General features: G+C 44.6%; 61 protein-coding genes and 1 pseudogene (1 of these 62 cut by a window edge). 39 read left to right on the forward strand and 23 right to left on the reverse strand.

What is annotated here, in order from left to right:
- Positions 1-59: 59 nt before the first annotated feature.
- The 3 genes from QH73_RS06835 (at position 60) to QH73_RS06845 (ending at position 833) form a co-directional block, all read left to right on the forward strand.
- Complete coding sequence (locus tag QH73_RS06835) at positions 60-389, forward strand: sensor histidine kinase (protein ID WP_132866779.1); 330 nt, start codon at positions 60-62, stop codon at positions 387-389.
- Complete coding sequence (locus QH73_RS06840) at positions 386-541, forward strand: hypothetical protein (protein WP_165587627.1); 156 nt, start codon at positions 386-388, stop codon at positions 539-541. The genes QH73_RS06835 and QH73_RS06840 overlap by 4 nt, the downstream gene beginning before the upstream one ends.
- Before the next feature lie 94 nt (positions 542-635).
- Positions 636-833, forward strand: a complete 198-nt coding sequence (locus tag QH73_RS06845; protein WP_015153447.1) for a hypothetical protein — start codon at positions 636-638, stop codon at positions 831-833.
- 186 nt (positions 834-1,019) lie between these two features.
- Here the strand turns inward: QH73_RS06845 and QH73_RS06850 are convergent, their stop codons facing one another.
- Positions 1,020-1,556, reverse strand: coding sequence for a DoxX family protein (locus tag QH73_RS06850; RefSeq protein WP_039715726.1), 537 nt, complete (start codon positions 1,554-1,556; stop codon positions 1,020-1,022).
- Positions 1,557-1,867: 311 nt separating this feature from the next.
- Here QH73_RS06850 and QH73_RS06855 point away from each other — a divergent pair, with 311 nt between their 5' ends.
- The 5 genes from QH73_RS06855 (at position 1,868) to QH73_RS06875 (ending at position 6,608) form a co-directional block, all read left to right on the forward strand.
- Entirely contained in the window at positions 1,868-2,815 is a 948-nt protein-coding gene (locus QH73_RS06855) for a glycosyltransferase (RefSeq protein ID WP_236146894.1), read from the forward strand.
- Between the two features lie 60 nt (positions 2,816-2,875).
- Positions 2,876-4,402: a M48 family metalloprotease gene (locus tag QH73_RS06860; protein WP_039715727.1), complete on the forward strand. Its 1,527-nt coding sequence runs from the start codon at positions 2,876-2,878 to the stop codon at positions 4,400-4,402.
- 89 nt (positions 4,403-4,491) lie between these two features.
- Positions 4,492-5,313 carry a COP23 domain-containing protein gene (locus QH73_RS06865; protein ID WP_039715728.1) on the forward strand — a complete coding sequence of 274 codons (822 nt, stop codon included), beginning with the start codon at positions 4,492-4,494 and terminating at the stop codon, positions 5,311-5,313.
- Between the two features lie 95 nt (positions 5,314-5,408).
- Complete coding sequence (locus tag QH73_RS06870) at positions 5,409-5,774, forward strand: hypothetical protein (protein ID WP_063777338.1); 366 nt, start codon at positions 5,409-5,411, stop codon at positions 5,772-5,774.
- A gap of 54 nt (positions 5,775-5,828) precedes the next feature.
- Positions 5,829-6,608: a class I SAM-dependent methyltransferase gene (locus QH73_RS06875; RefSeq protein ID WP_039715729.1), complete on the forward strand. Its 780-nt coding sequence runs from the start codon at positions 5,829-5,831 to the stop codon at positions 6,606-6,608.
- Positions 6,609-6,751: 143 nt separating this feature from the next.
- On the opposite strand, the gene QH73_RS06880 is transcribed toward QH73_RS06875, so the two are convergent.
- The gene (locus QH73_RS06880) at positions 6,752-7,174 is read right to left on the reverse strand and encodes a GNAT family N-acetyltransferase (RefSeq protein WP_039715730.1); all 423 of its coding nucleotides are present in this window, start codon (positions 7,172-7,174) and stop codon (positions 6,752-6,754) included.
- 180 nt (positions 7,175-7,354) lie between these two features.
- Between QH73_RS06880 and QH73_RS06885 the strand changes: the two genes are divergently transcribed.
- Entirely contained in the window at positions 7,355-8,233 is an 879-nt protein-coding gene (locus QH73_RS06885) for a pentapeptide repeat-containing protein (protein ID WP_201277966.1), read from the forward strand.
- 158 nt (positions 8,234-8,391) lie between these two features.
- On the opposite strand, the gene QH73_RS06890 is transcribed toward QH73_RS06885, so the two are convergent.
- Positions 8,392-10,590: an amylo-alpha-1,6-glucosidase gene (locus tag QH73_RS06890; protein ID WP_039715731.1), complete on the reverse strand. Its 2,199-nt coding sequence runs from the start codon at positions 10,588-10,590 to the stop codon at positions 8,392-8,394.
- A gap of 176 nt (positions 10,591-10,766) precedes the next feature.
- On the opposite strand from QH73_RS06890, the gene QH73_RS06895 reads away from it, so the two are divergent.
- A complete protein-coding gene (locus QH73_RS06895; RefSeq protein ID WP_039715732.1) occupies positions 10,767-11,378 on the forward strand; it encodes a peroxiredoxin in 612 nt (203 codons plus the stop codon).
- A gap of 62 nt (positions 11,379-11,440) precedes the next feature.
- Here the strand turns inward: QH73_RS06895 and QH73_RS06900 are convergent, their stop codons facing one another.
- On the reverse strand, positions 11,441-13,603 hold the full coding sequence (locus tag QH73_RS06900) for a caspase family protein (protein WP_039715733.1): 2,163 nt from the start codon (positions 13,601-13,603) through the stop codon (positions 11,441-11,443).
- 428 nt (positions 13,604-14,031) lie between these two features.
- Between QH73_RS06900 and QH73_RS06905 the strand changes: the two genes are divergently transcribed.
- Both QH73_RS06905 and QH73_RS06910 read left to right on the forward strand, forming a co-directional pair.
- The gene (locus QH73_RS06905; RefSeq protein ID WP_039715734.1) at positions 14,032-14,763 is read left to right on the forward strand and encodes a pyridoxine 5'-phosphate synthase; all 732 of its coding nucleotides are present in this window, start codon (positions 14,032-14,034) and stop codon (positions 14,761-14,763) included.
- 106 nt (positions 14,764-14,869) lie between these two features.
- Positions 14,870-15,196 carry an MgPME-cyclase complex family protein gene (locus QH73_RS06910; protein ID WP_039715735.1) on the forward strand — a complete coding sequence of 109 codons (327 nt, stop codon included), beginning with the start codon at positions 14,870-14,872 and terminating at the stop codon, positions 15,194-15,196.
- Between the two features lie 173 nt (positions 15,197-15,369).
- Here QH73_RS06910 and QH73_RS06915 read toward each other — a convergent pair whose 3' ends face one another.
- The 3 genes from QH73_RS06915 to folD form a co-directional block, all read right to left on the reverse strand.
- A complete protein-coding gene (locus tag QH73_RS06915; protein WP_039715736.1) occupies positions 15,370-15,861 on the reverse strand; it encodes a divergent PAP2 family protein in 492 nt (163 codons plus the stop codon).
- A gap of 123 nt (positions 15,862-15,984) precedes the next feature.
- Positions 15,985-16,911 (reverse strand): geranylgeranyl diphosphate synthase CrtE, encoded by a 927-nt coding sequence (gene crtE / locus QH73_RS06920; protein ID WP_039715737.1) that lies wholly within the window; start codon positions 16,909-16,911, stop codon positions 15,985-15,987.
- Positions 16,912-17,082: 171 nt separating this feature from the next.
- A complete protein-coding gene (gene folD, locus QH73_RS06925) occupies positions 17,083-17,961 on the reverse strand; it encodes a bifunctional methylenetetrahydrofolate dehydrogenase/methenyltetrahydrofolate cyclohydrolase FolD (protein ID WP_039715738.1) in 879 nt (292 codons plus the stop codon).
- Between the two features lie 250 nt (positions 17,962-18,211).
- Between folD and QH73_RS06930 the strand changes: the two genes are divergently transcribed.
- On the forward strand, positions 18,212-18,598 hold the full coding sequence (locus QH73_RS06930; protein ID WP_063777339.1) for a hypothetical protein: 387 nt from the start codon (positions 18,212-18,214) through the stop codon (positions 18,596-18,598).
- Positions 18,599-18,616: 18 nt separating this feature from the next.
- Entirely contained in the window at positions 18,617-19,057 is a 441-nt protein-coding gene (locus QH73_RS06935; protein ID WP_039715740.1) for an NUDIX hydrolase, read from the forward strand.
- A 43-nt stretch (positions 19,058-19,100) separates the two neighbouring features.
- On the opposite strand, the gene QH73_RS06940 is transcribed toward QH73_RS06935, so the two are convergent.
- On the reverse strand, positions 19,101-19,970 hold the full coding sequence (locus QH73_RS06940; protein WP_039715741.1) for a DMT family transporter: 870 nt from the start codon (positions 19,968-19,970) through the stop codon (positions 19,101-19,103).
- Positions 19,971-20,174: 204 nt separating this feature from the next.
- On the opposite strand from QH73_RS06940, the gene QH73_RS06945 reads away from it, so the two are divergent.
- From QH73_RS06945 to mutS, 4 genes are all read left to right on the forward strand, one after another.
- Entirely contained in the window at positions 20,175-20,327 is a 153-nt protein-coding gene (locus tag QH73_RS06945; RefSeq protein WP_165587629.1) for a hypothetical protein, read from the forward strand.
- Between the two features lie 92 nt (positions 20,328-20,419).
- On the forward strand, positions 20,420-21,283 hold the full coding sequence (locus tag QH73_RS28080; protein WP_052290067.1) for a DUF262 domain-containing protein: 864 nt from the start codon (positions 20,420-20,422) through the stop codon (positions 21,281-21,283).
- 168 nt (positions 21,284-21,451) lie between these two features.
- On the forward strand, positions 21,452-22,192 hold the full coding sequence (locus QH73_RS28085) for an HNH endonuclease family protein (RefSeq protein ID WP_052290068.1): 741 nt from the start codon (positions 21,452-21,454) through the stop codon (positions 22,190-22,192).
- Between the two features lie 262 nt (positions 22,193-22,454).
- The gene (gene mutS / locus QH73_RS06955; protein WP_039715742.1) at positions 22,455-25,157 is read left to right on the forward strand and encodes a DNA mismatch repair protein MutS; all 2,703 of its coding nucleotides are present in this window, start codon (positions 22,455-22,457) and stop codon (positions 25,155-25,157) included.
- A gap of 361 nt (positions 25,158-25,518) precedes the next feature.
- Here the strand turns inward: mutS and QH73_RS06960 are convergent, their stop codons facing one another.
- On the reverse strand, positions 25,519-26,190 hold the full coding sequence (locus tag QH73_RS06960; protein ID WP_039715743.1) for a metallophosphoesterase family protein: 672 nt from the start codon (positions 26,188-26,190) through the stop codon (positions 25,519-25,521).
- Between the two features lie 200 nt (positions 26,191-26,390).
- Between QH73_RS06960 and QH73_RS06965 the strand changes: the two genes are divergently transcribed.
- From QH73_RS06965 to QH73_RS06995, 7 genes are all read left to right on the forward strand, one after another.
- Positions 26,391-26,588: a hypothetical protein gene (locus QH73_RS06965; protein ID WP_015153471.1), complete on the forward strand. Its 198-nt coding sequence runs from the start codon at positions 26,391-26,393 to the stop codon at positions 26,586-26,588.
- A 433-nt stretch (positions 26,589-27,021) separates the two neighbouring features.
- Entirely contained in the window at positions 27,022-28,296 is a 1,275-nt protein-coding gene (locus tag QH73_RS06970) for a GNAT family N-acetyltransferase (RefSeq protein WP_015153472.1), read from the forward strand.
- 4 nt (positions 28,297-28,300) lie between these two features.
- Positions 28,301-28,801, forward strand: a complete 501-nt coding sequence (gene ruvX, locus QH73_RS06975; protein WP_039717496.1) for a Holliday junction resolvase RuvX — start codon at positions 28,301-28,303, stop codon at positions 28,799-28,801.
- A gap of 215 nt (positions 28,802-29,016) precedes the next feature.
- On the forward strand, positions 29,017-29,595 hold the full coding sequence (locus QH73_RS06980; RefSeq protein WP_039715744.1) for a DUF3727 domain-containing protein: 579 nt from the start codon (positions 29,017-29,019) through the stop codon (positions 29,593-29,595).
- Positions 29,596-29,647: 52 nt separating this feature from the next.
- Positions 29,648-30,706 carry an endolytic transglycosylase MltG gene (mltG, locus tag QH73_RS06985; protein WP_039715745.1) on the forward strand — a complete coding sequence of 353 codons (1,059 nt, stop codon included), beginning with the start codon at positions 29,648-29,650 and terminating at the stop codon, positions 30,704-30,706.
- Positions 30,707-31,132: 426 nt separating this feature from the next.
- Positions 31,133-31,957 carry a photosystem II manganese-stabilizing polypeptide gene (locus tag QH73_RS06990; RefSeq protein ID WP_039715746.1) on the forward strand — a complete coding sequence of 275 codons (825 nt, stop codon included), beginning with the start codon at positions 31,133-31,135 and terminating at the stop codon, positions 31,955-31,957.
- 558 nt (positions 31,958-32,515) lie between these two features.
- Positions 32,516-33,298: an RNA polymerase sigma factor SigF gene (locus QH73_RS06995; RefSeq protein WP_015153477.1), complete on the forward strand. Its 783-nt coding sequence runs from the start codon at positions 32,516-32,518 to the stop codon at positions 33,296-33,298.
- Positions 33,299-33,377: 79 nt separating this feature from the next.
- On the opposite strand, the gene QH73_RS28675 is transcribed toward QH73_RS06995, so the two are convergent.
- On the reverse strand, positions 33,378-33,503 hold the full coding sequence (locus QH73_RS28675; protein ID WP_286194051.1) for a hypothetical protein: 126 nt from the start codon (positions 33,501-33,503) through the stop codon (positions 33,378-33,380).
- Between QH73_RS28675 and QH73_RS27730 the strand changes: the two genes are divergently transcribed.
- From QH73_RS27730 to QH73_RS07020, 5 genes are all read left to right on the forward strand, one after another.
- The gene (locus tag QH73_RS27730) at positions 33,498-34,829 is read left to right on the forward strand and encodes a hypothetical protein (RefSeq protein ID WP_039715747.1); all 1,332 of its coding nucleotides are present in this window, start codon (positions 33,498-33,500) and stop codon (positions 34,827-34,829) included. The two genes, QH73_RS28675 and QH73_RS27730, sit on opposite strands and share 6 nt — an antisense overlap.
- Positions 34,830-34,858: 29 nt before the next feature.
- A complete protein-coding gene (locus tag QH73_RS07005) occupies positions 34,859-35,161 on the forward strand; it encodes a hypothetical protein (protein WP_039715748.1) in 303 nt (100 codons plus the stop codon).
- Positions 35,162-35,260: 99 nt separating this feature from the next.
- Positions 35,261-36,547 (forward strand): histidine--tRNA ligase, encoded by a 1,287-nt coding sequence (gene hisS, locus QH73_RS07010; RefSeq protein WP_039715749.1) that lies wholly within the window; start codon positions 35,261-35,263, stop codon positions 36,545-36,547.
- Between the two features lie 262 nt (positions 36,548-36,809).
- Positions 36,810-37,580 (forward strand): DUF8692 domain-containing protein, encoded by a 771-nt coding sequence (locus QH73_RS07015; protein WP_132866715.1) that lies wholly within the window; start codon positions 36,810-36,812, stop codon positions 37,578-37,580.
- Between the two features lie 370 nt (positions 37,581-37,950).
- On the forward strand, positions 37,951-38,943 hold the full coding sequence (locus QH73_RS07020) for a DUF8692 domain-containing protein (protein WP_039715750.1): 993 nt from the start codon (positions 37,951-37,953) through the stop codon (positions 38,941-38,943).
- A gap of 108 nt (positions 38,944-39,051) precedes the next feature.
- Here the strand turns inward: QH73_RS07020 and proB are convergent, their stop codons facing one another.
- The 3 genes from proB to QH73_RS07035 form a co-directional block, all read right to left on the reverse strand.
- Positions 39,052-40,167, reverse strand: coding sequence for a glutamate 5-kinase (proB, locus tag QH73_RS07025; RefSeq protein ID WP_039715751.1), 1,116 nt, complete (start codon positions 40,165-40,167; stop codon positions 39,052-39,054).
- A gap of 334 nt (positions 40,168-40,501) precedes the next feature.
- Complete coding sequence (locus QH73_RS07030) at positions 40,502-41,038, reverse strand: YqeG family HAD IIIA-type phosphatase (RefSeq protein WP_039715752.1); 537 nt, start codon at positions 41,036-41,038, stop codon at positions 40,502-40,504.
- 164 nt (positions 41,039-41,202) lie between these two features.
- Entirely contained in the window at positions 41,203-41,841 is a 639-nt protein-coding gene (locus tag QH73_RS07035) for a phosphoribosylanthranilate isomerase (protein ID WP_039715753.1), read from the reverse strand.
- 124 nt (positions 41,842-41,965) lie between these two features.
- Here QH73_RS07035 and psaK (QH73_RS07040) point away from each other — a divergent pair, with 124 nt between their 5' ends.
- The 4 genes from psaK (QH73_RS07040) to QH73_RS07055 all read left to right on the forward strand — a co-directional run bounded on the left by psaK (QH73_RS07040) (position 41,966) and on the right by QH73_RS07055 (position 44,889).
- On the forward strand, positions 41,966-42,244 hold the full coding sequence (gene psaK / locus QH73_RS07040) for a photosystem I reaction center subunit PsaK (RefSeq protein WP_015153486.1): 279 nt from the start codon (positions 41,966-41,968) through the stop codon (positions 42,242-42,244).
- A gap of 252 nt (positions 42,245-42,496) precedes the next feature.
- Positions 42,497-42,829, forward strand: coding sequence for a photosystem I reaction center subunit PsaK (gene psaK, locus QH73_RS07045; RefSeq protein ID WP_132866716.1), 333 nt, complete (start codon positions 42,497-42,499; stop codon positions 42,827-42,829).
- 389 nt (positions 42,830-43,218) lie between these two features.
- The gene (locus QH73_RS07050; RefSeq protein ID WP_039715754.1) at positions 43,219-44,415 is read left to right on the forward strand and encodes a site-2 protease family protein; all 1,197 of its coding nucleotides are present in this window, start codon (positions 43,219-43,221) and stop codon (positions 44,413-44,415) included.
- A 27-nt stretch (positions 44,416-44,442) separates the two neighbouring features.
- Positions 44,443-44,889 carry an aspartyl protease gene (locus QH73_RS07055; RefSeq protein WP_132866718.1) on the forward strand — a complete coding sequence of 149 codons (447 nt, stop codon included), beginning with the start codon at positions 44,443-44,445 and terminating at the stop codon, positions 44,887-44,889.
- A gap of 1 nt (position 44,890) precedes the next feature.
- Here QH73_RS07055 and QH73_RS28680 read toward each other — a convergent pair whose 3' ends face one another.
- Positions 44,891-45,016, reverse strand: coding sequence for a hypothetical protein (locus tag QH73_RS28680; RefSeq protein ID WP_286194052.1), 126 nt, complete (start codon positions 45,014-45,016; stop codon positions 44,891-44,893).
- A 46-nt stretch (positions 45,017-45,062) separates the two neighbouring features.
- Positions 45,063-45,863: an IspD/TarI family cytidylyltransferase gene (locus tag QH73_RS07060; RefSeq protein WP_039715755.1), complete on the reverse strand. Its 801-nt coding sequence runs from the start codon at positions 45,861-45,863 to the stop codon at positions 45,063-45,065.
- Between the two features lie 242 nt (positions 45,864-46,105).
- Here QH73_RS07060 and QH73_RS07065 point away from each other — a divergent pair, with 242 nt between their 5' ends.
- Complete coding sequence (locus QH73_RS07065) at positions 46,106-47,068, forward strand: glycosyltransferase family 9 protein (RefSeq protein ID WP_039715756.1); 963 nt, start codon at positions 46,106-46,108, stop codon at positions 47,066-47,068.
- Between the two features lie 213 nt (positions 47,069-47,281).
- On the opposite strand, the gene QH73_RS07070 is transcribed toward QH73_RS07065, so the two are convergent.
- Positions 47,282-47,758, reverse strand: coding sequence for a CRR6 family NdhI maturation factor (locus tag QH73_RS07070; RefSeq protein ID WP_039715757.1), 477 nt, complete (start codon positions 47,756-47,758; stop codon positions 47,282-47,284).
- Positions 47,759-48,135: 377 nt separating this feature from the next.
- Here QH73_RS07070 and QH73_RS07075 point away from each other — a divergent pair, with 377 nt between their 5' ends.
- Both QH73_RS07075 and QH73_RS27735 read left to right on the forward strand, forming a co-directional pair.
- Positions 48,136-48,330, forward strand: coding sequence for a hypothetical protein (locus QH73_RS07075; protein ID WP_132866720.1), 195 nt, complete (start codon positions 48,136-48,138; stop codon positions 48,328-48,330).
- A gap of 366 nt (positions 48,331-48,696) precedes the next feature.
- Positions 48,697-48,840, forward strand: a pseudogene (locus tag QH73_RS27735) (glycogen-binding domain-containing protein); the annotation flags it as partial.
- Positions 48,841-48,966: 126 nt separating this feature from the next.
- On the opposite strand, the gene QH73_RS07085 reads toward QH73_RS27735, so the two are convergent.
- From QH73_RS07085 to QH73_RS07100, 4 genes are all read right to left on the reverse strand, one after another.
- Positions 48,967-50,139 (reverse strand): baeRF7 domain-containing protein, encoded by a 1,173-nt coding sequence (locus tag QH73_RS07085; protein ID WP_039717500.1) that lies wholly within the window; start codon positions 50,137-50,139, stop codon positions 48,967-48,969.
- Between the two features lie 260 nt (positions 50,140-50,399).
- Entirely contained in the window at positions 50,400-50,984 is a 585-nt protein-coding gene (locus QH73_RS07090; RefSeq protein WP_039715758.1) for a class I SAM-dependent DNA methyltransferase, read from the reverse strand.
- Positions 50,981-51,817 carry a PIG-L deacetylase family protein gene (locus tag QH73_RS07095; RefSeq protein ID WP_039715759.1) on the reverse strand — a complete coding sequence of 279 codons (837 nt, stop codon included), beginning with the start codon at positions 51,815-51,817 and terminating at the stop codon, positions 50,981-50,983. Before QH73_RS07095 ends, QH73_RS07090 begins: the two co-directional genes overlap by 4 nt.
- The gene (locus tag QH73_RS07100) at positions 51,801-53,027 is read right to left on the reverse strand and encodes an acyl-CoA dehydrogenase family protein (RefSeq protein WP_039715760.1); all 1,227 of its coding nucleotides are present in this window, start codon (positions 53,025-53,027) and stop codon (positions 51,801-51,803) included. Before QH73_RS07100 ends, QH73_RS07095 begins: the two co-directional genes overlap by 17 nt.
- A gap of 212 nt (positions 53,028-53,239) precedes the next feature.
- Here QH73_RS07100 and QH73_RS07105 point away from each other — a divergent pair, with 212 nt between their 5' ends.
- Together QH73_RS07105 and QH73_RS07110 are read left to right on the forward strand one after the other, a co-directional pair.
- Positions 53,240-53,596, forward strand: coding sequence for a hypothetical protein (locus QH73_RS07105; RefSeq protein ID WP_039715761.1), 357 nt, complete (start codon positions 53,240-53,242; stop codon positions 53,594-53,596).
- 463 nt (positions 53,597-54,059) lie between these two features.
- Positions 54,060-55,082 carry a spore photoproduct lyase family protein gene (locus QH73_RS07110; protein WP_201278036.1) on the forward strand — a complete coding sequence of 341 codons (1,023 nt, stop codon included), beginning with the start codon at positions 54,060-54,062 and terminating at the stop codon, positions 55,080-55,082.
- Between the two features lie 79 nt (positions 55,083-55,161).
- Here QH73_RS07110 and QH73_RS07115 read toward each other — a convergent pair whose 3' ends face one another.
- The 3 genes in view from QH73_RS07115 to QH73_RS07125 are tightly spaced (each overlapping or abutting the next) and all read right to left on the reverse strand, a layout consistent with a single transcriptional unit that may run on beyond the window.
- Positions 55,162-55,611, reverse strand: a complete 450-nt coding sequence (locus QH73_RS07115) for an HAD family hydrolase (RefSeq protein WP_052290070.1) — start codon at positions 55,609-55,611, stop codon at positions 55,162-55,164.
- A complete protein-coding gene (locus QH73_RS07120; protein WP_039715763.1) occupies positions 55,604-55,795 on the reverse strand; it encodes a hypothetical protein in 192 nt (63 codons plus the stop codon). The genes QH73_RS07115 and QH73_RS07120 overlap by 8 nt, the downstream gene beginning before the upstream one ends.
- A protein-coding gene (locus tag QH73_RS07125; RefSeq protein WP_039715764.1) for a hypothetical protein crosses the window boundary here: on the reverse strand, positions 55,788-56,071 show its 3' portion. The gene runs 43 nt beyond the window's last position; the window shows 284 of its 327 coding nt (coding positions 44-327); the start codon falls outside the window, past its right edge — the gene reads right to left on this strand; the stop codon is at positions 55,788-55,790. The genes QH73_RS07120 and QH73_RS07125 overlap by 8 nt, the downstream gene beginning before the upstream one ends.

Genomic DNA, 56,071 nt, shown 5'->3' on the forward strand with positions numbered 1-56,071 from the left:
CTCCGAGACTTTTATCTACCTTGCCATGATCCGTATCATGGTTAGGCGGCTGGCATAAAATCTCACCCTTCAAAACTTTTCAAACATCCTCTAAAGGTGGTACTGTCAATTTCGAGCTAATTTGTCAATTAGAACATCTCGTTTTTCAAGTTCAAGACCAAGGGATCGGTATTCCGCAAACAGAACTATCCCAATTATTTGATACGTTTCATCGGGCTAGTAATGTCGGTACAATTCCAGGCACGGGATTAGGACTTGCTATTGTCAAAAAGTCTGTAGAAGCCCATCAGGGACAAATTACGGTAGAAAGTGAAATTGGCGTAGGTACGACATTTCAAGTTACCCTACCACTTTACGAGGTTTGCCCAACTAAGGACAGTTATCAGTGAAGAGAGGGAGCAGGGAGCAGGGAGTAGGGAGCAGAGGAAGAGAGAGTCGCCAGCTGAGGGAGCAACAACCTTTAACTGTCTTCACGCAGTGTAGCGCAGCGTTTACCGTTAACCGTCAACTACCAACTACCAACTATCAATTACCACTATAAAGAATTATGTTTATTAAAGACTGTGAACTCCGTAGCTTCATATACTGAACTTAATTCCTACCTTTTGCATCTCGAACGAGGAGGTTCTCAAACGATGCACACTTATGAAGTATTGGTAGATATCAAAGAATGCTTAGAAATGACAAGTGCTAGTTGCAGAAGCGAAACAGCACGCTACGAAATCGATGCAGAATCAAAAGATAAAGTCGATCGCCTCGCTAGAGCGCAGGCTAGAAGCGACCATCCACAAGGCATTGAATACGATATTAGGGTAACGAGACTATTGAGATAGAGCGCCCTCATCTGTTGTCATCGGTCATTTGTCAATAACTAATGATGACTGTAGTACCAGCTCTTCATAAATGACTGAGGGTTGCTGTAAAAATAGAAAAACTAGGGAAGGAAGCGATCGCTTCTTTCCCTAGATCGTAAGTGAGTGGCGATCGCAAGTTGCCAATCTTTCATCACGACTCACGACTTACGACTTACTTACCATCTCCGCCACACTCTGAGCCTGATAAGCTTTTTCTAACCGCATAATCCGCTTCGCTTGCATAGAGAAAGCACTAGCATCGAGCCAGTTAGCAATCAACGCATCCGTGGAGAATAGTCCACCACCATTGACGGTGAAGAAAAGAAAGCAAACTGCATAAACAGCAGAGAGTTCTAGATAAGACAGATTTAAGCCAGCAACCAAGATGTGATGGTACATTGCTACACACATGGTTCCGAATAGACCAAAAGCAGCCGGACGGGTCAAAAAGCCAATTGCGACCAGTGGCGCGCCGATTGTTTCGGTTAATGCGGCTAAGTAGCTGAAAAAGATCGGGAAGGGTAAACCAATATACTCGACGTAAGCTTGAGAAAAGCTTTCGATATTACCCAGTTTGTCTAAGCCATTATGTATCATGACAATCCCTACGACAGCACGCAGGACAGCCCAAGCAGTCTGCGACCAGAAGTTAGGGCTAGTGTTGGGTTTGAGAATGGTAGCTAAAAAGGTGGTTGTAGACATGATGCAGATGTTGCGCTGAGTTTGTCAAAGATTTCAAAAAGTTAACAGAGGTATTAAGTAATGTAAATACTTACTTATTAATGTATCGCTTTTTTTCAGAATCGGGAACGCCATAGGGTATGCAGAATAGGTGTTCGAGACAAAATAAAGTCGTTATGAGTTCAATAAACTTTCTGTAATATGCAAAACAGCCTGCGCGATCGCGAATGCGTATAATATCCGGCAATCGATATAAAGCTATACAACTAATTTTTAACCAACATAAAGTTGAGATGACACCAGAAACTAGTAAAAGACCCATCTGGTCGATAATGATCCCAACTTATGAGCGATCGAGATATTTATCAGAAGCAATAGAGAGCGTATTAGCTCAAACATCCGAACGAGAATTAGATCGATTTCAAATAGAAGTAGTAGATAACTGTTCGACTAATAAAGCGATCGAAAGCATAGTTTCTCAATACAAAGGGAAAGTTAGTTTTTATCGCCAGCCAAAAACAGTAGATATTTATACAAATTGGAACACTTGTATAGAAAGGGCGCTAGGAATATACATACATATTTTGCATGACGACGATCTTGTTGGTGCTGGATTTTATCATCGGCTGGAAATCGCTTTTAAGACTAACCCTGAAATTGGAGCAGCTTGCTGTCGCCACCAACATATAGACGAGACAGGTCGCCGTCTAAAATATATCTCCCGCTTACATAGAAAAAAGGCAGGCATCATCCCCAACTTTATTGAAAAAATTGCCATTAGTTCTCTTTTCGATCCTCCAGCCGTGACCGTCAAAAAAGAAGTTTACGAGCATCTGGGAAAATTTAATGCTCAAATGGAGAGTTCTGCGGATCATGAAATGTGGATTAGGATAGCAGTTAATTATAAAGTTTGGTTTGAGCCACAAGTGTTGGCTTTTTATAGAGTACATAACAATACGATTACATCTACTGTTCTCTCGTCAGGATATAACTTAGTCTGTGCTAGACGTGTCATCCAAACATTCGATCGCCTGCTTCCCTCCCACCTCTGCTGGAGGCTAACCAAACAAGCATTAGAAGAATGTGGCAAGTATGGAATTAAACTTGCGTTTCGAGCGCTGAGTAAAGGAGATTTGAGAACTACGTGCAATCAAATTAGAGAAGTCTTGAGGAGTACTCATTCGCTCAAAGTTCTGAGCATCATATTATTAGTGCCGTGGCTAGCAATGCTTGCCTTTTTGTGGAGAGCGTTTAGAAAAATATTTGTCACGATCGCATAAAGTCTTGCAACAACTATAGACTAAAAATTATCTACACTCCCACACTCGGACATATTCCCTATGAAACCCGCCTGGACTCGACTGGCGATCGCTTTAAATGCAGCTTTGCTTGTCTCTGGAACGCCAGTGATGGCGATACCCCCTGCGCCAACAGAAAATAACCCCACCCAACAACCAGCGGAACCACCCACATTTGAACTAGAAACCAGTGCTTCCCGCATAACAACAATTGTCGAGCAGAGAAAAAAACTAATTGAAGCGGATCGTCTGCATCAAGCCGGACAGCACGCAGAAGCAGAAAAACTCTATCGAGAAGTCAAAGAGCCTTTTACTACCCCTATAGAAGTTAAACAGCGTCCAGAACCGATTGTTGATGCAACTCAGCTATCGCCAGCAGGAAAGGTTTATTGGCGGGAAGCAGAAGCAGGTATCGCTCAAAATCTACAAACGAGAACCTTGGTTCCCTTGCGATTATTAGTAGAAGAGTATCCCCAATTCATCCCCGGACATCTGCAACTAGCAGCAGCACTGAATCAACAAGGTCATCCTAAAGAAGCGATCGATGTTTTGGAACGCGCAACATCTCTTTATCCCAATCGACCGGAGTTAGTCAAAGCCAAAATAGAAGCTTTTGTGGCTGAAAAAAAATGGATGGAAGCCTCGATCGCCGCGCGAAGATTTGCAATTCTCAATTCCAACCAACCCAGTGCTACAGAATTTACTCAACTAGCCGACCTGCATTTAGACAACTATACGCGACATCTGCGTCGCAAGTTGCGGGGAAATGCGATCGCCAATGTGATTACTGGGGTAGCGGGATATGCCCTTACAGGTAGTCTATTGGGTCCGCTGTCGGCTTTGCAAACAGGCTCGATGCTGTTGCGGGGTGAATCATCCATCGGTAAATCGATCGCCAAAGATGCGCGAGAACAATTACCAATGGTAGAAGACAAAATAGTCATTGATTATGTGAATGAAATTGGACAAAAACTCGCTAAAGTTACAGGTCGTGACGATTTTCAATATGAGTTTTACGTCGTTTTAGATAATAATTTAAACGCTTTTGCCTTACCAGGTGGCAAGGTATTTGTGAATGCAGGAGCGATCGCCAAAACTGAATCTGAGGCAGAGTTGGCTGGATTACTGGCACACGAATTATCTCACGCCGTCCTTTCCCACGGGTTTCAGTTAGCGGCTGAAGGCAATTTACTGGCGAATGTGACTCAATATATTCCCTATGGTGGAACTGTGACAAACATTTTTGCCATGAGATACAGTCGCGATATGGAACGCCAAGCAGATGCTTTAGGGACGAGATTAATTGCAGCTAGCGGCTATGCAGCTGATGGTTTACGCGATCTGTTAGTGACGCTGAAAGAACAAGACAAAAGGGGAGAACCGCCAGCATGGTTATCTTCTCACCCCCCAACAGGCGATCGCATTCGCTATGTCGAAGAACTGATTCAACGCAATGGCTACAACCGTTATACCTACGAAGGAGTAGCGCGTCATGCCGAAATGAAAGCAAGGGTGGAAAAAATTTTAATTCAGAAGGAACTGATAACTAAGAAAAAGCATCATCGATAAATGTAAACAATCTTTCCTGCACTAGATACATCACTGACTTAAGGTAGATAGCTTAGAGGCAGCAGGGTTAAACTTGAGGATTATTTTTCATGTCTGCAAAAACTTTTAAATTGCAATTGTTAAGAGGTTTGAGTTTATCAATGGGGTTAGCCTTGCTGTTAGCACATGAAACTGCAATGGCTTTTCCCCGTCAAGGGATGATAATAGCTCAAGATAATTCTCGTTCCAGCGATCGCAATAATCGCTCGACCAACCGCGATCGCGATGTTGTCGTAGATACAGAAGGCGATACCGCGCCTACTTCTCGTCGCAATCCTGGCAGTTCAGATCCCGTTACCAGAGCGACGCGATTTAGCTGTCAGACCTTAAATGGCGAGTACACTGTAGTTTACCAGCCAGAAAGCCAGCCAGGAGAATTTTTTCAGTGGGCAAGACCATCAAATATGGGTGGTGGTTGGAATTCTCAAAGACGTTGTAACGAAATTGCTCGTCGTTTAGAATCTTACCGTCCCGATGGTTTATTAGAGATGACCACAGGGGTTGAAAATAGTTACAACACTGTTTGCGTCACGACTGAAAAAGATCCGTCCTGTCGGATTGTTTTTACCGTACCACCAGGACAAGACCCCATATCAACTCGCGATCGCGTCTTTGAAAACCTTACCGTAGCTGATAGCGGACAGCAAACTGATGCAGTCAGTACCTATCAGGGAAGACAGAGCGAAATTAGCGATCTCATTAACATGGGTCGTGAAGTTTTGGGTGGAAAAAAACGCAATAGTGCTAAGAATATTAACCTCAAACCCTTCTTAGATGCCAAGGATGGTGGTACTGGAGCAGAACTTGACGATGCCGTACAAGTCAAGCAAAATAGCTCTCATTCGCGGTTAAATCCTGGTAATTTTCGTTAGACTGTAATCAGCAATTGGTAATTGGTAATTGGTCATCGGTCATAAGTCAATAGACAAATGACTGATGACACTTTTTTGTTCATTTTATATCATCTATGTTGCACAATAATCGTATTTTTAGACAAATATTATTGCCGATCTTAGTTGGTTTGATTAGTATATTTTTGACGATTGGTTTTATCCCTAAAATTGCTTTGTCTCAACAATCAGACTCGCGCTTCAACTCATTAGAATTTGACTTGAGAAACTTAGAGGCAAGGCTCGATCGCCTAGAAAGTCAAATCGATCGCACGTCTCGCCCCAATCTTCCCAGAACGCCAAATACAGATGATCGCAGACGCGATCGCAATACCTTAACTCAGTTACAATCTTTTGATAATCTAGCAACATTAGCGATCGAAACAAAACAGCAAGTCAATCAGTTAGAAGCAAGGGTCAAAAAATTAGAAGCACGGAGATAGTGACTAGTGGCTAGTGACTAGTCACTTCCCATTTACCAATTACTACTCATAAAAATGCACTTGAAAACACGTATTCCATTATTTCTACGCATCATTTGCGGACTGTGCTTAATTGTCTTTTGTTTAGGATTTAATGTTGGTAGCGCCGCCGCAGATGTAGAAACACAATCTAACCCAATAAATACAAAAGTTTATGAATACCGTTCTCCAAGTGCAGATGGGATAGGTAAGTTTTACCTGGGTAGAGAAATTGCTAAAGTGATGGGACATACGGGAGCTTTATGGCTAGAACGTCCGAGCCGAGAACGGGAAGAACGACCAACAAAAGCGATCGCAGCTCTCGATTTAAAGCCTACGGATGTAGTGGCAGATATTGGCGCTGGTACGGGATATTTTAGTTTTCGGCTAGCGAAAGTCGTACCTCAAGGTAAAGTATTTGCTGTTGACGTTCAACCAGAAATGTTAGACATAATTGAGTTTCTCAAACAAGAAAACAAAATCACAAATGTAGAACCTGTTTTAGGTGCGATCGCTAATCCTAACTTACCTACAAATAGTATCGATTTAGCTTTGATGGTAGATGCATATCATGAATTTTCTCATCCCAACGAAATGATGAAAGAATTAGTAAAAGCTCTCAAGCCAGCCGGAAGAGTGGTACTAGTTGAATATCGACGAGAAAATCCTTTTATTCAGATCAAAACCTTACATAAAATGACCCAAAAACAAGCCCGCAAAGAAATGCAAGCGATCGGTTTACAATGGCAGACAACAAAAGATGTTTTACCATCACAACATATTATGATATTTACTAAAAGTGATGTTAATGGTTGACGGTTGACGGTTGACAGTTAACGGTTGACAGTTGACCGATTGCTGATAACTGCTAACCGATAACTGTTAACTGATAACTGATAACTGCTAACTGATAACTGCTAACCGATAACTGCTAACTGATAACTGCTAACTGATAACTGTTACTGTAAACTCCGCTTAAAACGAAAAGAACTAATTGTCATTCCTTTTCTAAAGTAAAATCGGTGAGCATCGGCACGTTGTACGCCGCTATCAAGTTGCAGCGAAACGCACCCTTGCGACTTAGCATAGTCTATTAACCAATCAATTAATGCACTACCATAACCCTGAGAACGCTCGGATGTATCGGTGATGAGATCGTCAATATAAAGTAGCTGCCCATCAATTAATGTTTCCATCAATCTGCATCCAGCTACGGCTTGAATTGAATCGTCTTTCTCGACGTAGACTAGAAAGTAACCAGATTGCTGTTGGCGTTGCACGCGATTAAGAAACTCTGATTGTGTCAAATGCGATCGCAACTGCACCATAATCGGAAAGCATCGCGATATATCGAGAGCTGAGGTAGCCAGTTTAATCTGCATAGATATTCTTTTGACTTCTGACTTGTGTACGGGCGGGTTTAATCGCAGAATTTATTGTTTCGCTGTAAGTCATGACAAAAAAACTACCCCTCAAACTTTTGTCTTCTTGACTGACTCTGCTACAGATGGTGAGAAATTTGGGAAAGATAAGTGAGAAGCAATTCCTATGTAAACAATAGTATGACTGAAAAGCAGCCTAGTTCCGTACAGCCCTCTGCTGTAACGCTGCAATCCATTGCCCAAGATATCTTAACTTTATTAGATCGTAAAGCACTACTAGAGCTACGGGCAAAGATTGACAGTTTGTTGGGGCTGTCAGTCGAACTATCTACGTCCAAGCCAACGCCGCACCCCTCAGAAGATGCGATCGCAGAGTCTCCAGAACCAGAACATTTGGCATGGCTGCAAAAAGGAGTTGTAACCTGGAACGATTGGCGCGAACAAAATCGAGAACTCGTCCCAGATTTACAAGGAGCAAATTTAAGTGGATTCAATCTCGCTTTCGTCAATTTCGCTGGCGTAAATTTGGAATATGCCAACCTTAGTGGCGCTGATATGAGAGGAGCGTTTCTCAAAGAAGCAAACATGAAGGGGGCAAATCTCTACATGGCAGACCTCATAGGGGTAAACTGTCAGCAAGCCTGTTTAGAAGCAGCTAACCTCCAGGGAGCCGACATTTACAAAGCTAATTTGAGTCATGCAAATCTACAAGAGGCAAACCTGATTCAAGCTAGCATTCGCCGCGCTACATTAGTTGGGGCAAACTTGCATCGAGCCAAACTCAAACAGGCAGACTTATTGCAAGCAAACTTAGTTCAAACGAACTTGAGTCAAGCTGACTTGCAAAAGGCAAACATGGAAGGGACAAACCTAATTGAAGCCAATCTAGAAGAAGCAAATTTGCTAGGTGCTAACCTCAACCGTGCTAATCTCTGTCGAGCGAAGTTATACAAAGCAAACATACTTCACGCCAAAATCAATGGTGTCACCCTCAAGGGCGCTGTAATGCCAGATGGTACAGTTCATGGTGGCGGGGCAGCAGTTATCAGTGACCAGTGACCAGTGACCAGTGACCAGCGATGGCGATCGATTAATTCCGAATTCCGTTCACGAAGTGTAGCGGAGCGCGTCTATTCCGCACTTCCGAATTCTCCCCACACCCTACACCCCACACCCCACACCCTTTCTTCACTGTCAACCGTCAACCGTCAACTATCTCATAGCAACCTAATCAGTTCGGCAACAGCACTAGCTTTGGCGATCGCCCCTCGGGGAGTGTGTGGTAGATCGCCGTCGAAAAGTTCGGAAATGGAACCGAGGCAAGCTTGGTGTTGTAAGTGAAATAGCAGGTGTTGCCAGTCAATCGGTAGCGGTTGCGCGGGATAAAAACGCTGCCAAGCACGCACGTAAGCACCAATTAACCAACTCCAAACCGTGCCTTGATGAGCTGCGCGATCGCGTTGATGTGGCGATCCGGCATAGTTGCCAATGTATTCAGGATCGTTAGGAGCAAGACTACGCAAGCCATAGGGAGTTAGTAGGCTGCGGGTTGCTAGTTGCAGTATTCTCTGTCCTTGAGTTTCGCTAAAAGCACAGTGGCGTAAAGATAGAGCTAAAATGGCATTAGGACGGATTTGATTGTTGAGGCGATCGTCTAGAGCAATCGCATCGTACAGATAACCAAGGGTAGGATTCCAAAACTTTTGTAGCGAGGTTTTGACCTTGTGTGCTTGCTGGGTATATCGTCGTGCCTGGTTGCTCAAACGCTCCACATTCTCCCCAGGAGTACGACTGAGTCGTTCTGCCCACAGACTTGCCCAACACAAAGCAGAGTACCACAGGGCATTGACTTCTATCGGTTTACCTTGACGCGGCGTGACCGGCTGACCGTCAATTTTTACATCCATCCAAGTCAGCGCCGCATCAGCCGCATTCCAAATGACTAACTCGTCAGCCGCATCAACTTGAATATTGTGATTCGTGCCAGTCGTAAACGCTTTATAGATTTGCTGCACGATCGGATATTGAGTTGCCAAAAAATCCCAGTCCTGACTAGCCTCTAGATAAAGACCCAAAGTTTCAATCCACCACAGCGAAACATCAACATTGTGGTATGCGGGTTCGCGATCGCCATCTGGCAAATAATTTGGCATTAAACCGCAACAGCAATATTTACCTAACGTCTCCAACAACTCTTTCGCTAAGTCATACCGTCCCGTCGAGAGTGTCAACCCTGGCAAAGCAATTAATGCATCTCTACTGAAGTCCTCCAGCCAAGGATAACCAGCAATTATCGTTGCTCCGGCTACTGACTGACGATAGACGATAAATTGTTCTCCGGCTTTGAGGAGTAATTGCGAGAGCCGGGAAGCAGGAGGCGGCGAAGCGTCGAGCCGACTGCCTTCTGCGCAGTCGGGAGTCGGGAGTTGGGAGTCGGGAGTCGTAGGGACGGGTTTAGCAAAAGATTCACGGCTTACGTCAACAAATCTTTGCTCAAAACCCGCTCGTACAGGGGAGAAAGATTCACGGCTTACGTCAATCAATCTTTGCTCAAAATCCGCCCGTACAAGGGAGTCAGAAAATTTTGACTTTTGACTTTTGATTTTTGACTTTTGACTTTCTCTTGCTTTTTCAAAATCATCGTCGCTTAACGGAGATTCTGGGAGTCCGACTTTTGCTTCTAGGGTGACGGTTGTACCTGGTTTGAGTTTAACTGTCAAATAGCCAGGACTGTACAAATCTTCGCGATCGCTCAATCCTCGTTGTGTCTCTTCTGGCAGTAAATAGTTCCAGTACCATACGCCATTTGGTTGATAGTCCCCGTGCGTCCAGTGTAAGTGCCATAACGTGCCTACACGTCCCGATTTTATCGCTTGCAAACAAACAGAACTTTTTGCAACTAATTGAGAAAATTGTAAATCTTCATCTTCCCGTTGCGAGTCGTGAAAGTTGCGATCGGCGATCGCCGGACGCAATCGCAAAATAGCTGCTTTTTGTCCCTGATATTGGTACTGAATTAAAATTCGGTGGTTGAACGATTGGTAATTGGTAACTGGTTGCTGCTCCCTGCTCCCTGCTCCCTCATCTGGCATTATCAACTGCCTCGACAGTTGCCAGTTATCCGCACCCCATACCCAGGTTGGTACTGGTTCGATCTCAAAACTTTGTAGTAGCTCGTAGCCAGTTGGTTCGACTGTGCCACCACCCCAAAAATTTGTCGATAGGGCAAAGACTTGAGCAGCAACTTCTAAACTGGCATCTAGATGTGACAGTAAAAGGGTACGCTGACTAGGAGGAGTGAGGGCAGCAATCAACCAGCCGTGATAAATTCGAGTCCGAGCATCCGCTACCGTACCGCAGGCAAAACTACCCAACCCATTTGTCAACAGCCATTCTCTTGTATCTAGATTGCCCATTGCTACTCAAAATCGTTATGACTATGATATATTTGTTACGTAACGTAAAAATCAACTGTATAGGCATTTTCTGTTGCCTCAAAAAGCTGAGAACTTGCCTATAAGCGTAAGGGTGAGTCTCAACTAGCTTTCCCTGAATTTGCCAAATAGTAGACACAACAAAGGAGAATTAGTTAATGCCACTAAGTTACGCAAGTGAAGGATGCCTCCGTGTTGGACAACTTGCTCCAGACTTCACTGCCACAGCAGTAGTAGATCAGGAATTTAAGACTATCAAACTATCTGACTATCGTGGCAAGTATGTCGTACTATTTTTCTACCCTCTAGACTTTACATTCGTTTGTCCCACTGAGATTACTGCCTTCAGCGATCGCTTCGAGGAATTCAAGGCAGTTAATACCGAAGTTCTCGGCGTTTCTGTAGATAGCGAATTCTCCCACTTAGCGTGGATTCAAACAGATCGCAAGTCAGGTGGCGTTGGCGACCTCAACTATCCTCTTGTTTCTGACATCAAGAAAGAGATTAGTGCTGCTTACAATGTCTTAGATCCAGAAGCAGGTGTTGCCCTTCGCGGTCTGTTTCTAATTGACAAGGAAGGAGTTATCCAACACGCGACAATCAATAACCTTTCCTTCGGTCGTAGTGTTGAAGAAACTCTACGGACGTTGAAAGCAATTCAGTACGTTCAAAGCCATCCAGATGAAGTTTGCCCTGCTGGTTGGCAGCCTGGGGATAAAACAATGACTCCTGACCCCACAAAATCCAAAGTTTACTTCGCTTCCGTGTAGTCATAACGATGTAGAGACGTTCCGTGGAACGTCTCTATAGTTGTCATATCCCTTTTTCATCACTACAATAATCGACGGCGAAAGGCTGCTGCTTGCAGTGGATCGTGAATTGCGGTAGCTAATATTTCGATTAATTCCGATCGCGAAATTTGCGGTTGAGATTTAATTGTATTTTCGATCAAGAAAGTCGCAATAGGACCGATCGCCGCAGATAGAGCTTGCTCGCATTGATGGATAAAATCTTCTGACAAAGTTTCGTGTTGCCAATTTGTAGCACAAGATGACGATCGCGTTTGCGGTTGCGATCCTGGGATTTGTTGTAATAAGGAGATCGATTGTTGACGCAATTGATTTTGTTGCTGCGGTGATAATATCGGCAGCAAATTTTCTACCCAGTTCTGCGGTTGAGAATTTGGAGTTGCCACCTGAGATAGTAAGGTAGGAGCAATTGGTCCTACCAGTTCCCGCAAGATTTTTTCTAACTGAGCGTATTGCTGTGAAAAATATTCTTTCACAGGTATTGGTGATGGTGCGGGTGCAGGAGGTGGAGGACTGACAGCTGCAAGCGGCTGCACTTTGGGTACAACTGAGTGGCTGACAGCAGGTTTTTCAATCTGTGGCGGTTTTAGTGGCGATGGTGGGACGAATTTTGTCGCTGTCAACGTCGTTGGAGGAAAAATGTCGATCTCCCCAGCAGTGTCTGACAACCATAGCTGTAATGGCATTCCCATCCGTTCTAACTTTTGCTGTAATTCATCCATCCATGCTGTGACTGACAAAGGTGAGGATGGTTCCTTTGCTGCCAACGTTTCCAACAAAGTATGAGTGAATTGTTCTGGTGTGCGCTCCGAGGGTGCAGCAGCGATAATACACTGTTTTCCACCACTGAGCTGTAATTCTTCGATCCATTCTTGCAGTGTTGCTGGCGATCGCTCCGTACCCAGAAAATCGAGAAGAATAATTTGTCGTGCTGTCGCACTACGGCGTAACTCTTGTTGCAACCAAGAACGACTTAACCGCAGGCTGTCACCCATAATGAGCCAAGCTTCCCCATCTTCAATCGCCTCCATTCTCCCGCGCAAGTATAACAGAACTGTTTCTGGTTCTTGAGAGGAAACAGGCGATCGCAAACAGCCTTGAATCGCATATCTGGCATCCGTCCAGGCTTTACCTGACTGGGGAAAATATTCTAGGGCAAAATTTCCGGCTGTTTGTAAAGCTCGACTGAAAGCATAAACGGCATTACTATCGGCAAAACCATCGCATACAAGAGCGCGGCGGCTGTGTTTGACTGGTTGTGGGATGCGCTCGTCTACCTTTAATCCTAAAACGAGTTCTCCTACCCCTTCCACAATTCGCTTCGGGGTCTGTAAAGGGTATTCTGGGTGTAAATCTAATTCTCCTCGGCTGCGCTTTTGCTGATTCATCAGGCGCAGTTGGTGATTTAACCGATCTATATATTGAATAGTTTGGTGATAAACGTATTTATACAGCCCATCCGCATCAATCACACCTTGAGTGTCGGCGGCTTCCCCCCTCAACCCTTGCATCAGGTAGTAAGTAAATAACCCATGCTTCAGCTCGGGAAATTCCCAAGACCTTTGCTTGCGATCGCAGGATAATAAGGCATAAAAGCCCCGACTTTGAGTTGCTCGTTGCCTCAATACCTCCATCAATTGTTGTGCTGGGTTCAGTTCTGGTTGTTCTACCGTCACTTCACCTTTAGCTCCCCGCAAAGTGAGATCCCCACTATGACAAGCATCGAGCCATATCATTTGGCGATGAACTTGACTCTTCTGCAATAGCTCTAGTACATCTGGCAATTTCAAACCTGTTTGCAGTAGGTTATCTTTCGATGTATCTGCCAAACATAAAACGACTTGCCCCGTCTCCCGATCTAAAACTCCATGACCGGAAAAGTAAAGCAAAATTGTATCTTGAGGTTGAGCCACTGCGACAATTTGTTCTAAACTCTGCCGCACTGCCTCTAGTGTGGGTGGATGAGTAGCGAAATCGTGATGCGCGATCGGTTCCTTGCGTGGAAATCCTTGAGTTGCTTCTGCCAGCGCTTCTGTCAATCCTTGGCAATCAGAGGCAGAATAACTCAGCGACGGTAGCCGAGCGTCTTGATATTGATTCACTCCCACCAGCAGACTCCACAGCTTGGCTTCCCCTGTTTCCAAGGCATGAGTAGAGCGGCTAGTACTGACACTTAATGGACACATCTTTGGAGCTAAGCTAAGGATAGGGACTGGAGACTAAGGGAAGAAGTATTTATAAGTCTTCCCACTGACTAAATAATTGATAACTTAATATTGGTATAGCTACACCTAAAATGATTCCTTTCTCGGAAATTATTAAGTTGTATTAAGGAATCGAAAATATATCAAATCAGGTTAAGTTAACGCGATCGCGCATAGCTTGCCTCCTATTTTATCTATCAGCTCTCATGCAAATCTTTATGCTGACGCTCAATGCCCCGATCGCTAATTTTTCTGTAGATGCCATCTCGTAGGAAGCGAGCTAGATTCGGAGCCATCTAATTCTATGATAGGGCGATCGCGTTTTTTTTGCAGTCCTCCACTTCCGACTTACGACTTAGTTTAACTCTTGGTAAAATTAAGTGCGGAGATGGCAAGCATAGGGAGCGTGGATGCTTACACTGGGAGTAAATATCGATCATATTGCGACAATTCGACAAGCTCGACGCACGGTAGAGCCAGACCCCGTAGCAGCGGCAGTGCTAGCAGAATTAGCGGGAGCTGACGGGATTACCGTTCACCTGCGCGAAGATCGGCGACACATTCAAGAGCGGGATGTGAGAATATTGCGGCAGACAGTCCGCACGCACCTGAATTTGGAAATGGCAGCGACAGCAGAAATGGTGGCGATCGCTCTAGATGTAAAGCCAGATTACGTTACCCTAGTCCCCGAACGGCGAGAAGAGGTGACAACAGAAGGGGGATTAGATATAGCAGGACAACTCGATCGCATGAGCGAGGTAGTAGATAAGCTCCAAACAGCAAATATTCCCGTGAGTTTGTTTATCGATGCCGAAGATGCACAAATTCAAGCATCTGTCAAGACTAAAGCCGAATTTATCGAACTGCATACGGGACGCTATGCTGAGGCAAAATCAGCAGCTAGCCGCCAAGCAGAACTGCAAGTGTTAGCCAAAGGTTGCGAACAAGCGATCGCCTCTGGATTGCGAGTTAACGCCGGACACGGTTTAACCTATTGGAATGTTTACCCAATTGCCTGTATTCCTGGCATGGAAGAACTCAACATCGGTCATACAATTATTAGTCGAGCGGCTTTAGTTGGTATGGAACGAGCCGTGCGCGAGATGAAACAGGCTATTAGGGGAGTCGGGAATCGGGAGTAGGGAGTCGGGAAAGTCAAAAGTCACAAAAGTCAAAAATTGCCTCTTTTCAACTACCAACTACCAACTACCAATTACCAATTACCAATTACCAATTACCATCAAAACAATGAAAACCTACTACTACGTTTTAGCTAGCCAACGCTTTTTAATTGAAGAAGAACCAATTGAAGAAGTTTTGAAAGAACGGACTCGCGACTACTTAGAAAAGCAAAAAGAAATTGATTTTTGGTTAGTGAAACAACCTGCCTTTTTAGAAGCCCCCGAAATGCAGGAAATTAAAACCAAATGCCCACAACCAGCAGCAGCAATTATTTCTACTAACTCCCAGTTTATTACTTGGCTGAAACTGCGATTAGAGTTTGTCATCACCGGGCAATTTCAAGCTCCCTCTGAGACTATTCCCGATCCTCTAGCTTCATTAACAACGGTGTAATCAGTTATCAGTTATCAGTTATCAGTTATCAGTTATCAGTGAGCAATTATCAGTTATCAGTTATCAGTTAGTTAGACAGATAGTGATAACTCTATTAATAACTGGTTACTGTATGAATAACTGGTTGTTGCCGATTATTAACTGGCTACTGGTCACTGATAACTGACAACTGATTAGCCTCCGGCTGCTAGTACTGGGTAGGTAGGTGTGAATAACAAAGTATTGGCGAACCAAGCAATGCATACGCCCAACATAGAACCAACAATGACTTGGAAAGGCGTATGTCCCAATAATTCTTTTAAACGGTCTTCATTCAGTTCAGGGTGTTCGCTGAATAACTCGTCCATCATTTGATTGAGGATGCGGGCTTGTTTGCCTGCGGCTTGACGTACACCAGCAGCATCATACATGACAATGATGGCAAAAATAGTCGCGATCGCAAACTCAGGACTATCCCAACCTGCTGTTTGACCGACACCTGTGGCTAAAGCTGTTACTAATGCAGAATGGGCGCTAGGCATACCACCAGTAGTTAACAAAACGCGAAAATCTAATTTATGGTTTTTGAGTAATTCAACCGCCAGTTTTGCTGCTTGAGCAATTAGACAAGCTATGACAGCAACCAGCAGTACGCTGTTATTGAGAATGTCGCCAATGTCCTGCATGAGGTTTGATTAAAAAAATGGGGGTGAAGGTTGATAGTTGTTGGTTGACGGTAAACGCTGCGCTACACTCCGTGAAGACGGTTAACTGGTCCCTGATAACTGATAACTGATAACTGATAACTGTCAGTTTTTGCGGTTGGTGATGAAGTCGGCTAGAGCAATGAGTGGTTGTGCTTTCTCGCCAAATGGAGTTAGTTCTTCCTTTGCCGTAGCAATTAATTCTTGTGCTTGGCGGCGAGATTCTTCTATACCCCAGAGGCTAGGATATGTGACTTTTTGTGCTTGTAAATCTTTGCCAGCAGTCTTACCTAATTCCTCTGCTGTCGCCGTGACATCTAAAATATCGTCGATGATTTGAAAGGCAAGTCCGATATTTTGAGCATAGCGCGACAGCCGTTGCAAATCCGATTCTTCCAACCCTGCCAAAACACCTCCGCTGACGACACAAGCTTCTAGTAGTGCAGCAGTTTTATGGGTATGAATGAAGTGCAAAGTGTCTGCGGTCACGTCTGACTTGCCTTCCGACTCCAAATCTACGACTTGACCGCCAACTAACCCCGCCGCGCCAACCGCATGACCCAACTGGGCGATCGCTCGTAGTACGCGCTCTGGTGGTACATTTTTAGTCTGGGTAGCAATATACTCAAAGGCATAAGCCAACAGACCATCTCCAGCCAGAATCGCAATATCATCACCATAAACCTTGTGATTTGTCAGTCGTCCACGTCGGTAATCGTCGTTATCCATAGCTGGCAAGTCATCATGAATCAATGACATCGTATGGATCATTTCTAAGGCACAAGCCGTAGGCATTGCCATTTCTACCGTGCCTCCTGCCATTTCGCAAGTAGCCAAGCAGAGAATCGGACGTAACCGCTTTCCTCCTGCTAGAAGCGAATAGCGCATTGCCTCGTAGATTTTTTCTGGATAAGTGACGGTAATCGAACTCTCCAGCGCCGCTTCAACTTCTACTTGGCGTTGTTTCAAGTAAGCTGAGAGGTCAAATGGGGCTTCATTATGAGGCATCTGAAGGTTATCCGCTGTTACCATGCCTTGTTTCCTTTAGCTGCTGTCGTCTCCGTAACAATTTTACGAGAAATTGGCAGTTGTCAGTTGACAGTTATCAGTTGACAGTTATCAGTAGGAGTCAGGAGTCAGGAGTCAGAAGAAAAGAAAGTCGTTTTGACTTTTGACTTTTAACTTTTGACTTTTTTGTCTCCATTACCCATTAACCTTTTGAGAATAGCTCCAAACTGTATTGTGCAGTAGCATGGCGACTGTCATAGGACCAACACCACCTGGGACTGGGGTTAGTAATTCGGCGACGGCTTGCACCGATTCAAAGTCTACGTCTCCAACAAGGCGGCTGTTACCTTCGTAGTCGATAATGCGGTTAATTCCCACGTCTATGACCACAGCATCGGGTTTGACCATTTGAGCAGTAATCATGTTAGGACGACCCACAGCAGCAATGAGGATATCTGCTGTTTGAGTGATGGCTGCAAGGTTGTGCGACCGCGAGTGGGCGATCGTGACTGTTGCATCAGCTTCTAGTAACATCAAGGCTAGAGGCTTTCCAACTAAAATACTCCGTCCCACGACTACAGCTTGCTTGCCCTGCAAAGAAATTTGATATTCCTGTAGCATTCGCATCACTCCTGCTGGGGTGCAACTGCGTAAACCCGATTCTCCCCTGACTAACCGTCCCATATTCACTGGATGTAAGCCATCTGCATCTTTGTTTGGGTCTATTTGATTCAGTAAAGCGACAGAATCTAAATGGTTGGGTAATGGTAGTTGAACGAGAATCCCATCGACTCTTTCATCTTGGTTTAAATCTTGAATCGCCTGTGCAACTTCTGCTTGGGTCGCATCGGCAGGAAAATTCTTCCCAAAAGAAGCAATTCCTACTTTAGTACAAGCCCGCTCTTTATTGCGCACGTAGGCAGCACTAGCAGGATTATCCCCCACCATAAGTACTGCTAGTCCTGGGGTTCTTCCGATTTGCGGTTGTAGCGCCTGAATCTGTGTTGTTAACTCCGTCTGAATTTTTTGAGCTAAAGCTTTGCCATCTAGTATCTTCGCTGTTTTTACGTTCATCGCCGTTAGGGGAACTTTTTTAAAATGGTTTTGTCAAAAGGCAGTTATAACTGTTTTTGACTTATATAGTTTAAGCAATCAGTTATCAGTTGACAGTTATCAGTTATCAGTGGCTAGTGGCTAGTGACTAGAATTGTTCCCTTCTCCCCCTTGTCCTCCTTGTCCTCCTTGTCTTCCTTGTCTCCCTTGTCTTTCTCCAGCCACTAGCCACAAGTCACTAGTCACTTTATTGTTTCCCTTGTCCCTTTTTATGAATTTCTTTCGCATTGCAATTTACTCATTACTCGTCGTGGGGCTACTTGGTTGTGGTAGATTACCCCAGTATGCAATGAATGGTATTGGCTTGATGGGTGCGACTGCTTTTAAGGTTGGCGAACTCAAGCCAGAAACAGGTAATGGAACTACCGTTCACCTCCAAGGTAAAGTCGTACAACAAGTACCTTTGGCAGGTTGGCGGATGTATCAACTGCAAGACTCCACAGGGAAAATTTGGGTGCTGACCAAAAGAACGAATGTGCGGCTGCAAACACCTGTCTCCATTGAAGGTAAGGTATATTTTCAGAGTATCCCGATCGCGGGACAAGATTTTGGGGAAATCTATGTAGAGGAACAGCAGGTACAAACTCCCACTCGTTAGGTTAATTCTTACAAAATTATGACTCATCAACCCGTTCGCGTGGCGATCGCTATCCTCTACCGCGACGATAAATTTCTCTTTCAACTGCGCGACGACATCCCCAATATTGTCTATCCCGCACACTGGGGGTTTTTTGGCGGACATATCGACCCAGGCGAAACGCCACATGAGGCTGTAATTCGAGAATTACAGGAAGAAATTACTTATTTTCCCCCTTCTATATCTGAAGTCGGCTGTTACTCCGATCCTAAAGTAGAGCGTCATGTTTTCCACGCGCCACTCACAGTAGATTTAGACCAACTCGTATTAAAGGAAGGTTGGGATATGGCTTTATTAACTCCCGAACAAATTCAACACGGGAGTTGTTATTCAGCCAAAGCCGATCGCATTTTACCTTTAGTCCCTGCGGCAAGACAAATTATTTTAGACTTTTTAGAAGTGGGGACGCTCGCAAAATAAATGAACCTAGTGTAGAGATGTGGTAACTGCATTTCTCCAATAGTTAACTCTTATTTGTAAAAAATACTCCGACGACAACTAGAAGACCACCCAAGACTAAACTAACAGTAATCGGTTCGTGCAATAATAAAGCGGCAAATGCGATCGCGGATACGGGAACTAAATTAATAAAAATTGAGGCTTTGGCAGCACCAATTGCCACAACTCCTTCATAATACCAACTAAAACCAATTGCCGAACCCAAAACCCCTAGATATAGAATTCCTAGCCAAGCAGAAAGAGGAAACTGCATGAAATTTTGAACTATTCCCTCAAATAAGGCTGGAATTAACAGCGCGATCGCTCCTACTATACAAGCATACGTAGTAGCAGCTAAGGGAGAAAGCGATCGCATAACTGATTTACCAATTAGAGTATAAGCTACCCAACTGATTACGCAGCCAAAAATAAAAATTTCTCCCCAACCTATACCACCTTTAAATATATTTACAACTTGACCTTTACTAATGACAATTGCTGCACCCGTTAGCGAAGTCGTAATTCCTATTAATTTGAGACTGTTAAATTTTTCCCTGAAAAATAGAGCAGCACCAAGTGCGATAAAAGTAGGGTTGAGTGCCACAATTAAAGCAGCGCGGCTAGCAGGGACAATTTGCAATCCTAGAAAAAAGAATGCGTTATAACTAAAAACCCCTGTCAAGCCTAATAAAATTACTGGAATAACTTGATTTCTTGTAAGTTTATATAAGTGTCTTTCAATCTTTTGCGTCAAGATTAACAAACAAATTGAAGCAACTGCAAAGCGAAAAAAAGCGGCTGTAAACGGTTCCATAGTTTGCACGACTATTCTACCAGCCACAAAAGTGCCACCCCAAATAATTGCGGTTAAAACTAATTTTATGTAAGTTATCATCAAACAATCTCCTATCGCAGCTAAGGAAATGCCAATTTTAGTTCATTTGACTTCTCACAAAAATATTTCTAGAGTGTCTCGTTCTGGAATACTCGGACATAAGACAAGCATTTGCTACGAACTAGAAGAACAACAAAAATACTAACTAATTGCAAAAGCTGTATATTGTTTACCAGTTTTACAAAACTACTATTTAACTCATCAATGGCTACGAGAACTCAAGTGCAGTGGACAAAAAATTTTGTTGGTGTTTATTTTCGTCTCGATTCAGAAGAATTAGTTTGGGTAGGTCGTTATAATCAACCCCATATTCAAGTAACTGTAGATCGTGCGATCGCTTTAATTATGAGTGTCTGACTCACTCATAATTATACTAATTATTCCGAATAATGTTGTACTAGAAGAAAAATTTGGGCAATATATGTGCAGAGAATAATTTTTAGGCACTTATGGCAACTATCGAATCTCAAGATCTTAGTATTGGCAAGCTTTTCAATGATTTTTACGTAATTCCTAGCTACCAACGCGAGTATGTTTGGGAAGAGAAACACGTTACAGAATTTATTGAAGATATTTATAGAGAGTTTTCCGAGAGTAACTCTACAGGAGATTCTGAGTATTTTATTGGTAGCATCATTGTCTGTAACCGACACGACGGATTATATGAAGTTATTGACGGACAGCAACGTATCACAACATCTTATTTATTTCTCTGTGCTATCCGAGATTATTTACAAAAGGTTAAGCCAGAAGAGTCTATTGAATTATTAAAAAATCAAATTGCATCCACAGATATTGATGAAGAAGGCAATAATGTTTTTCGATATCGCGTTGCTCTTCAATACGATGATAGCTACGGTGTTTTAGAGACAATTGCTAAACAAGAAGCATTAAATATAGAGACTACGACAACTCACTCAACACAAAACATAAAAGATGCTTACTCTGTAATTAGTAAGTGGCTAGTAGAGCAATTGAACGATTCCTCAGTTCAGAGCATCAAAAGATTTTACGCTTATTTTAATAAAAATGTCATCTTAGTACGTGTCAAAACAGTAAGTGTAGCAGATGCTTTGAGAGTTTTTGCAACTATTAATGGTCGCGGAGTTAATTTAGGGGCTATAGATCTGCTGAAAAACTTAATATTTATGAAAACTAATAAGAAAGATTACGACCGTCTCAAGAGAAAGTGGCAAGAAATGGTCGATATTCTTTTTAAAGCTAAAGAAAATCATATGAGATTTCTTCGTTATTTTATCTTAGCGCGATATGATGATAGGGAATCTTTAAAAGAAAATGGGATTTATAACTAGTTTTTAAATACAAATAACAAAAGATTTTACGAAAATAGACCAATCGAGTTTGTTGAAGAAGTTCTTGAATCTGCAAAAAATTACGTTAGATTTCTAGAAGGTAAAAATGTAGAAGGAAAAAGAAATCGTTATCTAGAAAATATTCGTCAAATTAGTAGTTCTGTGAGAATGCCTTTAATGATACTTTTAGCAGGACAATATTTAGCCACAGACCAGTTTACAGAACTATGTCGTCAGGTTGAGAATATCTTTTTTGCTTACATGATTACTCGCGAACCTACTAGTAGTTTTGAACGGCGCTTTATTCAATGGTGTTCGGAATTACGTCAAGTGACAAGCCAAGAAAAATTAGAAAAATTTATTACCACCTATCTAAAAGTAGAAAAACATAAGATATCTGAGCGATTTGAAATAGCGTTTGCTAATTTAGAAGAGTCTTCTGTACCTAAATCGCAGTTGAAATATATTTTAGCTAAACTAACACAGTACATAGATGAATCTGCATGGGGAACAACCGATCCTATTAGCAACATAAAAAATTATATTGATAAAATAGATATCGAACATATTTTACCTCAAAAACCAACTCTGCAAATCATCTCTACTTTCGATGCGCCTATAGAGATCGATATACAGATTAAGCGATTAGGTAATTTAGTATTAGTTGAAAAAACAATTAATTCTTCATTGAGCAACAAGCCATTCGATGAAAAAAAGAAAGCCTACAAACAGTCAAAATTTTTGCTGACAAAATCATTAGTAGAGCAAGTTACTGTTGGAACTAATACAGCAGTCGATCGCGCGGTACAAGATTTAGAAACATTTGATGTATGGACATCTGAATCTATCAAGAAACGCCAAAAAATGCTAACGCTTTTAGCTAAAAAGGTATGGGACATACCAGTTTAACAGCGATCGGGCTACAAAATTTTCAAGGAAAGTTAAGAAAAGTAAAGCTAAATGGTTATCAAGCTGTAATTGCCATACCCGCAACCTGTAACTCTCGTCTTAACTACATTTGATATGACTGAGTAACAAAAATAGCGATCGCCTATTCACTAACCTGACAGTTACAATAGACAAGTTAACCGATCGCACTGAGTAACAAAAACAGCGATCGTCTTTCATCTACCTGCGGTAAAGTCGTAAAAGACTGTAGTACGAGCGATTCATGAAAGTTCCTTCTACTCCCACTGCTGCTGAATCTCAAGCACCCATACAACCTTGTACTGACTGTCGGCAGATAGACAAAAACAAGCTATCGCCAATGTATAAGCATTATGTAGAAGTAAAAGAGAAGCATCCCCATTCTTTATTACTGTATCGGTGTGGAGATTTTTTTGAAACATTCTTTCAGGATGCAGTCATAGTCTCGCGGGAGTTGGAACTCGTTCTCACCAGCAAACACGGTGGCGAAATCGGCAGAGTGGCAATGACAGGTGTACCGCATCACGCTTGGGAACGATACACAACACAGTTGATCGAAAAAGGCTATGCTGTCGTTATCTGCGATCAAGTTGAAGACGCAGCGGTTGCACAAGGGTTAGTCAAGCGTGAAGTGACGCGCATCCTGACTCCAGGGACTCTGTTGCAAGATGGGATGCTGAAAGCTAGCCGTAATAATTATCTCGCAGCAGTAGCGATCGCCAAAAATCATTGGGGTTTAGCTTATGCAGATATCTCGACAGGAGAATTTTTAGCAACGCAAGGTAGCAATTTAGAACAATTAACCCAAGAAATACTGCGACTGCAACCATCTGAAGTTCTCGTTCCTACCAAAGCGCCAGATGTAGGAACATTATTTCGTCCTGGGGAAACATCAGAACACATTCCCGAATGCTTACCACCATCATTTTGTTACTGTTTGCGATCGCAATCTAGTTTTAACACGAGCGAAGCTAGACAAAAGTTAATTCAAAAGTTTAAAGTGCGATCGCTTGAAGGTTTTGGCTGTGAAGATTTGCCCCTAGCCGTGAGTGCAGCGGGTGGATTATTAGAATATATCGAAGATACGCAAAAAGAAAGTGACGTTCCCCTACAACAACTACGCACTTATGCAATTACCGACTACTTAATTCTCGATCATCAAACTCGTCGCAACTTGGAAATTACCCAAACCGTGAGAGATGGAACTTTTATCGGTTCACTATTATGGGCTTTGGATAAAACAACTACGGCGATGGGTAGTCGTGCTTTAAAACGATGGTTTTTGCAACCACTATTAGATATTAAAGGCATTCGAGCGCGGCAAGATACAATTCAAGAACTAGTAGAAAATAGTTCCTTGCGGCACGACTTGCGGCAGCTTTTACGACAAATTTATGACTTAGAAAGACTTAGTGGTAGGGCTGGTTCGGGAACGGCAAATGCCAGAGACTTAGTAGCATTAGCAGAGTCAATGTTGCGTTTACCAGAATTAGCCAGGTTAGTCACAGAAACGCGATCGCCCTATCTTCGTACTTTACAAAAATTCCCTTCAGAATTGGAACAACTAGGGCATAAACTGCGCGCGCAGTTAGTTGAATCTCCCCCTATCCACCTCACAGAAGGAAATTTAATTCGTCCTGGGATCAGTTCCCAACTTGACGAAAGGCGACGATTATTAGAAGAAGATTTGCAGTGGGTGGCTAACTTTGAAATTGATGAAAAAGCTAGAACGGGAATTCCGACATTAAAAGTCGGTCACAACGACACCTTTGGATACTATATCAGCATTTCTCGTGCCAAAGCCGACCAAGTTCCCGCTAACTACATTCGCAAGCAAACTCTAAAAAACGAAGAACGCTACTACACGCCAGAATTAAAAGAAAGAGAAGCGCGTATACTTACGGCTGAAAAAGATTTGTACCAGCTAGAGTACGATATTTTTACCGAACTGCGGACAGAAGTAGGAGAACAAGCCGACGCAATTCGTAACGTCTCCCGTGCCATAGCAGCAGCCGATGTCTTGTGTGGCTTTGCCGAAGTTGCAGTCTATCAAGGTTATTGCCGTCCAGAAATCGTCTCAGGACGAGAGATTCATATTATAGACGGGCGACATCCAGTTGTCGAAAAATCTATACCCGCAGGATTTTTCGTACCTAATTCAACTGAAATAGGGAGCAGGGAGCAGGGAGCAGAGAGCAGAGATAAGAGAGCTGAGGGAGCTGAGGGAACTGAGGGAGAAAGAGCAACTGTCAACCGTCAACCGTCAACTGTCAACCAACAACTACCAACTACCAACTACCAACTACCAACTACCAACTACCAACTACCAGATTTAATCATCCTAACTGGTCCCAACGCTAGTGGTAAAAGCTGCTACCTGCGTCAAGTTGGTTTGATTCAATTAATGGCACAAGTAGGGAGTTTTGTGCCTGCTAAATCGGCAAAATTGGGCGTATGCGATCGCATTTTCACCCGCGTCGGTGCAGTAGACGACTTAGCAACTGGGCAATCTACTTTTATGGTAGAAATGAACGAGACAGCAAATATTCTCAACCACGCTTCACCAAGATCTTTAGTATTATTAGACGAAATTGGTAGAGGTACGGCAACATTTGACGGACTATCAATTGCTTGGGCAGTAGCAGAGTATTTAGCAACAGAAATTCGCGCTCGTACAATTTTTGCGACTCACTACCACGAATTGAACGAACTCGCTTCAATTTTATCCAACGTAGCTAACTACCAAGTCACAGTCAAAGAATTACCCGATCGCATCATATTCTTACACCAAGTTCAACCAGGCGGCGCAGACAAATCATACGGAATTGAAGCCGGAAGACTAGCAGGTTTACCCCCCGTCGTCATTCAACGAGCAAAACAAGTCATGACGCAAATCGAACAACACAGTAAAATTGCGATCGGTTTGCGCAAAAGTACACAGTCATAGGGGCGGGTTCACCAACAAACCTTGCTACGAACAGATATTCTACGTAAACCCGCCCGTACAGACGCGGTTTACAAGAGGATAGTGTGGTATGGGAGAAAAAGCAGGTAGGGGCGCACAGCCGTGCGCCCTCTTAAAATGAGAGAATATGCATTGTCTGTCGTTTTTTTCAGTTGAAACAACGCATTATTGGAATACAATTACCCAAACTGGCTCTATTACAAACTCTGGAGGGCAAGTTAACGTTCTCTATCAAGGCGAAGAAACTTTCCTAGCACTGGAAAAAGATAAAAGCATGTTAAAAATTTAATCTTGCTTCCTCTTACTCGTTCTCCTTGTCCCCCTTGTCCCCAGTCCCTAGCCCCTACTTCCCCACAATCAAAACTCGCCCCTCATGATCCACTACCCCCGCCGCCCCTACGCCATGCACAATGATGCCGTTACCAATTGTGGCGCTATAGTGTTCGTGATGATGCCCGTGAAAAATAGATTTTACGCCCATTGCCGTAGCTAGTTCGTCCAACGCTCTAAAACCAAAGCGATGAGAAGATGGGGCTTCGTGCGTCACTAAAATATCAGCCCGTTGAGCGCGTAAAGCTTGATATTGTTGCCAAAATATGCTTACGTGATGTTTGCGGGGAATTCGATCGCGCCAGCGTTCGCCGCGACTGCAAGTTGATAGTAGATCTTGTTGAGTCGGAAATTTAGGTGCGGCTGGAGGCATCCAAATTTTGCCTCGAAACACTCCTCCCAACCCAGCAACGCGCTTCCCGGCAATTTCTACAACTCGTCCATGAAGATTGCGATCGCCTAACCTGGAATTAAACAAGTTATCATACCATTCGTCGCGATCGGCATCGTGATTGCCAGGAATAAACCAGATCTCAGTTTTTGCCGCGATCGCCTCTAGTTCTTCGTAAAGCGATCTCTCCAAGTCAAAATCCCCCAGCAAAATTGCTGCTGCGGGAGAGTAGGTTTCAACTGCCTGAATAATCGGTCGAAAATCCCCGTGTGGATCGCCACTGAACAACAGCATGACTTGATGGGGGTTAGGGGGTTAAGAAATTGGCGGTTAGGGATGGTCGGGCGCAAGTCAGAGAACTTTACATTTCTCCATCCTTATAGCTGTTAAGGATTACACTTTATTGCAAAGTGCAAAAGATGGCAAACATATAATGATAATTTCTATTCTGGATATACAGCTTGCCAGCTGAAATAAGGAGAACACAGTAAGCTATGCAATCAGAGGGACTCACAAGCGATTGGGTGCGGGAAGATCTAAGCGAGTACGTTGCCCATCTCCAACTGCATATGGCGCTACAAGCTCGCAATCTCGTGCCTTCTTTAACCCAAACAGTGGTTGATAGTCGCGAACAATTACTCCAGCAAACTCAAGCGACTATTGAAAAATTAGCTTCTCGCCAAATTCTCTGACTCAACTCTCAGTAAGAGAATTTCTCGCGCAAGACATAGCTATACAATCTGCAATTCATTAACACATAAAGTTAACAATCGGTAATTGAGATGCTCAGTTGGGCGATCGCAGTTACCGATTGTTGTTTGGAACTGAAAATACTTCATAGCAATTCTCGATTGCGTGCGTGACACTTGTAGGGGCGCACGGCTGTGCGCCCCTACAGATCGCGTGTTTTACCCAATTGAAAACCGCTATCAAACCAAACGTTGGATAATAGCGGTGCTGAAACAGCTTAAATAATAGTGAAATTTTTTGAGATATTCGGTGAGTCCACGCTGAACTAAAGCGCAAATTTCCAGCTATGCTCGACGGCGATCGCCAGAAAACCGTTAAGATAATGGCAGCACTTCCATTTTCGTTACTCAAGGCTACCTAGTAGCACACCCAACCATGCCTTCAGTGCTTCCCCAAGACTCTAACGTTGTCATTCGTCCCTTCCAATACCGAGATTTGGAAGCAATAGAGCGGCTTTACCAAGAGTCGGTTGAAACGGATAATCCAGATGCTGTCGCCGAGCTGCAAAAGCAATTGCACTGGCTGCACAGTTGGTATTGGTTGCTGAAGTTCTTTCGCCTGTTTCCTAACCCCCTTCAATACCGATTCTGCCTTCATGTCGCGGAGCAACATCGCCAAGTTCAAGGCATGATTCAAGTCTGTCCCTTCAACCGCACTCGCAGTACGTGGAGAGTAGAGCGAGTCGCCGTCACTCCCCAAGTCCGCGCTCAAGGAATAGGCTCTCAGCTGCTACGCCACTGTTTCGAGTCAATTCGAGAAGCTAGAACATGGCTGTTAGAAGTCAACGTCAATGACAAGGAAGCATTAGCACTCTATCGCCAAAATGGGTTTCAAACTCTAGCACAGCTCACCTACTGGGAGATTGCTCCCGCTTTGTTGCAAGAGCTGGCGTTAGGCGAACCAGATTTACCTAACTTATTACCGATCGGTAATGCCGATGCCCAACTGCTCTATCAACTCGATACAGCCTCCATGCCTCCTTTGGTGCGGCAAGTCTTCGATCGCAACGCCGACGACTTCAAAACGAGTTTGTTCGGCGGGTTAATCGAAGGCATTAAACAATGGTTAAGCAAAACGGAAGTTGTCAGTGGCTACGTATTTGAACCGCAGCGCAAAGCCGCGATCGGCTATTTTCAAGTCCATTTGTGCCGTCGCGGTTGCCAGCCGCACGAAGCAACGCTGACCGTTCATCCCGCTTATACTTGGCTTTATCCCGAACTACTAACTCAACTTGCCCGCATCGCTCAAGATTTTCCTCCCCAAGCCTTGCGTCTGGCTTCAGCAGATTATCAACCAGAACGAGAAGAGTATTTACAGCAAATTGGTGCAGACCGCATCGAACACACGCTGATGATGTCTCGTTCCGTCTGGCACAAGCTACGAGAATCAAAACTTGTTTCTTTGGAAGGGATGCAGTGGCACGAAGTGCTGCAAGGACTGCAACCAGCTCGTAAACCCGTCCCTGGGGGGATGTCATGGGCAGGACAAGGCAAGCCAGCACCAGAAACCATCCAGCCTAGCAAGCCACCGTCAAAGACGGGACAGCAAAATTCACCTACAGAACAAATTAAATACGCCAGCCAACGGGCTGACGAGATCGTCCAACCAACTGAATCCACTTCACCCAAAACAGAACGAGAGCGTGACTGAACAGATGCGATCGCCGTCCACTGGTGTGGTTAAAACGCCTAAAGCGTTTGTTTCCGCTTTGGGGCTAGATATCGGTCGCAAGCGGATTGGAGTAGCTGGTTGCGACGGTACGGGTCTGATTGCGACAGGTCTGATGACGATCGAGCGTAAATCTTTTGCTGAGGACGTAGCCCAATTACAGTCCCTCGTCCAATTGCGCCGCGTGCAAACAATAGTAGCCGGACTACCGTACTCTATGGACGGTAGTTTGGGTTTTCAAGCGCGACAAGTCCAAAAAGTAGCGAAAAGAATTACCAAAGCGCTCGACCTACCCTTAGTATTTGTAGACGAGCGACTAACATCTTTTCAAGCGGAACAATTCATGCACGCCGAAAATATCTCCCCCTCGCGACACAAAGCTCTGATCGATCGCAAAGCAGCTGCCATAATTCTGCAACAATGGTTAGATACAAGAAGAAGGGAGCAGGGAGCAGGGAGCGCACGAGCAGTTATCAGTGACCAGTAACCAGTTATCAGTGAAGACAGTAGTTATGACTAACCACTCACTACACCCCACACTTCCCGCACCCCACACCCCACACCCTGACAACTGTTAACTGTCAACTGTCAACTACCAACTACCAACTACCCATTACCAACAACCAACAACTAACAACTGATGACTCTTCCCATGTCCTCAGCTTTAAGCTAATCTAAAGTTTTCCGTCAGCTATTATGGCTATGTTTTCATCGGCATTTGAAGAAAATAACGAATATTCCAATTCGAGTTCCGTCACGCTCAAAGACGAAGCAGGGCGAAGCTTAGAATGTTACGTAGAGCGATCGCTGTTGGTCGAAGACAAAGAATATCTCTTACTCCTACCCGCAGATGCAGCAGTAGAAATTTTTGCTTGGCAAAGTCATGATAGCGACGAGGAAGAAGCAGTTCCCGTAGAAGATGACGAAACCATCAATAGTATTTTTCCTACTGCTGAAGCCGTTCTCGCCGAGCAAAATCTAGTCCTCAAGCGGACAGCCTATGCTTTAACCGTAGCAGGAGAGCTACCTCCAGTGGAAGAATCAGAATTGTTTACGCTGGAGATTGAAGATGATACCAGCGATATAGAACCAGAGCAACTGCAACTGCTAGCTAGTTTCTACCACGAAGACCAAGAGTACTCAGTTTATACGCCCCTCGACCCCTTGTTATTCTTTGCGCGATTGAATAGCTCCGGTAATCCAGAGCTACTGTCTCCAGAAGAGTTTCAAAAGTTACAACCGCTACTAGCAGAGCAGCTGATTGACGAAATGGAAGAATAGCGTAAACTACTGCCTTTAGATAGTAGTTGTCGATACCTATGGGCATATAGTAGTGCAAAAACTATTTAAGTGGCGCATAATTTGGGCTTTAATCCCCTTAACTATAGGGATAGGCGCTTGGTCGAGCTGGAATTGGTGGCAGCGCTCCAGCGCCCCGTCTCAACCTTTAGAAACAGCAAATGCTACGCAAGTGCAGTTTCGCGTTCCTCCAGGCACGGCTAGCCAGCAAATCGGTAAGCAGCTAGAGGCAGAAGGACTCATTCGCTCTAGTCAAGCATGGAATTTATGGGCGAAGTGGCTGCACTGGCGAAATCCCAATGGAGGATTTCAAGCAGGGACATATCAAATCTCTCCCAGTCAGTCTTTAGAAGAAGTGGCAAATAAGATCTGGCACGGTCAGGTAGTGCAGCAGAGCTTCACGATTCCTGAAGGCTGGTCTTTGCGGCAAATGGCGGCTTACTTTGAACAACAGGGATATTTCCCTGCCAGCGAGTTTCTCAATGCTGCCAGTCAAATTAAGCGCGATCGCTTTTCCTGGCTACCTGCTGATATTCCCCATCTCGAAGGTTATTTATACCCCGACACATACAAGATTGGTATTGGTTCCATTACGCCAACTCAGGTGGTGAACCAAATGCTGCAACGCTTCGAGCAAGTCGCCCTACCTTTATACGAACAAGGTAAAGATCGGACTGATTTCGACCTGAAGCAGTGGGTGACATTAGCTAGCATTGTCGAAAAAGAAGCCGTCATCCCCGAAGAGCGATCGCAAATTGCAGGCGTATTTGTCAAGCGATTGCAAAAAGGTTATACACTAGGCTCCGATCCTACGGTAGAGTATGCCCTCAACCTGCGCCAAACAGCAGACCAGCCCCTTACTTACGCCCAAGTTAATACCCCTTCGCCCTACAATACCTATCGCAATCCAGGACTACCACCTACACCCATCGCTAGCCCTGGCATAGCCAGTCTTAAAGCTGCACTCGATCCCGAATCAACTCCCTATCTCTACTTTGTTGCCCGTTACGACGGTTCGCATGTTTTCAGCCGCACCCTAGCAGAACACAACGCCGCTCAAGCCGCCATCCGCAAGCAACGGCAAAAAGGCTAGACAGTTATCAGTTAACAGTTATCAGTTAACAGTTGTCAGCGAGCGGCGAAGAAAGGGTGTGGGGTATAGTGAGTGGCTAGTGGCTGGTGGCTGGCGGTCACTGCTCCCTTGTCTCCCCCCTCTCCCTTGTCCCCCTTGTCCCCTCACTCCTCACCCCCTATATAAAGGTCACATCCCCGTGTAAAATTCTGTAATGGGAGCGAGGTTGAATCATCATTCAATGAGCTAAACCCCAAGAGTGAAAAAGTGTTTGAAATGAGTGGGGATCTCACCTGACGAAAAACGCATTATAAGCAATTGTTCGCATTTGTTGCCCGCACAAACAAATGTACTCTTGGTAATGAAAGCTAATATTCGCCCGATTGTCACTTGTCTTCACTAGCATTTTTATTGGTTAGATACAGACTTAAAAATTGAGGTTGATCGATGAAGTATCGCGCGCTAATTGTTGCCTTCCTAGCTTTGTGTCTAGGATTTCTTACTGCCTGTAGCGAACCCTCAGAAGTAGCAAGCAGAGAACTACTCACATACGAGCAAATTAGAGGCACTGGTCTAGCTAATAAGTGTCCTCAACTGTCGGAAACATCTCGCGGATCGATCGCGATCGATCCGAATCAATCGTACAGAATGGTAGAACTGTGCTTAGAGCCAACATCATTCTTTATCAAAGAAGAACCAGTTAATAAGCGTCAAGAAGCAGAATATATTGCTGGAAAACTGTTGACTCGCTACACTTCGACCATCGACCAGGTACAGGGCGATCTTAAAGTCAATCCTGACAAAAGCTTGACTTTCGTTGAAAAAGATGGTCTTGATTTCCAAGCGATTACCGTACAATTACCAGGTGGTGAAAGAGTACCTTTCTTGTTCACGATTAAAAACTTGGTTGCACAAACTCAGCCTGGTTTGACCAGCATTAACACTTCTACTGACTTTGAAGGTAAATTTAACGTCCCCTCTTACCGTACTGCTAACTTCCTCGACCCTAAAGGACGGGGTGTCACCACAGGATATGACAACGCGGTAGCTCTACCTGCATCGGCAGATAAGCAAGGGTATGCCAATGTCAAGAGTGCGGGGATTGAAAACGGATCGATTTCTCTTCAAGTTGCCAAAGTTGACAACGCCACAGGAGAGGTAGCTGGTACTTTCGAGAGCATCCAACCCTCCGATACGGATATGGGTGCGAAGGAAGCCTTAGATGTAAAGGTTCGCGGTCTATTCTACGCTCGGATCGAACCACAAGCGTAAATTGTTAGACAATTGAATCGGATGCAAGATCTGTAGGGGCGTACAGCTATTGTGCGCCCCTACAAGCATATTGTGCCGAGCGAGAAGCGCCATGACAAGCAACAAGCAGATACGTTACAGTTACTGAACTTATCGGTAACTTATAAGTGTCGATAAAAACTGCATGTTAAAAACTGGTTAAAAAGCGTATAGGGGCATTCAGCCCCTTTTTTTGCATATATTGCTAGCTACTTTATGTAGTTTTTTTTAGGAGGTTATCAGTAGAGCAAAAGTTACGTTAAACAAAGATCAGTGGAATTTCGGTAGCTGCGATTATGCAAAAGTTAATACCCTGGATTGTTGTCAACCCCTTATTCGTAATCTATCTAGCGACCTAAAATCAAGCTTTTTTTCGACCGCACAAACAATTTTTCCCTTAATCTCCATTTATGAGTCATTCCAGTTTTTTCTAGCCTTTTCTACAACTTTGCTCCCTTGAGTATTTGTGGCAAAATGCGATGCCGAGCCATAAAACTTACAGCAGTAGCTTCCGTAATATCGCTTAACAATAAATAAATTATGGTTCTTACTTATACTTTAACGAGTCCCGAACTCAAACGCGAGAGCGCTCAACTGCTACGAGAGTATCAACAATCTCGCTCCGCAGCGATCCGCAATCAACTGGTGACACTGAATCTAGGATTGGTGAGAAAAGAAGCCCACTTTTGGAGCAATCAATGCACGGAAAGTTATGAAGACTTACTGCAAGTCGGTTGTATGGGATTAATTAGGGCAATTGAAAGATTTGACTTATCTAAAGGTCACGCCTTCAGTTCATTTGCCATCCCCTACATTCGAGGTGAAATTCAACATTATCTGCGCGATAAAGGGGTATTAGTGCGGATGCCAAGACGCTGGCTGGCGCTTCAGCAACAGGCAATGACATTTTCTCAAGAGTGGCGCACGCAACACAATCGCCAACCCACGGATGCTGAAATCGCCGCCGAGCTGGAAATTTCGATTACGGAATGGCAAGAGATTAAACTAGCATGGACAAATCGTTCCCCTTTAAGCTTGGATACTCCGGTGCAGGATGAAGAAGGAGCAATGTCTCTTGGTGAAATGGTTCCCGATCAACAATATCGTAGCTTTCAACTAGCTCAGGAAGACCAACTGCGACTACAACAAGCTTTAGTAGAGTTAGAGCAGCGCACTCACGAAGTCTTAAAATTTGTTTTTTTCTATGACTTAACTCAAAAAGAAGTGGCAGAACGGTTAGGTATCAGTGTTGTCACCGTTTCCCGTTGTGTTAAAAAAGGACTTGCTACCTTGAAAAGATCGATGGCAGGCAACGATGAATAATTAGTCTTGATAATCAGCTGGTAGGTACTGACAGTAAATTGTCTCGCGATCGCCGAGAATAATTCTGAAAAATTTTTAGTTAAATTAAAAACCTGGCTCGAATTTGCTGCCATTGAAACTGAGGCAAATCAGCAATGAAGACGTGTTTGGTGTCATTCAACGCACTATCTAAATCATAAATAAAGGGTAAGGAAGGGGTATGCATCGACTTTCAACGACCGCTGTAGCAGGAATGCTAGCTTTGACAATAGCCGGGTGTGGTTCGGGAGGTGAGGAAACCAGTAGTACCAACGTCCAACCAACAGCTGCTACTCAAGCCTCTGATTCTAGCTCAGAGCCGTCTCAGACACAGAGCCAGCCTATTATCGTGGCACAAAAACTAGATAACGCCCAAAAACTAGAGAAAAAACCAGACCAATCGCCGCAGCCAGACCCAAAAGCTAGCCAAAAAACGCCGCCAATAGCTACACCAACAGCTGGATTGATTCAGCCAACCAATTCAGACCGGCGCACTCAACAAGTCCAAAAAGGTCGTCCAGATCCGTTTGCCGAACTGTACGATTCGCAGCCAAAAGTAGCAGCAGCACCAAAACCCCCGAAACCGCCATCTATTCCTGCTACACCAGTTCTAAAGCCAGCTCCATTACCTCCCCCGATGCCAGTCGCACCGCCACAACCAGATTTAGCTAGGGGTACGACCGTTTTAGGTGTCATTGAAGTCGGCAATCAGTTTCAAGCAATCGTTCAAGTGCCAAATGAGGCAACCAGCCGTTATGTCAGCGAAGGGCAACGGCTAGCTGACGGACAAGTGACCGTGAAAAGAATTGAAATGTACCCAGGCTCCGAGCCAGTGGTAGTTTTAGAACAATTCGGTCAAGAGGTGTCAAGAGTAGTCGGACAAGAACCAGCTCAAGCAAATACTGGTACAACTCCAGGCTCACCCGGGAAAACCTCGTCTTCTATTTCCGTACCATCACTACCATCTAGCGGTGCTATTCCTAGTGCAGGCGGACAGAATGCATTACCTCCATCTCCGCCAGTGATGGATAACTCTACACCAAATCAGCCGTTACCAGAAACTCCATCTCCAGAAGAACTGAAAAATCGGTTGAGAACCTCTCCGTTACCAACTGACGACCCAAACGCGCAATCGTCGAGTGAGTCAGTGCCAGCAGTGCAGACAAAAACCTTTTTGCCAACCGTTCAACCTTCGACAGCATTTCCAGAGGAAGCACAGCCTACAGAGTCAAAGATCGGGGTAAATAGCGAAAAAGTATCCCCACAGCCGGATAATACCCCAAATATCCCAGAAGCAAAACCGGCTAATGACTCGCTGCCAGGAGTGGAAGGTGACAATATTAGTCAATTGCAATCTTCTACCAAACTGCCATCAGCCCAACAATCCAAGCAGCGCTTGGTAGCTATATTGACGCGATCGCAAGCTAATAGCACCACAACAGCGGTACAATCAAACAGCAAGGCGAGAATGTATCGCCAAGAATTGATTAACCGATTGCTGAAAAGCAAATAGCGGCGTGTCTCTCATAGCTCAATCTCAAGATGCAAACACAGCAGGATGGTAAGTTAAGATATGAAATCTGTTTTCCTGGCTTGCCTTTAGCAGTTTACAGAGAAGTTGCTGCCCATCTCCGTCAAGTGGAAGGGGTAGAAACAGGTTTGTATCCGGCAACAAACCAGCAGTTTGATTACAATCAAAGTCAAGTGGGTGGATTGTGGATTCACTACGCTCCCACGGCTAGCTCGGCAAGTCGAGAATTGGTAGACCGGATTTTGGCTTACTATCAACAGCTTTTCCAGCAGGGAGCAAAGAGCAGGGAGCAGGGAGCAGTGAAGAATGATTAGTGATTAGCAATTGGTGAAATACTTCCGATTTGCGACTTCCAACTTCTGACTTCTATCTTCATCCCTTATCCCTTACCCCTTACCCCTTACCCCTTAATTATGGGAGAAATTCAGGCACTACGCGGGACGCGAGACATTCTGCCCGATGAGGTTGTCTTTTGGCAACGGGTAGAAGCAACGGCACGAGATATTTTAAGCAAAGCCGCCTACCGAGAAATTCGCACGCCAATTTTCGAGCAAACGACGCTGTTTGAACGGGGAATTGGTGAAGCTACGGATGTGGTGGGCAAAGAAATGTATACTTTTGTGGATCGGGGCGATCGCTCGATTACCCTGCGTCCAGAAGGTACGGCTGGAGTTGTCCGCGCTTCGATCGAACATGGGCTATACGCTCAAGGCGGCGTGCAGCGTTTGTGGTATACGGGTTCTATGTTTCGCTACGAGCGCCCCCAAGCTGGTAGACAGCGGCAATTTCACCAATTAGGCGTAGAGGTTATCGGTAGTGCCGATCCGAGGGCAGATGCAGAAGTCATTGCGATCGCTACAGAGATTTTACAAAATCTAGGGCTGAAAAACCTGCATCTCGATCTTAATTCAGTAGGAAACAAAGTAGATCGGCAAAATTATCGTCAAGCACTAGTAGACTATTTCACGCCCTACAAAGGCGAATTAGATCCAGATTCTCAAGATCGCTTGACCCGTAACCCCTTACGAATTTTGGATAGTAAGGACGAGCGCACTAAAGAGATCGCTCAAAACGCTCCTAGTATCTTAGATTACCTCGGCTCTGAGTCGCAGCAACACTTCGAGCAGGTACAGCAATTACTAAGTGATTTAGGCATTAAATACCAACTCAATCCCAGGTTAGTCAGAGGATTGGACTACTACACCCACACGGCTTTTGAAGTGATTTCCGATGACTTGGGAGCGCAAGCAACAGTTTGTGGTGGCGGGCGTTATGATGGGTTAGTCGCTGAGTTAGGTGGACCAGATACGCCTGCGGTAGGATGGGCAATTGGTCTAGAACGACTAATTATTTTATTACAAAAATTGCAAACGCGCCCAGTTTCGGAATTAGATTTCTACGTAGTTTCACGGGGCGAACGCGCTGAGGCGCAAGCACTGATATTAGCACAGAAATTACGCCAAGCAGGGTTTAGCATCGAATTAGATCTCAGTGGTAGTGCCTTTAAAAAGCAATTTGCCCGTGCTGATAAAAGCGGCACGGTGGCTTGTCTAATTTTGGGCGATGAGGAGGCAGCAAACCAAACTGTCAAACTCAAGTGGATGGCAACTAAAGAGCAAACTGCGATCGCCCAAACTGAGCTACTGGCGACAACGGATAGACTACGAGCAGAAATTCAATCTTTAAGAACCGACCGCTAACCGTCAACGTAACGACTTATCCAGCTCGCTACCGATTGCCCAACTCCAACTACAGCAGAAAGGTTGTATCAGTTGATGCTGTATAACTTTACACTCTTTTCACTGAATTTTCAAATAACCTTCACATAATCTTAGGTTAAATCTAGGTTAACATTTTTAGAATATTTAATTATGAGGTTTCATAGCTAATTTATGAAACCTCATTGCGTAGTAACAAGCATCTTACTATTTAAAACATAGAAAATAGTTTGGAGAATTTAACGTGATAAAACGCAGTCCAGTGCGGGAAGATTTGCCGCAAACTCTATTATTTGAGCTAACACCACAGCACGCTTTAAATTTTTTTTTAGGAGCAATTGTCATACTTGCTATTGCTAGCTTAGGTGTACAATTTGGGCTTTATTATTTACCGGAATATCCCTCAAAAACTATTTTATCAGGTTTGCTTTTTGTAGATTGTGAATCTAATATTCCGACAATGTATTCGGTTTTGACCTTAATTCTCTGCTCGGTTATTTTAGGTTTTATTGCTAATGCCAAGAGAGCCATGCGAGGAGCATATATTAATTATTGGATGACTTTATCAGTAATATTTCTATTTTTAGCTATTGATGAATTTGCTAGTTTACATGAAAAATTAATTGAGCCGATACACTTAAAATTAAATACAAGTGGTTTTTTGTACTTTGCATGGGTCATTCCTGGCGCTGCTTTTACCTTCGTTTGCTTGCTTATTTTTACACGATTTCTCGGTCATCTTCCTACCCAAACTCGCCGCTTATTTCTCTTAGCTGGTAGCTTATACGTTGGCGGTACATTGGGAATGGAGATGATTGGAGGTTACTATTCTAGTCTAATTACCGATCGGAACAATATTATTTATTCTGTTATTGTCACAATCGAAGAAAGCTTAGAAATGTTAGGCGTAGCAGTATTTATTTACTCGCTACTCCACTATATAAGTTACTATATGAAAGGGACAGGCTTACGTATAAATATTGTGGCATCTAAGAAAAAACGTCGTAGTGCTTAGCTTTTGACTACGTTCAGGTATCGAACAATTTAATTCAAAACGATTCTCTGGCTCAACTTAGTGAATTATAAAGTTGGGCTTTTTTCATACTGTATTATTGTCTAATTGCGATTGAATCAGTTTATTTGTACTACTTGCGGATCTTGCGAGCGATCGCATTCAAGTTTTAAAACTAATAATGAATTATTTCTTGCCTTTTCTAAGTATATTTCCTTAAAAAAATATAAATTTGTGGTTTATTGACTTTACTTTTGGTTAACTATCTGTTAACTATAAATTAATTAAAAAATAGATTTTTAATAAATGATGACATTAGGCAGAGCTAGCAGTCTTTTGCCTTAGAGATTGACCTGGATGTGGGGAAGAATCAATGACTAGAGATTTAGAGCTAAAACCATCGCTGGCAAAGCCTTTGGGACAGTATTTAGTGGAAGCTGGAATTATTACCTCAGCTCAATTAGAAACAGCGTTGGAAGAGCAGCAACAGACAGAAAAATGTATAGGAGAAATTTTATCAGCCCGAGGTTGGGTAAAACAGGAAACTATTGAATATGTGATGAAAAAAATTGTTTTACCTGAGCGCGAGATAGGCGAGCAGAAATTTCTGGACGAAACGTTATTCCAACCGAACAATCGATTCGCTACCAGTCAGAACATTTATCTTTCCCCACAAAAGATCGTTCGATTTTTACTCGTCTCGGCATTTAGTGTAATTTTCCTCTGTGTTTTAGTTCAAGTTAGTACTTACCTTCTACCTGGTTATCCATTACAAGATACTTTAGTCTCTCTATTTAATATAGATGGCGAACAAACCATACCCGCATTCTTTTCGTGGTCGCTCTTGCTATTTTGTGCTCTACTGTTAGGGGCGATATCGTATAGTAAAAAAATCAATCGAGAACCCTACGCCACTCACTGGACAGCACTAGCAATTATTTTTTTCTATTTGTATTTAGATGAGGCAATTGGAATTCACGAAAGAATCGGTTGGATTGTTACGGATAAATTCAAGCCGAGCGGTTTTTTCTATTTTGCCTGGACAATACCTGGTAGCATTCTTACGATTATCTGCTTTCTAGCATTTCTGCGCTTCATTAATTCTCTTCCTCCCAAGATTAAAAATCTATTTTTGTTGTCTGGAGGTATTTACGTTGGCGGAGCCTTATTGGTAGAAATGTTCAACGGATACTATAAGTCTTTGTATGGCGATCGCTCGATGTATTACGCTCTGACTGCTGTAGAAGAAGGCATGGAAATGCTAGGAATTGTAACTTTTATCTATGGACTAATGACATATATTAGTTCGTCTATGAAAGGCATACATCTTTTAGTTAGTATTCCTGCTAAGAAAGTCAAAAGTTAAAAGTTAAAAGTCAAAACAAGAGTTTTTGAGTTGAGTTCGTGTTTTGGTATGTAGCAAATTCGCTTTAGGTAGAAAACAAATTCCTTGTGCCTTTTTCAATTCCTCAGATTAAAGCAAAACTAAATTATCCCGGTGAATTACGTTTGCCGCACCAGCATAGCCTAAAATTGTGGCAATTTCTTTTGAGTGTCGTCCGCGAATCTTTTGCAGTTCGCTAGTGCTATAGTTGGCAATGCCTCTAGCAACTTCTTTGCCAAAGCGATCGCAAATTTGAACTGCATCTTGACTGTCAAATTCGCCTTCGATGGTAGTAATACCAGCTGCTAGTAAAGATTTTCCTTGCTGGCAAATCGCCTTGACCGCACCATCATCTAAGTAAAGCTTGCCCGTAGGAATCAAACCATAAGCAATCCAGCGTTTACGAGCGTTACTCGGTTGAAGTTGAGGCGCAAACTGAGTTCCTAAAGGTTCTCCCTGGATAATTTTTTCAATATTATGTGGGAACCGCCCTTCAGTAATGACAGTACGGACACCTGCCGCAGTAGCAATTCGTGCCGCTGCAATCTTCGTTACCATGCCACCCGTTCCCCATTGGGAACCAGGAGAACCTACTTGTACTTGTAATTGGGCTAGTTGTTCCATGTGCGTTACCAACGCAATTGGCTGAGCATCGGGAAACGATCGCGGATCGGCTGAGTAAAGACGGTCTACATCTGTGAGTAAAAACAGCCAATCTGCCTCTACTAAACTGGCAACCAGGGCAGAGAGAGTATCGTTATCGCCAAATTTCAGTTCTTGGACTGCTACCGTGTCGTTCTCATTCACAATCGGAATCACGCCAATGTCTAGCAAGGCTTGAAACGTGTTGTATGCATTGACATAGCGACTGCGTTCTCCAACATCGCTACGGGTCAGCAGCACTTGAGCGATAGGCTGTTGCAAAGTCGTAAAAAAATCGTCGTATACGCGCATCAACCGTCCTTGTCCGACAGCCGCTACTGCCTGTTTCATTGCCATTGTGCGGGGGCGCTCCGTCAGCCCCAATCGAGCGCAACCAACTCCTACAGCCCCAGAAGATACTAAAATCACGCGATGCCCCTGACGACGGAGATGAGATAGAGTTTCTACTAAAGTCGCGATCGTGGAAAGAGCTAGTAAACCTGTCTGCGATTGCGTCAGACTAGAAGTGCCAATTTTGACAACAATGGTTTGAGTTTGCAACATCTTTAAGGGGCTTAGGGGAGAAGAGAGCTGAGGGAGCTGGGGGAGCTGGGGGAGCGCAAGCTTGCTGAGGGAGCGCAAGCTTGCTGAGGGAGCGCCACGGAGCTGAGGAGAAATTACTGCTCCCTGCTCCCTGCTCCCTAACAACTAAACAATCATAAAGCACCAGTCCTTCTAGAGAAGAAGGCTGGCGCTTCATGGGGTTATGACTGATGATTTATGGCTGGGGTCTTTATAAGCGCGACCCCTTATTAACTCTTAGTATAATCTCAGACATTTTGCTCAGCTCCACTCTCTTTAATAATTTCTTAATGTTTGTTTTTTCAAAGATTTATTATCATTGGTTAATTTTTGTTTGCTTGGGGATGAGAGAGGCTCCAAGAGCTTGAGAGACTAGGACTTCCAAGCTGCGGATGGGATAAGCACGGACGGCTTCACCAGGATCGACATACGGTTCGACCAAAATGGTGAACATACCCAAGCGATTGCCAGCGATGACATCAGTAAAGAGGCGATCGCCTACCATTGCTACCTGTTCCGCTGGCAAATTCATTGCCTCTACCGCCAGCCTTAGCTTTCGTCGAGAGGGTTTGACAGCGCCGAGAATGTAGGGCAGATCCAAAGACCTAGCAATACCACCAATGCGAGTATCGCTGAGGTTATTACTAACTAACCATAGCTTGACAAATTGTCTTGTTTGTGAAACCCAGGTTTGTAGAGCAGCTGACGCTGTTGTAGCTTTGATTGGTACTAAGGTTTCATCCACATCTAACACTAAGCCTTTGAGGTGGTATTGCTGAATCATTTCTGGTGTCAGATTCAGCACAGATCCTTCTAGGATTAAATCGGGTTGTAGTAGTTCGTTCCAAGACATGAAGATGAGCTAGGGGTGAAAAGGGTTAGGGGTGAAAGACGTTAATTGTCAGTAGCTAATTGTCAACTGGAGAACCGAACTATCAACGATCGACTATTAACACTCCCATCATTTTCTCATCAGCTATTAACTAATAACAGCTGAGAGCAAAATCTAAATGGTAGTCAATTAGCGATCGCTAAGCGCAGTTGCTCGAACAATCGGGCAACCTTATCTAAATCTTTATCTCCTGGGGAATGTTCTACTCCGCTGGACAAGTCGATGCCATGAGGACGAAGTTGAGTTAAAGCAGCCAGAATATTATCTGGTGTGAGTCCGGCAGAGAGAAACCAAGGACAACTGGGTTGAAATTTTTGTAAGGCATTCCAGTCTAGCGTTTTTCCCGTACCACCTAAGTGTTGAGGATGGTAAGCATCGAGTAGGAGAGCATCTACATACGTGATGTAATTGGCTGCTTGCTCTAGTGCTTCTGGATTTTTGACTCTTAATGCTTTGACAATCTCTACATCGGGCAGCAAAGATCTTAACTGATGGCAAAAGGCGGGTGATTCGTCTCCGTGTAACTGTACTCCTGTCAATTTCGTGGCTGCAACGATTTGGCTAATGTCTTTTAGGGTGGTGTTGGCAAAAACACCGATCCGGTCTACCGTAGCTGGTAGCTGCGCGATCGCGGCTCGAATTTGAGTGGGGTTGACATAGCGAGGCGTGTTGGGAACGCAGATAAACCCTAGAGCAGTTGCGCCAAGAGAGGCGATCTCTTTTCCCTGTTCCGGTTTCGTAATGCCGCAAATTTTGATTCGCATACAAGCCAAATTTGTGTAGAAAAATAAAGCTAATGTTAACTATTAAAACAAATACTATCTCCTGGCAAAGCAATTTTGATAATCCTGAAATTGCGCTCCATAGTTCGATGTAGGAGAAAAAACCTTGATTAATACAATTTTACTAGCTGCAACACAACCAACAGTTCCCAACACTATCAGCTGGAGTCCGCAAGTAGCATTGATTATCAGTGCTAGCTCCTTACTAATACTGCTCATCGCTAGCCGCAGTATCAAATATCCTCAAGTCGGTGCTAAGTTGCCCGTAAACTTACCAGTATTGGGCAGTCCCAGCGTTGGTACATTTGTAGCATCAATGGCATTTGGTCACGTCGTCGGAGCAGGAATCGTCCTCGGACTGTCCAACCTCGGTTGGCTGAGCTAGATCTTTGCGGGAGTCGGGAGTCGGAAGTCAGGAGTCGGGGAGAAGAGGACAAAGGAGACAAGGGAGAGCTGAGGGAGTAGGAGAGCAGGGGAGCTGAGGAGCAGAGAAGTAGAGGAGACTTCACCAACTACCAACTACCAACTACCGCACTCCACACCCCACACCCCATTCTTCACTGATAACTGACAACTGATAACTGACAACTGACATTAACTCCTAAGACAGATAAAATTTCTTGGTGAAGTGACTTTGATGGAGTGTAGCCAAGAGCTGTTAATTTTAGGAGTTAAAGCTTTGTTGAATTCACTCTTACTGACACTAGCCGAAGTCCAACCAACTGTTCCCGACACACTCAAGTGGAGTTGGACGGGATCGGCGGTAATTATTGGTAGTTGTTTGATTTGTCTATTCATTATTCCTCGCGCGATCCGCTATCCCCATGTGGGAACTAAGTTTCCCTTGGGACCGTTCGCCGGAATTTTTAATAATCCCAGTATTGGTTCCTTCCTTGCTGCTATGAGTGCAGGGCATTTGATTGCGATTCCGGCAGTGCTAGGGTTGAATAATTTGGGTATTCTCAAGTAACTCGATTGATACGGTTATCCGTAACGAGAAGCAATATAACCGTTTTTAATCGAGTTACTGCACGTCGATTCTGTAGGAGCGCACAATTTCGCGCTCCCCTAGCGTGTATCCGAAATAGAACTGCCATAGTGAATAAACTTTGCAATGTCGTCTGCACAAAGGCACAAAAAACCTCGCAGCTTGTAGTTTTGTAGAGCGATCGCAATTTGCTGGTACGGTTAGCGCTAATTAAATTAAACCTAGTGCGATCGCTAAATCTTTTATCCTAGAAATTATAGAGGCTAGTAAGATTTGTAATTTTTTAGATGGGATCGCGATCCGGCAATCGAATCTTATTTCAGCCATAGCCTATAGTTCAAACGGATAGAAATTTGGTTTAGGAAAATCCCATGCAAACAGGTTGGCGAATTGGAGCTTTATGGGGCATTCCACTATTTTTAGACCCCTTGTGGTTTGTCATTTTAACTTTTGTTGCCCTCAATTTTGGGTTGAGTTACTTACCTTGGGGAAATATTTTAGCTGGAAGTGCGGGTTTTACAATCGCACTGCTGTTGTTTGGTTCGGTCTTGCTACACGAACTCGGTCATAGCTTAGTGGCGCGATCGCAAGGAATTAAGGTTAATTCTATTACTTTGTTCCTTTTTGGCGGAATTGCTTCGATTGAAGAAGAATCAAAAACTCCAGGCGAAGCATTACAAGTGGCGATCGCCGGACCTTTAGTGAGTATTGGTTTGTTTGGTATTCTTGCTCTTGTCAGCTTGGTTTTGCCTGCATCGAGTTTGGCTAATGTCATGGTGACAGACTTAGCCAGAGTGAATTTAATTCTGGCATTGTTTAATTTAATTCCTGGCTTACCTTTAGATGGAGGACAGGTATTAAAAGCAGCAGTGTGGAAAGTCACGGGGAATCGTTTTCAAGCTGTGCGTTGGGCGGCGAGAACCGGACAATTTTTGGGTTGGTCGGCGATCGCAACTGGTGCGGCGATAGAATTTTTTACAGGTGAATTGGTCAGCGGTCTATGGTTGGTACTGCTGGGATGGTTTGGGATTCGCCATGCTAGTGCATACGAGCGCATCACGAAATTACAAGAAGTCTTGCTGCAACTACACGCCACCGATGCTATGTCCCGCGATTTTCGCGTCGTAGATGCCGATATGACTTTGCGGGCTTTTTCCGACCTTTATCTGCTCGAAACATCCGCCCCACAAACCTATTTTGCTGCATCCGATGGGCGTTATCGGGGGATGGTATCGATTGACGATTTGCGCCTTGTCGAACGCAGTCAGTGGGAAACGCAAACTCTGCACAGCATTGTTCATCCCCTCACTGAAATCCCCCACGTTGAGGAATCGACATCTTTAGTCGAAGTCATCAACCAAATGGAAAGCCAGCAATTACCACGTCTAACCGTGCTTTCTCCAGCTGGAGCTATATCGGGAACGATAGACCGAGGCGATATTATCAGAGCGATCGCACCTAAACTTAACCTACGGATTTCCGAAGTAGAAATCAAGCGGATTAAGGAAGAAGGTAGCTATCCATCGGGGTTGCAATTGGGGTTGGTGGCAAAGTCTACTAAAGTGTAGCGATCGCGTATTCTAAGAGAGGTGAATATGGCAGCAACCGCTACTGATGACAGAATGGGCAAAGTTACAACTACAATTACCGTCACTAATCGTATCGATCAAATCTTAGCTGAAAGAGGATTTATTCCCCTCGAACAAGTCCGTTCGGTAACGTTAAAAGATGTTTTGGTCGATACGGGCGCAAATAGACTCTGCCTGCCTGCAAATATTATTAACGATTTGGGTTTAGTGCTTCAGGGAGAAGTAGACGTAAAAATTGCTACGAGAGTGCAAAAACTGCGTATTTTTAGAGAAATTAACCTCACTGTTGAAGGCAGAGAAGGTACGTACAATTGCATGGAATTACCAGATGGTGCAGATCCTCTATTAGGTTTGTTGCCTTTAGAAGACTTGGGTTTAGAACCAGATTTACAAAATCAAAGATTGCGAGTTTTACCTGTTGAGGGAAAGGATACATATTTAACGGTTTTGTAAGTCATGTATCCTTGCCTAAGTAGACTGGTTCTGAAATGTAGTTATTCAGCAGAAGATTTTCAGGTTCCATAGAAAATCCGCCGCCACCCATAGCAAAGATTTGTCTAGAGACTAAATTAAGAGCCATGTTTCAATTATCAGTTCATTCCAACTTACGATTTACGACTTACGACTTACGACTTATTTCCAAGTCTTTGGTGTAATATAAATTCGGCGATCGCCAAATCCATTGGTGTGGTCAATTTTAAATTTGTCTCTTCGCCCTCAACAATTTGTACGGGTAAGCCACACTTTTCAAACAAAGCGGCATCGTCTGTAACTTCCCAACCTTGCTCCAAACCTTTTGCGTGACACTGCTTCAATAATTGCACGTCAAAAGCCTGTGGAGTTTGCGCCGCCCAAAGCTGGCTGCGGTCTGGTGTATCTTGAATGAATCCAGCATCATCTACAATTTTAATCGTGTCCTTAACTGGGATAGCAGCAATTAAACCTTTAATTGGGGAGTCGGGAGTCGGTAGGGGCGCACTGCTGTGCGCCCGTACAAGGGAGTCGGGAGTCGGTAGGGGCGCACTGCTGTGCGCCCGTACAAGGGAGTCGGGAGTCGAGGGGCGAATTGCTACCGCACAGCGATCGAATAATTCTGGTGTAGCGAGACACCTCGCGCCGTCGTGAATCAGGACTTGTTTAGCGTCCGCTGGCAAAGCCTGCAAGCCGTTGTAAACAGACTCTTGGCGGGTAGTCCCCCCTTGAATGAATTCCACAGGTTTAGTTAGGCATAAACCCTCCAGGATCTCCTTCAAATCTGTCCAATCGGCAGGTTGGGAAATAATGCCAATCCAACTAATTTCATGAGATGCTTCGGCTGCGCGTAGCGTCCAAGCAATTAGAGGTTGCGATCGCAGCGTCAACAGCAGCTTATTGCGATCGCTACCCATTCTTCGTCCCATTCCGGCGGCTGGAATTAATAAATACACGGTTTTCTAGAGGGGTAAGGGATGAGGAGTGAGGAGTGAGGGGACAAGGGAGACAAGGGAGAGGGGGGAGACAAGGAAGCAGAGGAGAAATCCAAAATTCAGAATTTTTCTACACCCTACACCCCATTCTTCACTGATAACTGACAACTGATAACTGATAACTGAAAAAATGTACATTTTTATCGTTTCGCATAAGTATATGTTCCCCTAAAATAAGAGCGAGTAAGCGTAAAACAGTAAATATGCGAATAGTAGCCCTAGTCCCTGGCGGGATTGGCGACCAAATTCTATTCTTTCCCACCCTGGACGATCTGAAGCGGAATTATCCCGACGCTGAAATCGATGTGGTGGCAGAGCCTGGCTCTTTGGGAGCATACCGAATCTGTAAGTCGGTGTCCAACGTGCTAAAGTTCGACTTCAAAGACCGTAACAGTTTGACAGAATGGGTCGATCTAATCGGTAATATCCGCGATCGCGAATACGATATCGCGATTTGTGCCGGACAGCGCCCTTTTGTAGGTATGGCGCTCTGGTTGAGCGGCGTTGCAGTGCGAGTCAGCTACCAGGGGGGAGGAAATCTGTTTCTGACGAACTCCGTCCCCCTAAAAACAGAGCAGTATGTCGCGGCAATGTATCACGATCTGCTCAAAGGATTAGGAATTTCCACCCCTTGTCCCGATTTAACGATTAACGTCCCTAAATCAGACCTAGAATGGGCGGACAAAGAGCAGCAACGACTGGGAATCAAAGATAGCGGTTACATATTAATTCACGGCGGCTCTAGCCAACTTGCGGCTGCGAAAACCAGCATCCAAACCTACCCCGCCCAAAGTTGGCGACAAGTGATTCAAAATTTGCAACAGCGTCAGCCAGATCTACCAATTGCGCTCCTAGTGCAAACAGCAGAGGACGAGCAGTTGGTGCGATCGCTACGGGAAGCATTTCCCGATCTGAAGGTGACAACTCCCCCAGATATTGGGAAAACAGCAGCGATTGTTGCTGCTGCCAATTTATTGCTATGTACTGACAGTGCGCCTATGCATCTAGCAATAGCAGTGCAAACCTATACGATCGCGTTGTTTGGCGCGACAGATCCCAAGAAGTTAGTCCCACAGAGCGATCGCGTTATCGCCATCAAATCTCCTACAGGCAAACTCTCAGACATCGCACCGCAAACTGTTTTAGAACGAGTTTGGAGCGGCTGATTTAGGTAGGGAGGGCACGAGCAGAGAGACAAGGGGGACAAGGGGGATTAGGGAGACAAGGGAGACAAGTAGCAAGTCGCAATTCAAAATTTCCTGACTCCTGTACGGGCGGGTTCACCTATACTCTCTGTTTAGTACGGAGTTTTTTGGTAAACCCACCCCTACGACTTCTGACTCCTTACAAATGACCAATGACCAATGACAAATGACGATTCATAACATTCCAAACAAGTCATCTTCTAAGTCGTAGCCAAGCATTTGACCCATAGACTTCAGCCGTGCCGTGCTGGGAATACCCATTTGTTGCAGCCAGTCATGCAGAACGAAAACCTTTTGCATGAGGAAAATTTCTAGAGCTTCGGGATTGAACTGAATTCCTTCTTGGCGATGGAATTGATGGGGAACCAGCATGGCAGTGTAACGAGATAGTTCTCCTGCTTTCCAATCTAAGAGAAAAGGTAGCCAGGGATAGCGACTGTCAAGGCGAATAAACCACATCCGCACTTCGGGGATTTCGGACAGTTCCCGTGGATCGTCTGAGGGACGAGGATAATCGATCTCGAAGCGAAGTTGCTGCTCGTAAGTGGCGATCGCCGATTTTTCTTGTGAGATATTTTCGATCGTCTTGGCAGCTGGCAATACATCTAAGCTGCTGAAGTTGTCAGCCTTGAGAGAAATAGTGATAGTCATGGCGAAGTCAGAAGGAAGGATGTGTCGGGGCGGGTTTTGAGGGCAGATCGATTGCCAAAGTCGCGAATCTCGGGCTAAACTCGCCCGTACAGGGATCGGAAGGAAGGATGTGTCGGGGCGGGTTTTGAGGGCAGATCGATTGCCAAAGTCGCAAATCTTGGGAAAGATGCTTTACAACGTTTGCGAATGACATTCGCGCTATTTATAATTTGTGCCTTGTACCAGCAGTTTACGACCTTCATTTTCTCAAAATAGCGATCGCCTGCTGTAACAATTTTGGTGAATGCTAGATATACCTACAAAATTGTTAATTTATGCAGGAAGTTTGGCGAATCCAATCGCTGGCAACTGTATAGGTAGATGGGAGTTTCACTCTTGTGCTAGTACTAGCAGATAGTTTATATGGAGAAAGTGGGGATGTAATTCGCGAATTGTCACGCCTAAAGCTCCCCTTCATTGTTGCTATTTGCAGCAATCATAGCGTGCTGGTAGCACTCCTGCAAAAAGTGCGCTATAACCGTTGGCTGGCTTACACTCAAGCGTTGTCTCGCCGCCCACCAGAAACCTGCTAGAGAGCGTGAAATTATCTTTGGCAAAGCCCGTTCAAAACGCTCAGAGCGAAATTAGCAAAACCGACAGCCCAAAAACTAATCCGCTTGAAACATGGTTTATTATGACTAATTTGCCTAAGTCCTGGCAATTAGAATTAGGCAAACGCGCTTATCCTTCGAGGTTGGATTGAGTATAGCTTTAAGCAAGTAAAAAATGAACTGAGTTGGGCAGATTTTCGCGTGACTGACTACGCCAGTATTGAACGATGGTGAGAAATAGTCTTGAGTGCTTATTTGCTAATCAGTTGGCACGCCAATGACTTCCGCGCACCAAAGCCGAACTCATACTAATTACAAAAGATACGCAACAGTTAATCGGGTATGGTAATGAAAAATTATCAAGAATTCTCGCTCTTTGCTCCCTATAACAACGCAGTAAATTTGATTGGAGCTTTCTCTAACTGGCAAGAGATTCCCATGAATAAGGGCGAGGACGGATATTTTCGCACCCAAGTAGAACTAGAAGATGGAATTCGCGGCTATACAGACAAAACCCGCCGGCGCGGGTTAATAGCACTAGTAGGGGCGCACAGCTGTGCGCCCCCCTACAGCTGTGCGCCCCTACTAGCTGCGTCTTTCACGGTAAATTCTATTTGCTCAGAAGCGGAAAATAGCTGCTGCTGGGGCAGAGGTAGGTAAATCCTCTGGTGTAAGAGCATAAACCGTACCACCATTCAAGAGAGTGTAGACGGCAGCAAAATCGAGCAGATCTTCATCGTCTGGTTCCGGTTCTGAGTGTAAATTCACTGCCATTGTCTCTGTATTGAAATCACCCCAAAGCTGGCGATCGCTAGCGACAAAGAGAGAATCTACCCGTTGGTAGTATGCAGCAGGAACAATTTCTTTTAAATCGTCAGAAGCCTTGCCCGTACTAGCTCCTGCCAATTCTTGATATCGCTCCATTGCCTGCTGCTGTGCCTGGAGAAACTGGGGTTCTACCAACGACCAAGCGCGATCGCGGAGTTCTTCTGGTTTAACAATATCTACATTGACGTTGATGCCTTCTTCTACCAAATGTTGGTAGCTATTAGCTTGGCGATAAATGGCAAACAGGTATTCTACACCTGCTAGTACTAGAGGGGCTGATGCAGTTTTCAGTTTTGGGTGTAAAGCGCCATCAATTAAATGAAAGAATTGTAAAATATCCTTCTGGTGTTCGTCGCGATCGGGACTGCCTTGACCGTGAAACGATCCTGGTTGAGTAAACGGATTACTAGTCCCCCCTCTCCCTGTAGCGATCCGTTGCTGTCCTTCTTGAGCAGTCTCGTCATATTGAAGTGCTTCTTCGATATTCTTTGGTAAATTTTCCACCTCAATTTCCTTGATGCTGTAGCGCGTTCCTTGAAAAAATCTAACGTTATCCTGACTCAGCGCCAGCACGTAGAACCGCCCGTTATTTTGAATCAGGGGTAGTAGCGGTTTGAGGTGAAATTGACTATCGACTACTACAATTTCTGGAACTTCGTCAGGCAGTAGATAGTAACGGAAGACATCTGGAGAGATAAAGATAACCAGTCCCCGCTCTTGATGTTCTTCCCAAAATTCAGGTGTATCTAGTTCATGAGCAGCTTTGAGAAAGTCTACTGCTTCTGTATGGCGGATTCCTATTGCATCTAAGCGTTCCTCAGCTTGACGAATGAGATTTTTAAACCGAATTGGATTTTGTCTAACCTCTGTGCTTCCTTTTTGCATTGGCATATACAGGGAGACACAGGGAGGTTTAGCGTTTGTAACTAAATTTTTGAGTTCATCTACAGTTAATAAAGGCATATGCAAAAATTGTCCTTGGTCATTTGTCATTTGTCATTTGTCATTTGTAGTTGGGAATTACAAATGACGGTTGAAACAGCGATCGCAATTTCAGTACTGATTGTTATAGTTCTATTTCAATGCTGGACTCGTCAGCCTTCATCACTCTCTAGTGGGGAGATCTGCTTTTGCATCTTCCTTTCTTTTGAAGCAGGCTGGAGTGTGGGGTGTGGGAAGGCAAGTCACAAGTCAACTGATAACTGTCAACTGTCAACAAATAACTAATTACCAACTTTCTCAAATAAATCGAGGCGATATTGTTCTTCTCTCTGTGCTTTGAGATGACGCAGTTGAGTAGGGACTAGTTCTAAAAATGCTTCGTGAACTTCATCGCCGCTGAGTGGATAATCTTTGGCGTAAAGCGTCCAGTGAACTAAGAGTAAATGTCCGCCTGGTTCTAGGTGAGAAAGGAGCAGTTGTTGTGCTTTGCGTAAGTCTTCCCAACACCAATAATATCCGACTTCGGAAACTAGAGTTAAATCGAAGGTTTCATCGGGGTATGCTTGCGGTACTCCCATCAGTTGCAAGCGGACGTGTGGGAGAGATTCGCAACGTTTTATAGCACGGTTTAAGGCTGGTTCCGATAAGTCTACAGATAATAGGCGATCGCAACGATTAGCTAATTTTGCGGTTAAGACTCCAATCGAACAGCCAATTTCAAATGCAGAACGATAGCGCGATCTGGATAAAGCGGCGATCGTGGCAGCATATTTATTTGCTTCGTATTCGCTGGTTTCAAATTTCCACGGATCGGGATCGGCGTTGTAAAGATTGTCGAAGTAACTGGCTGGTAAGGATTGTTTCATAGTTCTTCTATATACACTTCCCAATTACGGGTAAAATTTGCCAGCATCTCTGGCGTGAGACGAAAGCCTTCTGGATCGTCGTCAATTAAATTCGTTGTCTGAGAACGATACGCCGCGATCGCCTGTTTTTTTACTTCGACAACATCGCTAATATCTAACCGCCATGCTGTAATGCGATCGTTTGTGGGTAAGTCGCTTCTTTGTGTTTCATCCCAGTCCCAAATTGGATATTCAATGAATCGAGGCGAATGTTTGGCGTGTAGGGGCGCACGGTTGTGCGCCCCTACGATGGCACAATAGACGATCTGCCAGGTAGCGCGGTGATCGGGGTGAGGATCGAATCGCCAGGGCAGAAACACTATATCGGGTTTTATGGCTGTGATACGATCGCGACACATTTCGACTGCTGCTGCAAAATCGGGCATTTCTGGAGTGGGAATTGCCCCATCCGGTAATCTGAGAAAATCTACCGCAGATGCCTCTATGCCTAAAGTCGCTGTAGCAGTTTGGGTTTCGGCTTCTCGTAGCGATCGCAATTTCGCGGCGGGATACTGGCGCGATCGCGGGTGAGACATCGTACCATCGCTGACAACTAATACGTTTATCCGACACCCTAAAGACTGTAATAGGGCGATCGCACCCCCACAACCTAAAGTTTCGTCATCGGGATGCGGTGCGACTACCAGTACAGATTTCGCGCTTGTCCGTTGTGCCTCTGTAGAGGCGCACGGCTGTGCGCCCCTACACCCAGATTTGCTGGCAATCTCAGCTACACTACGCCAAGGTAATATAGTCGGATCGCTAAACAGCGACTTATTAGTTACCGGACTCATAACACCAAAGAGAATTTGCAGGCGCGGATTCAGATAGAGCATACTGTCCGACATTGGCGATCGCCGCATCAAATGCGGGTTGACGCAGATATAATGTCAGATCTCGAATAATCCGTTCCATCGGGTTTGGTGGTAGTAAACCCCGCGTCCCCACACAGCGTTCGCACAGTTGAATTGCATCCATGCAGATTTGCTCGATCGCCGTGCGTACCATGTTGGCGTATGCTACTAACTTATCTGCTTGTTCGTTGGAGGTATTGGCATCACCAGCAAAAGTAGGGGCGTATGCTTTGACTAAATCTGCTGCGCCACGCAACCATAGATTACCGCTTTCAATGGCGCTCGCCATTTGCCCCACCCGCATCTGTTGATACGGATCGAGAGTTCTGCTTAATTTATCGAGATACTTGCGGGTTTCGTTGAATAGTGCCTCTGCCCCACCTAATTGTACGGCAGCAAACCGAATGACTCCTGTTGTCAGCCAAGGTTGTCTGTAATAGTCTCCTGGTTTGCCAATCAGCGCCCCAGCATCCAGTTCTACACCGCTAAAATCTACCTTAAAACTTGCCGTTGCCCGCATTCCTGAAGGTTGCCACCAAGCCGGATCGCTGACTGTAGCGACTTCTTCCATCGGGACGATGCACATTTGCCAGCTGCCATCTGGTAAAGCACCGCTAGCAAAAGGACGTTCTACGTATCCAGACCCAGAAGCAAAGGTTTTCGAGCCTTGCAACTGATATTTGCCATCTTCAATTGGGAAGATTTTTACGCCATCGCTAGCTTCGGCATTCCATACACCGAATATTTTATGGCGATCGCGGGCATCGCTAGCATATGCTTCGATTTGTGCTTTCGTCCCAAATGTTTGAATTAATTGTAAGGCGTTGACGTGTCCCTCATAGATTCGCCCCACGGCAAGATTCCCGCGTCCGATCTGTTTGAGCAATTGCAACGTTTCCCAAGTGCGGCTAGAGTCAATTCCTAACCCCAGTCCGCCTAATTCTGGTGGTAAAGGTGCTGCTAGTAAACCAGCTTGAGCGATCGACTCAAATTCTTTGACTGGAAAGGCTCCATTGACATCAATTGCCGCTGCATTGCTGGCACAGAAATCGGCAATTTCCTCAGCTTTGACTAATACTTCAACCAGAGATAACTTTTGTTGACCGATCTCATTGGTTGATAGTGGCGCGATCGTATCTACTTTCCTCACTGGTTTTATCTGCAAACATCTATAAATGATGATGTATTCAGATTAACTAGAAAACATCTATCTTCTGACTCGATCCCTCCGCTACTAAAGAAATATTGCTTAACGGTTAGCACTACTAAAAACTCGTAAAACCCGCTCTATAGGTACAGTCCAGTCACATCTTACCTTTGTCATAATAGACATATCACATCAGACAGCTTTAGATCCACTACATGAAAATACAGTCATCGGTGTTAGTACACCTCGGCTATGGCAAGTACGTCCGTTCCGACAAGGTGACATCGATTGTACCTATCGAGGAAGATCGGGGACCAGGACGACGGACATACATCCACCTTGAAGGGCAAGTCGATCCGGTTGTGGCTTCGCGTGCAGAAGACTCAATTGTCAGGGATTTAGTTCAAGAGCCACGCGACATTACCCAGTCTCGCCAGCAACAAGAGATATTACAAGATTTACTCATCGATCTGCAAAATATCAATGCGACTATTCGCCGGATTGTCCGCGATGAAGGTGAGTTAGATCTCGATCGCCTAGAACGACGGATTAAGGGAGCGATCGAAGAATAGATCTTTCCTTGTAATTCCATGTGCAACTTATCTATAGCCCCCTTTTTAAGGGGGTTGGGGGATCGTAGATCTTTCCTTGTAATTCCATGTGTGACTTATCTATAGCCCCCTTTTTAAGGGGGTTGGGGGATCGTAGATCTTTCCTTGTAATTCCATGTGCAACTTATCTATAGCCCCCTTTTTAAGGGGGTTGGGGGACCGTAGATCTTTCCTTGTAATTCCATGTGCGACTTATCTATAGCCCCCTTTTTAAGGGGGTTGGGGGATCGCAGGACTACGCCACTCACCCATAGATCCCCCCTAGCCCCCCTTTCTAAAGGGGGGAACCAAAGAAAGTAGAGACGTTACATCTAGCGACTCTACGTCGGGCAAATAATATCAAACTTTTTCCAGCATGACGATCGCACAAGACAAATTAAATCAACCGTCTGCGCAAATGCAAGTCCGTTCGGCGCGGTTGTGGATGCCAGAACGAGTCATATTTACTCCCGCAGCTTTAGCAGAACCATACGCTCAGCAAATCTTAGCACGGGTACAGGCGCTCAACCTACCAGTAGAAGAATTACCGCGCAACCGTTTGACAGGTTTGAGAGGAGAGAGCGATCGCGAAACCTACGATATTGCCAAGCGCACCCTCGCCGTTGTCACCGCGCCACCAAGTGCTTTGAAACTCAGTCCTATTCCTCCTTCGGCAGACTGGCAGTTTCATCTAGCTGAAGGCTGTCCGGCACATTGTCAATATTGTTATTTAGCCGGAAGCTTGCAAGGACCACCAGTCATTCGCGTTTTTGCCAACTTACCGCAGATTTTAGCTAATACTGCATCCTACGAGCAGCCAGGTAAAGCAACTAGTTTTGAGGTGAGTTGCTACACAGATCCTTTAGGAATAGAGCATCTCACGGGTAGCTTAGCTGAATGTATCCGCCACTTCGGAACGCGCCAAGATGGATATCTCCGTTGGGTATCGAAATTTGATAACGTAGATAGCCTATTAGCGTTGCCTCACAACGGTCATACGCGCTGTCGCGTTAGCGTTAACGCCGCACCTATATCGGGAAGATTTGAGGGTGGTACGGCTTCAGTAGGCGCGAGATTGCAGGCTTTAAGAAAGTTAGCATTACCGCGATCGCAAGGTGGTGGCGGTTATCCTGTTGGGTTAGTCATTGCACCCATCATGGATATGGAAGACTGGGAATCGCATTACACTCAGTTATTTGACGCGATTAGCGCAGCATTAGATTTCGAGTGCGACTTGACTTTTGAGTTAATCTCCCACCGCTTTACCCCTGGTTCCAAAGAAGTTTTGCTTTCTTGGTATCCTCAGACAAAGTTAGACATGGACGAGTCAAAGCGCAGCGTCAAGCGCAATAAGTTTGGTGGCACGAAATACGTATACGATTCTGACACGATGAGAGAGTTACGCAGATTTTTCGAGCGCCAAATTCAACAGCGTTTTCCTCAAGCAAAAGTTTTGTATTGGACTTAATTTGTCAGTTATCAGTTATCAGTCTATTTTGACTTTTGACTTTTGACTTTTGACTTTTCATAAACTTTCTTTAGCCTTTTCATAGGCTATTGTTTGTTCTGGGGTTGCTGAGCTTAGACATTCTGCATGAATGCGTTCTAAAACCAATGCGGGGAGACGGACAAAGAACGTTGGAATCAACTTTGGAAATACCTTGAATCTCATGCGATCTACCCGTTGTTTTAACCCAGAAGCAACCGAAATCTTCCCCTTCTTTGTAGGGGCAAAAGTAAATAGTTGACATTTCGGGTACGAGTTCTAACGTTATCTGTTGTTCTTTGACGGCATCTTGAAAAGTTTTGAAACCAAAAGCCACACTAGCTTGATTGGTGATTCCCACAATTGCCCATCCAAGACTTGAGTAACGAGCGATCGCGTTTTGTGCTTCGGGAATAATTTGCTGGTCGCAGGGATCGTTGATGAATGTCGCACCGCTTTTTGTAGCGCGAACTGTACCATCTAGATCCAGTAGCAATAAACGATTACTCATGTCCTTCGATCCCCTGTGGTACTAACTGAATCAAGCCATCGGCGATCGCATCTAACAACTGCCCCGTCGCACCCTCACCGTCATAGATATAGCCAAGGTCTGCCGCTATGGTCTTGAGTTTATTGGCGGTATCGGGCGCAGTTCTGACATTGACAACAGAACGGTTTAGCTTCTTTCTACCCATTGCTATTCTCCATCGGGTCTGGTCGTCCTATTCCCATCTGTTGGAGAATTGTTTTGACATCCTCCAAGGTTAAACCACAGTAGTAGTATGAACGATCTTTGAGATTAACTAAGTAGTACCCTGCACGTCCGCCGTTAATTCGGAATAACTCGATTACTATCTTTGACTTAGTTAGACCATACTCTAGTTCTCGATTTGCCGTATCAATAGCTCGATCGCTAGATCTATAAAATATTTTTCCATGACGAAACTCCCAAGCATTCTCAATCCGTCGAA

Origin of the sequence: Scytonema millei VB511283, assembly GCF_000817735.3 — a bacterium.
GTDB classification, from domain to species: domain Bacteria; phylum Cyanobacteriota; class Cyanobacteriia; order Cyanobacteriales; family Chroococcidiopsidaceae; genus Chroococcidiopsis; species Chroococcidiopsis millei_B.

Bases quoted from the DNA above. Each gene is read 5' to 3' on its own strand.
- QH73_RS06845 (WP_015153447.1), top strand. From the start codon at position 636: ATGCACACTTATGAAGTATTGGTAGATATCAAAGAATGCTTAGAAATG.
- QH73_RS06850 (WP_039715726.1), bottom strand. From the start codon at position 1,556: ATGTCTACAACCACCTTTTTAGCTACCATTCTCAAACCCAACACTAGC.
- QH73_RS06855 (WP_236146894.1), top strand. From the start codon at position 1,868: ATGATCCCAACTTATGAGCGATCGAGATATTTATCAGAAGCAATAGAG.
- QH73_RS06860 (WP_039715727.1), top strand. From the start codon at position 2,876: ATGAAACCCGCCTGGACTCGACTGGCGATCGCTTTAAATGCAGCTTTG.
- QH73_RS06865 (WP_039715728.1), top strand. From the start codon at position 4,492: ATGTCTGCAAAAACTTTTAAATTGCAATTGTTAAGAGGTTTGAGTTTA.
- QH73_RS06870 (WP_063777338.1), top strand. From the start codon at position 5,409: ATGTTGCACAATAATCGTATTTTTAGACAAATATTATTGCCGATCTTA.
- QH73_RS06875 (WP_039715729.1), top strand. From the start codon at position 5,829: ATGCACTTGAAAACACGTATTCCATTATTTCTACGCATCATTTGCGGA.
- QH73_RS06880 (WP_039715730.1), bottom strand. From the start codon at position 7,174: ATGCAGATTAAACTGGCTACCTCAGCTCTCGATATATCGCGATGCTTT.
- QH73_RS06885 (WP_201277966.1), top strand. From the start codon at position 7,355: ATGACTGAAAAGCAGCCTAGTTCCGTACAGCCCTCTGCTGTAACGCTG.
- QH73_RS06890 (WP_039715731.1), bottom strand. From the start codon at position 10,590: ATGGGCAATCTAGATACAAGAGAATGGCTGTTGACAAATGGGTTGGGT.
- QH73_RS06895 (WP_039715732.1), top strand. From the start codon at position 10,767: ATGCCACTAAGTTACGCAAGTGAAGGATGCCTCCGTGTTGGACAACTT.
- QH73_RS06900 (WP_039715733.1), bottom strand. From the start codon at position 13,603: ATGTGTCCATTAAGTGTCAGTACTAGCCGCTCTACTCATGCCTTGGAA.
- QH73_RS06905 (WP_039715734.1), top strand. From the start codon at position 14,032: ATGCTTACACTGGGAGTAAATATCGATCATATTGCGACAATTCGACAA.
- QH73_RS06910 (WP_039715735.1), top strand. From the start codon at position 14,870: ATGAAAACCTACTACTACGTTTTAGCTAGCCAACGCTTTTTAATTGAA.
- QH73_RS06915 (WP_039715736.1), bottom strand. From the start codon at position 15,861: ATGCAGGACATTGGCGACATTCTCAATAACAGCGTACTGCTGGTTGCT.
- crtE (WP_039715737.1), bottom strand. From the start codon at position 16,911: ATGGTAACAGCGGATAACCTTCAGATGCCTCATAATGAAGCCCCATTT.
- folD (WP_039715738.1), bottom strand. From the start codon at position 17,961: ATGAACGTAAAAACAGCGAAGATACTAGATGGCAAAGCTTTAGCTCAA.
- QH73_RS06930 (WP_063777339.1), top strand. From the start codon at position 18,212: ATGAATTTCTTTCGCATTGCAATTTACTCATTACTCGTCGTGGGGCTA.
- QH73_RS06935 (WP_039715740.1), top strand. From the start codon at position 18,617: ATGACTCATCAACCCGTTCGCGTGGCGATCGCTATCCTCTACCGCGAC.
- QH73_RS06940 (WP_039715741.1), bottom strand. From the start codon at position 19,970: ATGATAACTTACATAAAATTAGTTTTAACCGCAATTATTTGGGGTGGC.
- QH73_RS06945 (WP_165587629.1), top strand. From the start codon at position 20,175: ATGGCTACGAGAACTCAAGTGCAGTGGACAAAAAATTTTGTTGGTGTT.
- QH73_RS28080 (WP_052290067.1), top strand. From the start codon at position 20,420: ATGGCAACTATCGAATCTCAAGATCTTAGTATTGGCAAGCTTTTCAAT.
- QH73_RS28085 (WP_052290068.1), top strand. From the start codon at position 21,452: ATGCCTTTAATGATACTTTTAGCAGGACAATATTTAGCCACAGACCAG.
- mutS (WP_039715742.1), top strand. From the start codon at position 22,455: ATGAAAGTTCCTTCTACTCCCACTGCTGCTGAATCTCAAGCACCCATA.
- QH73_RS06960 (WP_039715743.1), bottom strand. From the start codon at position 26,190: ATGCTGTTGTTCAGTGGCGATCCACACGGGGATTTTCGACCGATTATT.
- QH73_RS06965 (WP_015153471.1), top strand. From the start codon at position 26,391: ATGCAATCAGAGGGACTCACAAGCGATTGGGTGCGGGAAGATCTAAGC.
- QH73_RS06970 (WP_015153472.1), top strand. From the start codon at position 27,022: ATGCCTTCAGTGCTTCCCCAAGACTCTAACGTTGTCATTCGTCCCTTC.
- ruvX (WP_039717496.1), top strand. From the start codon at position 28,301: ATGCGATCGCCGTCCACTGGTGTGGTTAAAACGCCTAAAGCGTTTGTT.
- QH73_RS06980 (WP_039715744.1), top strand. From the start codon at position 29,017: ATGTTTTCATCGGCATTTGAAGAAAATAACGAATATTCCAATTCGAGT.
- QH73_RS06990 (WP_039715746.1), top strand. From the start codon at position 31,133: ATGAAGTATCGCGCGCTAATTGTTGCCTTCCTAGCTTTGTGTCTAGGA.
- QH73_RS06995 (WP_015153477.1), top strand. From the start codon at position 32,516: ATGGTTCTTACTTATACTTTAACGAGTCCCGAACTCAAACGCGAGAGC.
- QH73_RS27730 (WP_039715747.1), top strand. From the start codon at position 33,498: ATGCATCGACTTTCAACGACCGCTGTAGCAGGAATGCTAGCTTTGACA.
- QH73_RS28675 (WP_286194051.1), bottom strand. From the start codon at position 33,503: ATGCATACCCCTTCCTTACCCTTTATTTATGATTTAGATAGTGCGTTG.
- QH73_RS07005 (WP_039715748.1), top strand. From the start codon at position 34,859: ATGCAAACACAGCAGGATGGTAAGTTAAGATATGAAATCTGTTTTCCT.
- hisS (WP_039715749.1), top strand. From the start codon at position 35,261: ATGGGAGAAATTCAGGCACTACGCGGGACGCGAGACATTCTGCCCGAT.
- QH73_RS07020 (WP_039715750.1), top strand. From the start codon at position 37,951: ATGACTAGAGATTTAGAGCTAAAACCATCGCTGGCAAAGCCTTTGGGA.
- proB (WP_039715751.1), bottom strand. From the start codon at position 40,167: ATGTTGCAAACTCAAACCATTGTTGTCAAAATTGGCACTTCTAGTCTG.
- QH73_RS07030 (WP_039715752.1), bottom strand. From the start codon at position 41,038: ATGTCTTGGAACGAACTACTACAACCCGATTTAATCCTAGAAGGATCT.
- QH73_RS07035 (WP_039715753.1), bottom strand. From the start codon at position 41,841: ATGCGAATCAAAATTTGCGGCATTACGAAACCGGAACAGGGAAAAGAG.
- psaK (WP_132866716.1), top strand. From the start codon at position 42,497: ATGGAGTGTAGCCAAGAGCTGTTAATTTTAGGAGTTAAAGCTTTGTTG.
- QH73_RS07050 (WP_039715754.1), top strand. From the start codon at position 43,219: ATGCAAACAGGTTGGCGAATTGGAGCTTTATGGGGCATTCCACTATTT.
- QH73_RS07055 (WP_132866718.1), top strand. From the start codon at position 44,443: ATGGCAGCAACCGCTACTGATGACAGAATGGGCAAAGTTACAACTACA.
- QH73_RS28680 (WP_286194052.1), bottom strand. From the start codon at position 45,016: ATGGCTCTTAATTTAGTCTCTAGACAAATCTTTGCTATGGGTGGCGGC.
- QH73_RS07065 (WP_039715756.1), top strand. From the start codon at position 46,106: ATGCGAATAGTAGCCCTAGTCCCTGGCGGGATTGGCGACCAAATTCTA.
- QH73_RS07070 (WP_039715757.1), bottom strand. From the start codon at position 47,758: ATGACTATCACTATTTCTCTCAAGGCTGACAACTTCAGCAGCTTAGAT.
- QH73_RS07085 (WP_039717500.1), bottom strand. From the start codon at position 50,139: ATGCCTTTATTAACTGTAGATGAACTCAAAAATTTAGTTACAAACGCT.
- QH73_RS07090 (WP_039715758.1), bottom strand. From the start codon at position 50,984: ATGAAACAATCCTTACCAGCCAGTTACTTCGACAATCTTTACAACGCC.
- QH73_RS07095 (WP_039715759.1), bottom strand. From the start codon at position 51,817: ATGAGTCCGGTAACTAATAAGTCGCTGTTTAGCGATCCGACTATATTA.
- QH73_RS07105 (WP_039715761.1), top strand. From the start codon at position 53,240: ATGAAAATACAGTCATCGGTGTTAGTACACCTCGGCTATGGCAAGTAC.
- QH73_RS07110 (WP_201278036.1), top strand. From the start codon at position 54,060: ATGCCAGAACGAGTCATATTTACTCCCGCAGCTTTAGCAGAACCATAC.
- QH73_RS07115 (WP_052290070.1), bottom strand. From the start codon at position 55,611: ATGAGTAATCGTTTATTGCTACTGGATCTAGATGGTACAGTTCGCGCT.
- QH73_RS07120 (WP_039715763.1), bottom strand. From the start codon at position 55,795: ATGGGTAGAAAGAAGCTAAACCGTTCTGTTGTCAATGTCAGAACTGCG.